We start from the raw sequence: 56,869 nt of genomic DNA, 5'->3' as shown, positions 1-56,869 counted from the left end.
TGGACGTCTGATTCGACCCGTCGGTTTCCGTCTGCGTCGCCGTTTGCGTCTGTGTTTCAGTTCGGGTTCGCGTCTCGGTCTGCGTCTCAGTCTGAGTCTGTGTCTGCGTCGCGGTCGCCGTTTGCGTCTGCGTCGCGGTTGCCGTCTGTGTCTGCGTCTGCGTCTGCGTCGCCGTTTGCGTTTGCGTCGCGGTTGCTGTCTGCGTCGCGGTCGCTGTTTGCGTCTGCGTCGCGGTTGCCGTCTGCGTTGCCGTCGCCGTCTGGTCCGGCTGGTTCGGCTGGTTCACGTCACCGTCGTCGGTGTCGTCGTTCGAACCACCGAAATTCGAATCGTTCGCTTCGGTCGTGGACCGTTCGGGCGTCTCGGTCGGGCCCGAGAGCAACGGCTCGTCGGTTGCCGTCGCCGTCGGCGTTTGCGTGGCCGTCTCGGGGGCCTGCGTCTCCGTCACCGAATCGGTCGGCTCCGTCGAATCGGTCGCCGTCGCCGGAGTCGCGGTCGACGGCGCTTGCGTGGCCGTCGGATCGGCGGGCTGTGTGGCTCCGTCGTCCGGCGTCCCGCCGATATCGGCGTTTATCGACCCGACACCGACCGTCAGCGCCAACCCACCGACGAACAGCAGGAACCCCAAGCCGAACAGGACCTTCTGGATCATGTCACTGCCCCCTCGTCACGCGGCACTCTCGGTACCTGCTGGCGACGGTGACGGCGTGACGAATCGACCTGCAGCGATCTCATAGATTCTGCTACGTCTTCGCCGGTAATTATTATCGAGCCGCTAAGTCGGCGAAGTCGGGCGAACGGAATCGGTACGGTGTGTTTTCGGCGGTTTTCCGATTCGGGTCCGCTCGCCGGGGGCCGCCGCGACCGGGCTTGTGCGATGCGTAACTAAGGGGGTCGGAGTCAAAGGGTACGTAACTGCTACATGTCTCGCCCGTCGATCGCACGGTGGACGAACGATGACGCCCCGGCGGGTCGTCGAGAGTGGTCGCTGACCGTCGCCGGCGACACGACGTTCACCGATGCGACACAGCCGACCGTCGGCGAGGACCTCCGGGCCGCCCTCGCCGACGCCGACCTCGCCGTGACGAACCTCGAAGCGCCGATCGCCGGTCGCGGGTCACCGATCTCGAAGTCCGGACCGGTCACCGAGACCGTCGCCGAGACGCCGGAATTCGCCCTCGAGATGGGGTTCGACGCCGTCACGCTCGCCAACAACCACCTGATGGATATGGGTCCCGAAGGGCTCGAACACACTGTCGAGCGATGCCGGGAAGCGGGACTCGAAACCTGCGGCGTCGGCGAGTCGCCGACCGACGCGCTCGACCCGCTTCGAACTGACGTCGGGGGGCAGTCGGTCGCGATCGTCAACGTCTGCGAGCGGGAGTTCGGGGCCGCCGACCGCGGCGGTCCGGGGACGGCGTGGGTCGGCCACGCCGACGCGACCGGAGCGGTCAGAGAGGCCGAGGAGAGGGCAGACGTCGTCGTCGTAGTCGCCCACGGCGGCGTCGAGTACCTCCCGCTCCCCCCGCTCGGTCACCAGCGCCGACTCCGCTCGTTCGCCGAAGCCGGTGCCGACCTCGTCGTCGGCCACCACCCGCACGTTCCGCAGGGCTGGGAGCGCCACGCGGAGACGCCGATCTGCTACAGTCTCGGCAACTTCCGGTTCGACATCCCCGGCCGGACGAAGACGGAGTGGGGCCTGCTCGTCGACGCGACGTTCGCCGGCGAGACGCTCGTCTCGGTGGACCTGCGGCCGGTCGAGCGTCGCGACGACGCCGTGGCGTTCATGGGCGAGCGATGGTCCGTCGAGGACCATCGACCGTACTTCGAGCGCGTCTCGGGGATCACGGCCGACAGGGACGCCCTGCAGGCGCACTGGCAGGAACTCGCCGTCCGCATCTTCGAGCAGCGCTACGGGCGTTGGCTGCGTATCGGCACCGGGAGCGACCTCCCCTCGCTCATCCGCCATCCGCTCCAGTACCTGCACGGAGAGCGCCTCTGGAGCGGCGACGACCGCGAGCGGGAGCTGTTGACGCTGTTGAACCTGGTCCGCAACGAGTCCCATCGCGACCTCATCGAGACCGCCGTGAGCGTCAAGACCGGTGACCGGCCGGACCGCCGGACCCCCGAGGTCCGCGAGACGGTCAGAGAGCTGTTAGCACAGACCGAAGACGAGCCGGTGTACGACCGCCCCTCGCCGGCGATTCAACTTTTCAACGCCGTCTCCGCTCGGCTGCGCGAGTCGATCACGCAGACCGGCAAACGGCTCCGCCCGCGTTCCGTCTCCGACCGCCTGTGAACGGATAACAGACCATAACGGGTCTCTAAGTGCTCGATTAGCGGCCTCATATATAGGGGGAGACGGGCAGACTACTAGGACGAAATGAGTGATGACTCCACTGAGCGGTCACAGACCGTGACACGGCGGCGCATGCTCGCGGCGCTCTCCTCTGTCGGCGCTGCCGGCGTCGCCGGCTGTGACGGGCTCAGCTCATCGCCGGAGACGCCCGAGAACGGTACCGCCCCCGCAACCGATTCGGCCGCCAGCGGCACCGAGGCGGGCACCGATGCCCAGTCCAAAGCGGTCTACACCGGCGAGACGATTCCGCCCACCTCCTACGACGAGCTCGCGAGCCAAGCGCCGACCACGGCCGCGCCCGCGGGCGAGGTGACGAACCCGGTCCTGACGGCCGACGACGTCACCGACTTCGGCCGCGCCGACTACGTCGCAGACCCCTACATGTTCCGCGAGGGTGGCAACTGGCACCTCTTCTTCGAAGTGGTCAACGAGAACCGCTCGCCCGACGCCGCCATCGGTCACGCCAGCAGTAAGGACGGCTTGGACTGGCAGTACACCGGGATCGTCCTCGAGAAGAACGCGCACACGTCCTACCCGTTCATCTGGAAGTGGCAGGGCGAGTACTACATGCTCCCGCCGACCGGGAAATCGGTCGAACTCTGGCACGCGAAGGACTTCCCGACCGGCTGGGAGCGGAAGGGGACCCTCATCGAGGAGGAGTACTTCACGCACGACCCGGTGATATTCCGCTACAACGACCGCTGGTGGCTGTTCACCTCCCGAGAGAACCAGGACGTCATGGCGTTCCACTCGAAGGAGCTCACCGCCTCGACGGACGCCTGGACGGCCCACTCCGCCAATCCGGTCGTCGAAGACCGACAGTGGGCCGCCCGACAGGGCGGTCGCCCGGTCGTCATCAACGACACGCCCCACCTGTTCTTCCAGGACGTCCAGTACGAGTACGGCGACAAGATCCGCGCGTTCAAGGTGAACGAGCTGACGACCGACGCCTACAGCGACACGGAGGCCGCCCACTCCCCGGTTCTCGTCGGCTTCGGGAGCGGGTGGAACGCCATCAAGATGCACCACTACGACCCGTGGGCGCTGGGCGGCGATAACGGCTGGCGCTGTGCGGTCGACGGCGCGTTCGACGACGACGGCGACGGCGTCGAGTGGAGCATCGGCATCTTCGACGCCCCCAACCACCGGGACCCGAACAAGCAGTCGATCCCCTACGACCCCGAGAAGACGAACGGGTACTTCCGATTCGACGGGAACTCGACGGTCGCCGTCGACGACTCGGGCAACAAGAACCACGGGATGATTCGCGGCGCGACGAAGACCGACGTCGGGAACTGCAAGGGCCGACGCTTCGAGGAGGGCCGCGACCGCGTCGTCTTCCCCACGCGGTTCGACGCGATAGACACCGACGCGTTCACGCTGTTCTTCCGCGGTCGACTGCAGTCGACGGACGAGACGCAGGCCCTGTTCGACTACAGCTCGCGACACATCCAGCGCCGACTCGCGGCTCGGTTCGATCCGAGCGCGAGCGGCTGGAAGTTCGACTTCACCGGCACCGGCGGTCAGACGCGACCGGCCGTCGAGGCGCCCGTCTCGGCCGGCGAGCCGTTCCAGCTCGCGATAGCCTACAAGCAGGGCGACGGCTATCGCATCTTCCAGGACGGGAAGGAACTCACGCAGGCCCGCGATGTGGGCAGCGTCTACCACGAGGTCTGTCTCCCCCTGCTGGGCTCGACGCTCCCCGGACAGTACTCCTGGAAGGGCGACATCTCGCACTTCGGCGTCTTCGGCGAGGCGCTCACCGAGAAGGACCTCTCCTCGTTCACGTCCTCCGTCTGTTCCTCGAAGTAAACCGCCCATCGCATTACCGGCATCAACTGCCGAAATCTGCGTCGCGCTTCGATTCGGTATTCGTCCGAAATCGCTCGAAAACCCCCTCGCACGACTGCTTCTCCGAGAGAGCGCCCATCCGAGGCCGCCCCCACGCGTTACCGAATTGGTCAGCGAAAAACGTGGTCTCGCTCTAGCGGAGATAGAATGAGTGTTCGGTACGCGGGAGTGCGGTCGCCGTGAGCACGCAGAGCGCCGGAATCGACGCGAAACAGTTCGTCACCAACCTCCGAGCGTTCCGCTACCGAGAGGTGATGATGGTGGCTGCGACGCTGGCCGTCGTCGTCGGATCGGTCGTCTTCTTCCCGGGCGCCGAGAACGTCACCCGGGGGCTCCAGTCGAACGTCTCGGGGACGCTGCTCGCCCTGTTCGTCGTCGTCGCCGTCGGTGCCGGCGCGGTCAAGGGGATGATCGGGTTCGGGTACTCGCTCATCACGACGCCCATCTTCGCGTCCGTCATCGACCCGACGCTCGCGGTCGTCGTCCTCGCGATCCCGCCGTGGATGATAAACATGTTCCAGGTCGGCGAGACCGACACCGGGCTCGAGTTCGTCCGCCGGGAGTGGGTGCTGCTGCTGCTCGCCGTCGTCGGGTCGGTCGTCGGCGTCACCTTCCTCGCGGAGTTCAGCACCGGCCCGATCGTCCCGTTCCTCATCGGGCTCGTCATCTTCGGGTACGTCCTCTTTCAGGTCTTTCAGAACTTCGTGACCATCGAGGGGGCTCACCACCCGGTCGCGCTCAGCGTCACCGGGTTCCTCGAGGGGTTCTTACTCGCCGTCGCCAACCTCGGGCCGCTCCTCCCCGCGTACTTCCACACCTTCGAGCGCGACGTCGACCGCTACATCGGCGGGCTGTCAATGGTGCTGGCGACCATCTTCACGGTCCGCATCCTGCAGATGGTCCTCTTCACCGACCTCATGACGACCTATCGCCTCTGGCTGGGCTCGGTCATCGCCGTCGTCACCGTCGTCGGCCTGCTGCTGGGGACGTACCTGCGACGGCTGGAGTTCGACGAGGAGAAGTTCAACTGGTTCGTCGTCGCGCTCCTGTTCGTCATCACGCTCAACATCTTCCGGAACACGATACCGGCCCTGTTCCTCTGAGGTTTCCGTCGTTCGAGGGTCGCTCTCGGCCGAAAAGCGCCGACGGAGTCCCTACCGCCCTGTCGTGTCGTTACCGCGCGTCCAGATACGCCTGCAGCGCGGCCAGTCCCGAGCGGTTCTCCTCGGCGTACGGTTCGATGTACCGCCCGAACCGACTGACCGGTTCCGGTAGCGAGTCGAGCAGGTCGACGATCTCCGAGAGGTGCATCGCGCCGGTCAGGACCGTCGCCAGCCCGAAGACCAGCAGGCCGATGGGCGGAACGACCGCCAGCGCCAGATACGTGTTCTGGATGAGCAGCGAGAGCCCGACGATGGGGACGGCACCGATGACCGTCGTCGCCAGTATGCGGGCACCGCGGAAGTCGCCGAACGGTTCGTAGCCCAGCACGCGCGCCCCCCAGGTGTGTGCCAGCGGGAGCGTGGCGTAGCCGGTCGTGGTCGCCACGGCGGCCCCGTACATCCCGTAGGTCGGGATGAGAAGCGCGTTCATCACGAAGTTCACGCCGGCGGCGACGCTGGTCACGAGTATCAGCGTCCGCATCTCGCCTTTGGCGTAGCTGATGGCGAAGACCGGACGACCGATGGCGTAGAACAGCGTCCCGGGAATCAGCAACAGGAGGGGTTCGACGGCCGCCTGTCCCTCCTCGCCGAGGTACAGCGGGACGAAGTCGTACGCCAGCGCCGCCAGCCCGACCGACAGCAGTATCGACAGCAGCGTCGTGTACCGGACGACCCGGTGAGAGATGGCGTTGATCTTCTCGATGCGGTCGTTGGCCCAGTGGTCGGAGACGGTCTGGACCATCACGCTCTGGACCGACTTCGGTAGAATCCAGAGCAGTTGGACGATGACGAGCGCTCCCTTGTAGACGCCGACCGTGCTGCTGTTGGCGAGGAAGTACCCGAGCATCAGGACGTCCACGTGAATGAGCGACTGCATCAGGAAGTGATAGATGATGGCGCTGTTGTTGAAGTCGACCAGCTCCCGCTTCGGGAAATCGGACGGTAGCGGCTCGATGACGCGCGATAGCGTCAGCTCCCGCGCCATCGCGATGCTGGCGATGATAATGACGCCGCTGCTCGCGAGTATCTCGCCGACGAGGACGCCTTTGACGCCGTAGCCGAGCCACGCGAACGAGACTGCGAACAGACCGAACAGCGCCTTGTGAGCCACTCGCATCGGCTCGGAGAGGTGTTCGAGCTTCAGCCCCATGAGCGACCGCCGGACGTACGCGCGGAACTGCGCGACGATCGTGAGTACCGCGAGCAGGTAGAAGTAGCTCGTGTACTCCGGGCCGAGCGTGCTGGCGACGAGGCCGGTCCGGGCCGCGAGGGCGAGCGCACCGGCGGCGAGCAGCGCTAGCACGGCCGCGAGTACGAAGAAGTACGAGAAGACGTGCTCCTGCCAGTGGGGGATGTCCCGTTTCTCCGAGAGGAACTTCCGCGAGCCGCCGTTGATGCCGGAGCTCACCAGTATCATCAGGAGGCCGAACACCGCCATCACGGTCGCCCACTTCCCGTAGGTCCCGGCGCCGAGGAAGCGGAACAACAGCGGCGTGATGAAGACGGAGACGACGATGATCGCCAGGCGCGACCCGGCCACCGAGAGGAACGCCGTGAAGGTGTTTCGTTTCATAGTTGGTGCTCCGAACGAGTCGCGTTCGGTTTCGGTGTCGAGACCGTCTCAGTAGTCATCGCTGACTCGCACCTCCGGGTCGGTCGTCGCGTCGGTCGGGAGCTTCACGCCCGGTTCGAGCGTCGTCTCGGCGCCGGTTTCGACGCCGTCCCCGAGGACAGCGCCGAACGTCCGTCGGCGGGTCGAGACGCGGTCGCCCTTCACCGTGACGGAGACGGATCCGGCGTCGTCGCTCCCGTTTCGCACCGTCGTCTCGGCGCCGAGCTGGCAGTTTCGTCCGAGAACGCTGTCGCGGACGACCGATTCGCGGCCGACGCTCGTCCCCGCCATGAGGACGCTGTTCTCGACTTCGGCCTCCGTCCCGATCCCGGTAGCGGTGCCGAGTAGCGTCGGCCCGCGAACGGTCGCGCCGCGGCCGACGAACGCGCCGGACTCGACGACCGCCGGCCCCTCGACGACCGCGTCCCGGGCGACGGACGCATCGGGTTCGACGACCACGTCGCCCTCGACGGTCGCGTCCTCGTGGACGTCGCCGCCGAGCGCTCGGCTCTGACGGTCGACGTGTCGCTCGTTGGCCGCCAGTAGCTCCCACGGTCGGCCCACGTCCAGCCAGTCGTCGATGACGACCGGGGTGACGTCGCTGTCGTCGATGACGCGGTTGAGGACGTCGGTGAGCTCGCGCTCGCCCCGCTCGCTCTCGGCCACGTCGAGCGCCTCGCGGGCGGCGGCGGGAAAGACGTACGCGCCGGCGTTGACGAGATTACTCGGCGGCTCTGCGGGTTTCTCCAGCAGGCCGCTGACCGTCCCGCCGTCGACCTCCACGACGCCGTAGTTCGACGGCTCGTCCACTCGCGTACAGGCGATGGAGGGCGCGCTCTCGAAGAGGCGAGCGAGCGCGTCCGACTCGTAGACGTTGTCGCCGTTGAGCACGGCGAACGGGCCGTCGAGGTGTTCCTGCGCGGCCGCGACGGCGTCGGCCGTGCCCTGTTGGTCTGCCTGTTCGGCGTAGTGGACCGGCGCGTCGCCGACGCTGTCGCCGAGGTGGCGCTTCACCTGTTCTCCTTCGTAGCCGACGACGACGATGACCTCCTCAGCGCCGGCCGAGACGGCGGTTCGCGCGACGTGTTCGACCAGCGGTGTCCCCCCGACGCCGAGCATCGGCTTCGGTCGCTGGTCTGTCAGCGGCCGCATCCGCGTCCCTTCTCCGGCGGCCAGTATGACGGCTTGCATAGCTCTTGTCTCCCCTTCTGTCCCTCGACGTGTTATTATACGCGAGCTAAGCGACCGACGCGGGAGACCGGGCCGAGCGAGCCCGAAACGGGCCGGAACCACCAGACGGCGCGATTCTCCCCTTAGCGCCTGCATAACTAACCAGTCAGGTACGTTACAGTATGTCGACAGACGATGAACTGCAGTGCTCCCCGCGCGGGCGGGTGACGATGGACCGGAATCAGCTCTTCTCGATCGCCGTCGCCGCGCTCTGTATGGCCACGCTGGGCGTCGCGGGGACGACCCTCGACACCACGGTGTCGGGCGCGCCGGCGGACGTCCTCGATATGGACTTCGACGCGCAGCCGGTCGGACAGGAGTCGGCCGAGGCCATCGACGAGAGCATCGAATCGAACAGAGAGCGGGTCGAACAGGGGAAGCGCTCGAACGCTCGGGAACGACAGCGCCAGTCGGCCGATAGCGGCGCTTCGAGCGGGGACGGCGGCTCTTCGGGCGGCGCGTCGACGCAGTCCGAGGACGCGTCTACCGACCCGACGCCCTCGTTCGTAGAACAGTTGCTCGAACTGTTGACGGCGCTGCTCCCGTACTCGCTGGCGGCGCTCGCCGTCGGTGCCGTCGCCGCGCTCGCCTATCGCTACCGCGCCCGAATCGCGGCGCTCGCGCTCGCGTTCGTCCCCGATGGCGGCCGCGGCGACGCCGGTGAGTCCGATCCGATAGTCGGGCCGTGGGACGACGGGCAGTTCGGCGACGACGTCCACCGAGCGTGGTACGCGATGGTCACGCATCTCGATATCGACCGGCCGTGGGCGAAGACGGCCGACGAGTGTCGCCGGCGGGCGGTCGAGGCGGGACTCGACCCCGAGGCGGTCGGGCGGCTCACGGAGACGTTCCGCGAGGTGCGCTACGCCGAATCGGGGCCGACCCCGGACCACGAGCGGCGGGCGCGGGAGTCCCTCGCCCGGCTCGACCTCGGAGGGGAGTCGGCGTGAACGCCGCCCGCGGCGTCTTCGCGGCGGCCGGATCGATCGCCCTCGCCGCCGCCGGCCTGCTCGTCCTCGAACCGGGACTGGCGTCGGCCGTTCCGACCGACGCCGCCGTCGCGGCGCTGGGCAACGATTACCTCCTCGTCGCCGCGTTCGGCGTCGCCGCGCTCGCGCTCGTCGCGGCGGTACTGGGCGGCCGGGCGGTCACGGACGTAGCGCAGGCGACGCCGCCCCGACCGGAGACGGTACAGCGCGCGCCCCGCTTCGGGAGCGACTTCGACGAGACGGTCGACAGTAAGGTCGGCCTGCGCGCCCGCCTGTTCTCCGACCGCCGCGAGACGGTCCGCGAACGCCTCCGCGAGAACGCAGTCCGCGCCGAACTCGCCGCCGAGGGCTGCCGCCGGGCGGAGGCCCGGAAGCGGGTCGAGGCGGGCGACTGGACCGACGACCCCGACGCAGCGGCCTTCCTCGGGGCCTCGCTCTCGCCGCCGGTTCGCTCGCGGCTCCGGGCGGCGGCCCGCGGCCAGACGTGGTTCCAGCGCGGCGCGCGCCGAACCGCCGAAGCGATCGCGACGAAGGCGAAATCGGGGGAGGCCGACCGATGAGCACGACCCGGACGACCACGCGGTGGCGCGGCGTCGTCGGCGTCGCGCTGTTCGCCGGTGCGGCCGGCGTCCTGCTCAAGCGACCGTCGCTCCTCCTGCTCGCGACGGCCGGGGTCGCCCTCGCGGCGTACCCGCGGCTGACGCGCCCGCCGACCGTCTCGCTGGACATCGAGCGGGCAACCGACGCGGACGAACCCGCCGATGGCGACCCGGTCGAGGTCACGGTGACGGTCCGCAACACCGGCGGATCGACGCTGACCGACTGCCGCCTCGTCGACGGCGTCCCGCCCATGCTGTCGGTGATCGACGGGACGCCCCGTCACGCGGCGGTCCTGCGGCCCGGGGCCTCGACGACGTTCTCCTACACCGTCCGCGCGACCCGCGGCGTCCACCGCTTCGAACCGGCGTCGGTCGTCGCCCGCGATATCGCGGGGGCGAACGAGGTCGAGACCGCCGTCGGCACCGACACCAGCCTCGCCTGCGAGTCGTCGGTGCCGGCGGTCCCGCTCCGGCGACAGACCGGCCGGCGGGTCGGCGACCTCGTCACCGACGAGGGCGGGAGCGGTATCGAGTTTCACCGCACCCGCGACTACCGCGCGGGCGACCCGCTCTCCCGCGTCGACTGGAAGCGCTTCGCCCGGACCGGCGAACTGGCGACCGCCGAGTACCGCGAGGAGCGGGCGACCTCCGTGGTCCTGTGTCTCGACGGCCGCGAGGCCGCCTTTCGGACCCGAGCGTCGGGCGAACCCCACGCCGTCTCGCACTGTCTGGGCGCGATCGAACAGACCTTCGGCGAGCTGCTGGAAACCGCTAACCAGGTCGGCCTCGCCGGGTTCGGCACCGACTTCTGTTGGCTCGCGCCGGGAGCGGGGACCGAACAGGCCGCCCGCGGGCGGGACCTGCTCGCGTCTCACCCGACGCTGTCGGTCCACCGCCCGGCCGAGCCGACGACGGCCGACGCGCTGTCCGAACAGGCGGCCGAACTCCGGAAGCGACTGCGCGGCGACACGCAGGTCGTGCTGTTCTCGCCGCTGCCGGACGACGCCATCGTCGAGACGTGTCTGCGGCTGGAGGCCGACGGCCACGCCGTGACGGTCATCTCACCAGACGTGACCAACGAGGAGAGCGTCGGCGGCCGCCTCGCCGGGTTCGAGCGGTCGAGGCGGCTGGATTCACTGCGCGAGAGCGGCGTCCGAACCGTCGAGTGGACGCCCGACCGGTCCTACGGGGCGGCGCTCGTCCGAGCGCAGGAGCGGTGGTCGGCGTGACGACGCACCGTCCTACCCGCCTGAGCGCGGCGCTGTCGGTGCTCGTCGGCGCGGCCGCGCTCGCGCTGGTCGGGACGACGCCGGCCCAGCGGCTCACCGTCGGGGCGACGCTCGTCGCGCTCGTCCCGCTGGCGCTCGGCCTCGAACTGCGTCGGCGCAGTCACGTCGCGGCCGGTCTCGCGCTCTCGTCGCTCGGGACGGTCGGCGTCGCCGGGGCGCTGGCGCTCGGGAGCACGCGGGTCGCGTCGTTCAGCGACGGCATCGAACTGTATCCCGGACTGGTCGGGCTGTTCGTCCTCGCCCTCGCGCTGGGCCCGGTCTGGGCGGGCCGCGAGCGCGCGCTCGTCTCGGTCGGAACGGGGCTACTGCTGGTTTCGGTGATCGCCAGCGCCGCCGTGTACGGGACCGACACTACCGGCTTGCTCGTCGCCGGCGTCGGGACGGTACTCGCGTGGGACCTCGCGGAACAGGCCGTGAACCTCGGCGAACAGGTCGGCCGCGAAGCGAAGACGCGGACGGTCGAACTGACTCACGCGGGCGCGACAGCGGCCGTCGGCGTCGGCGCCATTCTCGCCGTGCAGGTCGTCGTCGACGCCGACGTGACCGGACTCTCGCTGCCCGTGCTCGCTAGTCTGCTCGGTTCGGGGCTGTTGCTGACGCTGGCGCTGTATAATTGACCGTCGGCACCTGCGTCTCCTCGGTGATGTCCGCGACCACGTCCGCCTTCTCGACGCCGTCGACGCGGGCGTCGGCCGTCAGGACGAGCCGGTGGGCCAGCACCGACTCCGCGACGAACTTCACGTCCTCGGGCGTGACGTACTCCCGGCCGTTCCCGACCGCGACGGCGCGGGCGGCCTCGAACAGCCGCTGAGTCCCCCGCGGCGAGACGCCGCCGTCGACTCGTTCGTCGGACCGCGTCGCTCGGGTGAGCGTGGCGATGTAGCGGCGGACGTCGTCTTCGACGTGGACCGCCTCGGGGGCCGCCCTGAGTTGCCGCACGTCCGCGTCGTCACAGACGGGCTCGACGGCGGGCGTCTGACTCGTCCGGGAGGCCCGCCGGTCGATGAGTTCGAGCTCGCCCTCCATCCCGGGGAAGCCCAGGCTCGTCTTCACGACGAAGCGGTCCTTCTGGGCCTCCGGCAGCGGGAACGTGCCCTCCTGTTCGACCGGGTTCTGCGTGGCGATGACGAAGAACGGCTCCGGGAGCGGGTGGGTCTCCCCGTCGACGGTCACCTGCCCCTCCTCCATCGCTTCGAGCAGCGCGGCCTGGGTCTTCGGCGACGCGCGGTTGATCTCGTCGGCCAGCACGACGTTGGCGAAGACGGGTCCCGGCTGGAACTCGAAGTCCCCCTCGGTCTCCTCGTAGACGTGCGTGCCGGTCACGTCCGAGGGGAGGAGGTCGGGCGTGAACTGCACCCGGGAGTACGAGAGCCCCAGCGCCGTCGCGAAACACCGGGCGGTCAGGGTCTTGCCGGTCCCCGGCGCGTCCTCTAAGAGGACGTGACCGCCGGCCTGAAACCCCGCGAGAACCGTCCGCAACACCTCGTCGTCGACGACGACCGCTCGGCTCACTTCCTCCAGCAGCGCCGTACACTGCGCTCGAACCGCGGTTGCGTCCATGTTCCCGTCTCACGGCCGAACGGCCTTATTATCGCCAACCTAAGTGGTTCGATGGCGGTCGGTCGAGCGTCCGCGCCCTCGCTTAACGGTGTCGTAATTATGCACCTAGAGTAAGTAGCCACACACATGCGCGATGCGAATCGGACCGAGCGGTCGAACCGCGAATACGGGGGTGGCCACCACGTCGAGGGGGACGAGATCCGCGGGCAGTCGTCGTCGTTCTCCGCCCGTTCGACGCAGTTTCGTCACGCGGCGAGCGAACACCCGATCGAACTCGCCGTTCGCCTCGTCGCCGGTATCACCGGCATTCTCCTGATAACGATCGCCGTCGAGCGCGTTACGCAGCCGGCGCTGGCTTACGATCTTCTCGTACTACTACAGTCTCCCACGGGACAGTGGCTCACCGTCATGGCGTTCGCGCTCGTCCTCCTCTCGTGTGCCGTCCGAAGCGGGATGCCCTGAATCGACGGACTCACACGTCGGCCAGCCCGCCGCTCCCGCCCCTTTTCCGGCCGTAGCTGCGATTCGTGAATAAATTCTGACATCGGGCGTGGGCCTGTTTCGCACGGCTATCTCACGACGTACACCGGTCACGTGCCGCGGTTTCGCCGATCCCGCAAAATGGCGCGAAACGAGCTTATGTCCGGTCTAATAGCACTTTAGCAACTTCAATGTAAAGGGACGACAGGGGCAAGGGGCAAGCGAGATGAAACGCAACTCCAACCGCCGCGCGTTCCTCACGACAACCGCAGCGGGTGCCGCTGCGTTCGCGGGGTGCGGTGCCTTCGGAGATTCCGGTCAGTCAGACACCCAGACGCCCGAGGGCGACGGGACGGCGACGCAGGCCCCGGCGCAGACCGAGAACGGGACGGGGACGCCCGAGGAGACGGGCACCCCCACTCAAGAGTTCGACTACACGGACCGCGGGACGGTCCTCGACGACTTCGAGGATCTCGAATACTGGGGGACGATTCAGGGCGACGTCTCCGCCGAAACCGAGGACGTCTTCCGCGGCAGCCAATCCGTCCGCATTCAGAACCCCTCCGGCGGCGGCGCGGGGATGTACAAGGCCTACCCCGACGGCCTCGACCTCACGAAAAACAACCTCTCGATCGCCGTCAAGATGGAGAAACCCAGCCCGGGCAAGCTCGCGATGGAGGTCATCGCCCCCGCCCGGAGCGACCACCTCGTCTGCCGGCGCTACATCCCCGACGCCATGAACGGCTGGATGCGCGTCGACCTCGGCTACACCGGCCTCCGCGGCGACCCCATGCTGAAGAGCGTCCAGGAGCTCCGCATCGTCGTCCTTTCTGACGGCGAACCCATCAACTTCGTCGTCGACGACCTCCGCAAACACAAGAAGCCCACCGACAAGGGCCGCGTCATGCTCTCGTTCAGCGACACGTACGCGTCCCAGTACGACGTGGCGTTCCAGGAGCTCCAGAAGCGCGATATGTCCGCGATGGTCGCCGCCGTCCCCGACCGAATCAACAGCGACGGCGCGCTCACGACGGGCCAACTTCGAGAGATGCAGGACGCCGGCTGGGACGTCGTCTCCTCGCCGCACATCGGCACGCCGCTGCCGGAACTCTCGGAGGACGAACAGCGCCGGACCATCAAACAGACGAAGGAGTACCTCCGCCTGAAAGGGTTCCGCGAGGGAATGCGGTTCATGTCCATCCCGTACGGGAGCTACAACAGGACGACGCTTGACCTCGTCGACGAGTTCCACGAGTACGGCTTCGCCTACGGCGCGGGACCGAACGCCATCCCGCCGGTCGGCACCTCCGCCGTCTCGACGGTCAGCGGCGCGGACCTGAACGGCGCGGCCCGGATGATCAACCTCGCGGCGAAGTACAACCAGCTCACCGTCGTCAACTTCGGCAACATCGGCAAAGACCAGAGCGTCGACAAGGAGCACTTCAACCACCTGCTGGACATCATCGAGGACTGGCAGAGCCAGGACAAGATCGAGGTCACCACGCCCTCGGGCCTCCTCAAGCTACAGCAGTCCTGAGCGGCCGACCGAAGTCGCTGTTCCCCCGTTGCTATCGGGCGGCGTCGCCGCGGCCGTGTCCTTCTCGTTATCGCATAACTCGTCGAGACCGACCGTCGCTCGGGTACTGGTCCCGCCTCGGCCTGTCGGTGTTCGAATACCCCGACTCAGTTCTGTTCCAGCGACCCCGCGGGCCGGGCGGGTCGAACGACGACGAGCTCTCCGCCCTGAATGGTGACCTCGTAGTCGTCCAGTCGGAAGAACAGTTGGGCGTCTTCCCGTCGCGTTTGGTCGTTCGCCGGCCGGAACAGCCGGTCGAGCGCGTCCGGGTCGACGACGTCGTAGACCCGACTGGCCACCTGCGCCGGTTCGATGTCCTCGGCGTCGGCGATGGCTCTGACGACGGACTCAGAGAGGGGCCGGTCCGCGGAAAGGGAGCGCCTTTCCACGTTCTCGTGCATACCTACCCTATACACGTCCACCCATGAAACAGTTTGGCATATATTCTTATCCCCCGGCACACCCGGGCCGGTATATGGATAGGGAGACCGAATCCGCTCGGATTACGTGTCGTACACGCGAACCGTCCCGTCGCCGGTGATCTCGACGAGACAGTCGGCCAGTTCGAAGGTGAGTCGGCCCTGCCGTCCCGATCCGTCGGGCCGGGGTCGGAAAATACGGTCGAGCGCGTCCGGGTCGACGTGGTCGTTCACGCGGGGGACGACGCCGGCCGGCGAGACGCCGACCGCCTTCGAGACGGCGTCGACGACGGTCACCGTCAGTTCGCTGTGCGGGTCGTCGAAGTCGTGTTCGACGACCATGTCCGGCCTCGCGGCCGTGGAGACGACGCTGATCGGTCGATCGGTCGGTCTCGGTTCGTTCTCTTCGTGACCCTTCACGTCTTCTCACCTTGTTCCGCTGGGCTCGTTCGAGCGCGGCCCGTTCGACGCCCCAGTTTCGACTCCGACTTTGGAAGATACCGTATTAAAATCTATCTCCGTATCAGTCGATGACCCGGCGTCAGACGACCGCGTCCCGGCTTTCCCATTCGGTCTCGCGCTGACTACTGCCGTCTCTCGATCCCCGGCTCCCTCACGTTCACGTCACGCTCTCGCCGGAGGACTGCGAAGCGCTTCGCTCGGGGACCGTCCACGTGCGCTCCTCCGTCGTCGAGAGGCGAGGGAGGTCGGCGTTTTCGAGGACTCGGTCGCGCCAGATGGCGTAGGTGAGGACGTTCCAGGACTGCCGACCGCTGCCCTCGATGACGGACTCGCGTTCGTCGTCGGGGACGAACGCAGGCGGTTCGTACGTCTCGAAGGCCGACGAGAGCGGCCCCGACCGCAGGTACCGCTGGAACGGCAACACGCCCGCGCCCTTCGGCTGCCCGATGGGGTACTCCGGCAGCCGGTCGCGTAGCAACTGCTTGAGATGGTGTTTCGTCGAGACGTCGTAGAGGTGTCTGGGGCCGGAGACGAAGCGCCGCTCGGCGGGAATCGACAGCGACGTCTCGATCATGCTCCGGGTCTCGAAGGGGTTGGTCAGCGTGTTCCCGTGGGCCATCGCCAGCTGTCGCCAGCGCGCGCCGACCCGGTGGCCGAAGACGAGGTTCATGTGCCGGCACTCGGCCTGCCGGGCGAACCGACTGTGTGTGTCGTCGAGTGGCACCCGTTCGGTCACGTACTCCGTCTGGGCGGCGACGCGGTCGTCGACGAGCGAGGGATCGAACAGCCGCTTCGCGTAGCCGGGGTTCGAGTACGTCGCGTACTGGTGTGCGAACGAATCGGCGTCGTCGATGGGACGGTCGAGCTGGGCGTCGAGCTCGTCCATCCACTCGACGAACCCGCCGACCGGTCCGGGTCCGTACCGAGCGAGTCCGCGCGAGAGGGGGGTGTTCAGCAGCGGACTGGCCCAGTCGGCGTAGCGCGGTCCTCTCATGGGCGTATTGCCGAAGATGGAGTCCGCGCCGACGGCCATCACGTAGCGTCGCCCGGAGTACTGCCGGAGGGCTTCGTTCACCATCAGCACCTGTAGCGGACAGGAGGGCGACCCGGTCGCGTCGATGCTGTCCTCTAAGTGTTCGAGGACGTCCGCCTCGGGGATCATCTCCTGTTCGAACGGCGCGTCGAAGTGGTCGGCCCCCTCGCGCGCGTACTCGACCTCGTAGGCGTACTCCTCGGAGTCCACGCCGGCGTTCAGCATCGTCGAGCCCTCGAAGAACGTCTGGGTGAGCGTCGAGTCCACGCCACCGGAGTAGAGGTTGATAGCGTCGCCGTCGAACCCGTCGGTCGCCATCAGGTCGTCGTACGTCGATTCGATGGCCGCGGGGGCCCGCGACGGCGGCGTCTCCGTCCGCGTCGAGAGCGTCCCGACGCGTTCGCTGGTCGTCTCACCACTGTCGAGGTGCCAGGTGCGCCACTCACCCTGTTCGACGCCGTCGACCTCCTCGACGAACCCCGTCGCGCCGACGGGCGCGCGGAACAGCAGGTGGTCGATTACCGTCTCGTCGCTGACCGTCCGCTCCCCGACCGGGACTTCGGCCAGCGCGTTGCGGAAGTGGTCCGCGAGGACGAACTCGCCGTTGGTCTCCGTCCAGTAGAGGCGGTGACCGCCGGTGACCGACCGGTAGGCGTGGACGGTCCGCCCGGAGTCGTCCTCGACGTTGACCGCGATGGCGTCCTCGGTGACCGACGGCAGCTCTCGCTTGACCTCGGCGACTGACCCGGCGTCTCGAAGCACGCGCTCGATACTCGATACGTCGACGCCGGCGACGACCCACGTACCGGTGTCCGTCTCCAGCGTTCTGGCCGCCGGGTCGGCCACGAGCAGGCGAAACGATCCGGTCATTGCGCGGGAGTTGTGCGGGTATCCCCATTATTATGCCGTTGCTATGCGGCGAATTCTCGGTCGCGTCGCCCTCTCGACGCGAATTCGCGGCGTACGGGTCGGCTGTGACGGGTGAGTCCTGCATCCGGATTCGGTGGCCGACGAGAGGACTGTCCGAAAGCCGTCTTTCGCCCCCGATCTGTGACCGTCAGCTGCGCCGTAATGGCGATTCTATATCGCGGATAGCGATTTACCGAAGGCGAGTTTCGACTCGCGGCCGAGATACGAAGTGACAGCCAGAACGCTCCGCTCGCGTCGGTCTTCGGCGATAGCTGCCGTCAGTAGCGAGGAGAGATCACGAAAGCGAGGGACGCGCGTCGTAGGATTCGTGTTTCGCTCGTCTCGCCGTCTCAGGCCGGATTCTCTACCTGGTACTGTCCGCAGTGTTACTGCGGCAGAGAGTCGCCCGCGCCGCCGTTACCGTAGCGCGTCGTCAGTACGCTCGAAACGATGCTCTGGCGGAGTCGTATGCGGTGGCGACACACGTCGACGGTCTCTCTCGCCGGTCGCGGCTGTCGGCGGGACGAGTTCCGTCCGGTCGTTTGCAGGAGTCGTGGAGCCGTCTCGTCTCGGCGAAAGTCGCGATTCGCAGATCGAACGGCGAACGCGGTCGTCTCGCGCCGTTTGAATCGAACCGGCCTCCCGCCGTGAATAAATCGCTATCCGCGATATAGAATCAGCGCAGTCGCGTCCGAAGCGTCTCGGCAGTCCGTTCACCGATGCCATCGACGGCGGTCAGTTCGTCCGACGAGGCCTCGCGGACGCCGTCGACGCTGCCGAAGCGACGCAGCAGGCGTTTTCGCGTCGCCGGGCCGACGCCGGGAACCTCGTCGAGCGCCGTCGAAACCTCGTCGCGCAGCGTCTGGTGGTACTGGACGGCGAAGCGGTGGGCCTCGTCGCGGACTCGCTGAAGGAGGTGGAGGTGCGCGGCGTCGTCGTCCCAGTCGTACACCCCGTTGGGCGCGATCACTAGCTCCTCGTCTTTCGCCAGCGCGACGACGGGCACGTCCCAGCCCGTCTCGGCCAGCGCATCCTGTGCGGCCCCTAACTGTCCCTCGCCGCCGTCGATGAGCAACAGGTCGGGGTCGGGGCGGTCGTCGCGTCCCTCGACGGCGCGCAGCGCGCGCCAGCGGATCAGTTCGCGCATGTTCGCGTAGTCGTCGTTGCGCTCGGTGAGCTTCTTCCGGCGGTAGCCCGACTTCTCGGGCGACCCGTCGACGGCGAGGACGTTCGACCCGACGACGCTGCGGCCCTGCGCGTGGCTCACGTCGAACCCCTCGATGCGGTCCGGGCGGTCGACGCCGAGCGCGTCGGCCAGCGCCCCCACCTCGTCGCTGACGCCGCCGCGCTGGCGGGCGTTCTTCAGCGCGAGGTCCACGAGCGTCGCCTCGCGGCCCGCGCCGGGGACCCGCAGCGCGACGCCTTCGCGTTCCAGCCACGCCTCGATGTCGGGGTCGGCGGGGTCCTCGGCGCAGAGGATCTCGTCGGGGAACTCCCGCTCGGCGTAGTACTGCGCGATGAAGGCCCGATAGACGCCCTCCGGTCCTTCGCCTTCGGGGGAGTCGAGCGTGTGTCGTTCGCGTTCGACGAGCTTGCCGCCCTCGGCGTGTAACCGCGCGACGACGGCCCTATCTCCTTCGACAGCAGCACCGAGTACGTCGGTGCTGGCCGCTCCGTTGGCGTCGCTGACGGCCGTATCGCCCTCGCCGTGGAGCGCCTCGACGGCGTCGAGTTTGTCCCGCAGGTTCGCCGCGCGTTCGAACTCCTGCTGCTCGGCGGCGTCGGCCATCCCGCGGCGGAGGGGGTCGGCGAGCACGCCGATCTCCCCCTCGAAGAAGCGCTCGACGCTCGTCACGTCGTCGGCGTAGTCCGCCTCGCTGATCTCGCCGGTGCAGGGCGCGGTGCAGATGCCCATCTCGTAGTCCAGGCAGGGCCGGTCGCGGTTGCTGTACTTGTGGTCCGAACAGCCGCGCAGGCCGTAGGTCTCCCGGAGAGCCTTCACGACCACTTCGACCCGGCCCTTGTCGGTGAAGGGACCGTACACCGTCGCGCCGTCCTCGGGGTCGCGGGTCACCTCGATGCGCGGAACGGCGTGGTCGGTGAGTTGGACCAGGGGATAGGACTTGTCGTCCTTCAGGCGGACGTTGTACGGCGGCCGGTGGCGCTTGATGAGATTGGCTTCGAGCAACAGCGCCTGCGTCTCCGTGTCGGTGACGGCGAAGTCGATGCGGTCGGCCCGCCCGACCATCTTGCGGATCCGCCGACTTCGGGGGTCGGCGTACGACCGGACGCGGTCCCGCAGATCGACGGCCTTCCCGACGTACAGCACTCGGCCCTCGCCGTCCTCGAACTGGTAGATGCCCGGTTCCCGGGGCAGGTCGCCGGCCCGCGTCCGAACGCCGTCTGTGTCCATCGGGAGACGGTTGGTGCTCGGCGGAGTTGAACGTCACGCCGGCGAGTCGACTCACGCCAGCGGGTCGTCCGCGGGCGGCGTCGCCCGTCCCGCCTCGGGCGGGGCGTCGCCGGGGAGAAGCGCCGTGCGGAGTCGCTCGATCGCCACATCGTCACCGGAGGCGGGCAGTTCCACGTCGTCGCCGCCGGCCACTTCGACGACGAGCAGTCGCTCGCGGCTCCACGCGTAGACGCCGAGCGCGACGGCCGACAGAACCAGCGCTAGCCCGCCGAACAGCACCATGAGGTCGTCGAGTCGTGCCACGAGCGAGAGCAGGGTCTGGAGCGTGCTCATCATTCCTCCCAGACCGGGGGCCGTGGCCGCGCTCCCGCTGTCCAGCGAGACGCCCCTGGCTAAACTGTCGAGACTGACCAGTTGCCCCGCGACGACGAGCGCGACCCCGGCGACGAGCGCCTTCAGTCCCCCTTCGAGAAAGCGGCTCTCGCCGCTGGTCCGCCGGCCGACGCCGTCGACGTTGGGACGGTCGACCTGTCGGAAGTTGGGGCCAGCGCGGTCGGGCGTGAACACGAGCACGCGGTGGCTCGTCACGACGACGCCGCTCTCGCCGAGCGAGACCCGTTCCTCGACGGTCTCGCCGTCGTACAGCAGGCTCCCGACCCGCGCGCCCCAGTCCATACCCCTACTCATGCGAAGCAGGTGCTTTCAATGTTTGCCCCCAAACGGCTATCTCGCTCGGATGCCGAGATACCACTGATGAGAGCAGATCCGCGCTGTCCCCACTGCTCGGAGAAGGTCAGCGCCACGGCGACGTGGTGCATGCACTGCGGCGCGGACTTCTCGACGCCGATCGACGCCAGCGGCGGACAGTTCGCGGGCGAGGCGTCGATGGTCGAACTCGAATCCGCGCTCGAAGCCGGCGACGTGACCGGAGCGACCCGCCTCCTCCGGCACCGGACGGACGGCTCGCGCCTCGTCGGCGTCGCGCTCGGCATCGTCGCGCTGGTGACGCTCCCCCTCGTCGCTCCCGCGGGGGTGACGTGGGCCTACCTCGCGGCCGTCGTCGCTATCGGGGCGTACGCGGCCCGCCAGCCGAGCGTGGACGACGCCGTTCGAGACGGCGGGACCGCGCTCGCCGTCGCGCCGATTCTCTTGTGGATAGTCGCAGCCGTCCTTCGCGGATTCGCGGGCGTCAGCGCCGTCAACCTGCTCGGCCCGGCGCTGTACGCGGGCGCGGTGTTGTTCGCGGTGCGACGGCTCACGTAAGGACCGGTCGCCGCGTCGAAACGAAGCGAACCGTCGCCGGCCGGACGCGACGGTATCAAAACTACCATGCCCTCCGGCTACGAGGCGACGTACAACAGGTGTCTCCCGTGACCGAAAAACGCGAATACAGAGACGACTACCCCGAGAAGACGCTGTACATCCCCGGTCCGACGGAGGTCCGCGACGACGTCATCGACGAGATGGCCCAGCCGATGTTCGGCCACCGGATGGACCGGATGACCGACCTCTATACGACCATCGTCGAGGACACCAAGGAGTTCCTCGGCACCGACAACGAGGTCATCATCCTGACGGCCTCCGGGACCGAGTTCTGGGAGGCCTCGACGCTCAACCTCGTCGACGAGAACATCCTCGTCCCGACCTGCGGGAGCTTCAGCGAGCGCCACGCGAACGTCGCCGAGCGGCTCGGAAAGGACGTCGACCGACTCGAATACGAGTGGGGACAGGCCATCAAACCCGAGGACATCCGCGAGGAACTCGAAGGGAGCGAGAAGCACTACGACGTGGTCGCGACCGTCATGAACGAGTCCTCGACCGGCGTCCGCAACCCGATCGAGGAGATCGGCGACATCGTCGCGGAGTATCCGGACACCTACTTCGTCGTCGACGCCGTCTCCGCGCTCGGCGGCGACTACGTCGACATCGACGAGCACGACATCGACGTCATCTTCGCCTCGACCCAGAAGGCCTTCGCGATGCCGCCCGGCCTCGCGGTCTGCGTCGTCAGCGACGACGCCTACGACCGCGAGGTCGAGAAGGACTCCGCGTCGTGGTACGGCGGCTTCCAGCGCTCGCTGGACTACTACGACCGGAAGGGCCAGACCCACTCGACGCCGGCCATCCCGGTCATGCTCGCCTACCGCAAGCAGATGAAGCACATGCTCGAAGAGGGCCACGAGGGCCGCGACGAGCGGCACCGAGAGATGACCGAGTACGTCCACGAGTGGGCCAGCGAGCACTTCGACCTCTTCGCCGAGGAGGGGTATCGCTCCCAGACGGTCTCCTGTATCGAGAACACGCAGGGGATCGACGTCGCGGCGACCATCGAGGAAGTCTCCGAGGAGTACGACATGGTCTTCTCGAACGGCTACGGCTCCCAGCTCGGCGAGGAGACGTTCCGCATCGGACACATGGGCGAACACGACGTCGAGAGCATCCGGCGACTCACCGACGCCATCGAAGACGTCGCCGACCTCTGAGACCCGTCGCGCGAAGCGGTCGTCTCGGCTGAGTACTCTGTCACGTTGGTCGGTCGTCGAGAGGGCCGACCGTTCTAATCGACCCCGTAGACTACCTCGTTTTCAGATATTGAAATAGCTCGCCAACGTTTATGACCGGATAGGAATATATCCCTGTTAGTACCCACCTATGAGCCAATCTTTCAATACCGATAACCGACGGCGAGTTCCCGAGGGGACCGTTAGCGAGCAGTTCGACTGGGCAGAGACCGACCCGAGTATGGCGGTCGCCGAGACGATCGCCGCCGCGGCCGGTCGAACGCCGACCGAGGGGACGCCGCTCTACGAATCGATCGACGCGGGAGCGATCGACACGCTGTTCGGGGCCGGAGACGACTCGCCGGATCGCCAGTTTTCGTTCACGCACGAGGGCCTCTCCGTGACGGTCTCGGGCGACGGGACCGTCTCGGCGCGGCCCGCGACCGACTCGGTCTGGTGAGCGGCCGCCGAACCGGCGTCGTCACGTCAGGTGCGCACAGCGGGCAGTATTAGTGGGTGGCTCTCTCAGTACCGACGATGGCAGCCCTCGAAGACGAGACCGACAACCCCTACGTCTCGGACCCGCCGACCGAGTTCGACCCCGCCGGCGAACTCGACGCGGACGAGGCCCGGGAACAGGCCGAGCAGTTGCGCGAGGCCGTCCGCTATCACGACCACCGGTACTACGTCGAGAACGACCCCGTTATCGGCGACCGGGCCTACGACGCCCTGTTCGCGCGTCTCGAAGAACTCGAGGGGGCGTTCGACCTCGACACGTCCGGGAGTCCGACCCAACGCGTCGGCGGCGAACCGCTCTCCGAACTCGACGAGGTCGAACACGTCGCGACGATGGGGTCGATCGACCAGGGCGGCGACGCCGCCGCCGTCCGCGAGTTCGACGAGCGAGTCCGTAACCGACTCGACGAGGCCGACTACGACGGCGACCTGCGGTACTTCTGCGAACCGAAGTTCGACGGGCTCTCGGTCGAGGTCGTCTACGAGGACGGCGAGTACCGGCGGGCGGCCACCCGCGGCGACGGCGAGGTGGGCGAGGACGTCACCGAGAACGTCCGGACCATCGCCAGCGTCCCCCAGCGCCTGCGCGGGGACTACCCCGACTTCCTGGCGGTCCGCGGCGAGGTGTACATGCCCCGCGACGCCTTCACCGAGTACAACCGCGAGCGCGTCGAATCGGGCGAGGACCCCTTCGCCAACCCCCGCAACGCCGCCGCGGGGACGCTCCGCCAGCTCGACCCGAAGGTCACCGCACAGCGGCCGCTCGCCGTCTTCTTCTTCGGCGTCCTCGACGCGTCGGTCGAGTTCGAGAGCCACGCCGACCTGCACGAACGGTTCCCCGAGTGGGGCCTGCGGGTCTGTGACCGGACGCGTCTCGTCGACGACATAGAGACGGCTATCGACTACCGCGACGACCAGCTCGCCGCCCGCGACGACCTCGGCTACGAGATCGACGGCGTCGTCCTGAAAGTCGACGACATCGACGCCTGCGACCTGCTGGGGACGACCAGCCGCGCCCCGCGGTGGGCCTTCGCCTACAAGTTCCCCGCCCGCAAGGAGGAGACCACCGTCAGAGACGTCGTCGTCCAGGTCGGGCGCACCGGCCGGCTGACGCCCGTCGCGCTGATGGACCCCGTCGAGGTCGGCGGCGTGACGGTCACGCGCGCCTCGCTGCACAACCCCTCGCTCATCGAGGAACTGGGCGTGAACGTCGGCGACCGCGTACGCATCAAGCGCGCGGGCGACGTGATCCCCGACGTGGTCGAAGTCGTCGAGAAGAACGGCGACGGCCACTTCGCGTTCCCCGAGACCTGTCCGGTCTGTGACAGCCCGGTCGAGCGCGACGGCCCGATGGCGTTCTGTACCGGCGGTCTCTCCTGTCCCGCCCAGCGCGAACGCTCCGTCGAGCACTACGCCAGCCGCGGCGCGCTCGATATCGAGGGGCTGGGCGAGAAAGCCGTCGAGCAGTTGCTCGACGCCGGCCTCGTCGAGGACGCCGCCGACCTCTACGAACTCGCGGTCGAGGACCTCGAAGAGCTGGAGGGCTGGGGCGAGACCAGCGCGCGGAACCTCGTCGCGGAACTCGACGCCACCCGCGACCCGCCGCTCTCGGACTTCCTCGTCGCGCTCGGCATCCCCCACGTCGGCGACGTGACAGCCCGGAACCTCGCCGCGGAGTTCGGGACGTTCGAGGCGATACGCGAGACAGCGGAGTCGGGCGACCGCGAGGCGTTCGAGGCGGTCCCCGACGTGGGTCCCGAAGTCGCCGAGAGCGTCGTCGAGTTCTTCGAGAGCGAGGGCAACCGCGCCGTGCTCACCCGACTGCTCGACCACGTCGACCCGCAGGCCGCCGAGGCGACCGGCGGCGACGCGCTGGACGGACTGACCTTCGTGTTCACCGGGTCGCTCGACGGCTACACGCGCGGCGACGCACAGGAACTGATCGAGCGACACGGCGGCTCCGCGACCGGTAGCGTCTCGGGCAACACGGACTATCTCGTCGTCGGCGAGAACGCCGGGAAGCGAAAGCGCGAGGACGCCGAGGCGAACGACGTCGAGCTACTGGACGAGGAGTCCTTCGAGGCGTTGCTCGACGAGCGCGGCGTCGAGAGCGAGTAACGAGAGACGAGGCGTTCGGCCCCGTTACAGGTCCGCGAGGTTGAACGTGTAGTAGCTGACGGTCGCGGCGATGCCGATCCACGCGAGCATGAACACGACGACGAAGGGGTCGGAGTAGACGAACGGCATCGGGTTGCCGCCGGCCTGGCAGGAGACGAACGTCCCGAAGAGCCCATCCTGGGCCTGCGGCGAGCCGTTGAGGACGTTCGAACAGATGGTGCGACTCGCCTGCTCGCCCTGGCTGAACATCCCGTAGCGAGCGCTGCGCGCGGCGTTCTCGCCCTCGCCGAGAATCGAGTTGACGAGCGTCTGGTAGGCCTGGTTCGGGTTCAGGAGCTTCAACAGGAGCACGACGTGCCAGCGGATCGCCCCGGTGACGCCCAGTTCGTTCGTCAGTATCTTCCCGACGCCGTTGGCCCCCGCGTTCCAGAGGAACGTGAAGTAGAAGTAGACGATGAAGTTCGCGGCACCGGACCAGAGGCTCTTCGAGAAGGCCCCGGAGATTGAGACGGTGATGGCGACGAACACGAGCGCGAACACCAGCGTGAAGAAACTGAACACCGCGAACAGCCCCGGCTTGAACGTCAGCCGCGAGAGCGCCAGGAAGGCGGCGGTGAGGCCCAGCGAGATAGCGAGGGGGACGCCGAGCACCGCACAGCGGCCCAGCACCTTCCCGACGATGACGTCCTTCCGGGAGTGAGGCAGCGACAGCAGGAGCTTCAGCGACCCCGACGTGCGCTCCTTCGAGATGGCGGCGAAGCCGACGAAGATGGCGACGATGGGCAACAGGAACGTCACCATCCGCGTGTAGATCTGCGAGAGCAGGAGCTGCATCCCGAGTTCCTGTGCGCCCTGACTCACGCCGACGTCGAAGTACAGCGCGAGCGCGACGGGCGAGATGAACGCGACGGTGAAGATGAGCCCGAGCAGCCACAGCCCCTTCGACCGGATGGCGTCCTTGAACTCCTTCTTCGAGACGGTGTACCACTCGAAGGTGTTTCTGAGGGAGCGGTCGACGCCACCGAGCGGACCTGAATCGGCGGTGCTCACGCCTGGACCTCCCGTTCTCGCTCGCGCTGGTCGGTGTAGGCGGTGAAGAGGTCTTCGAGCGAGGCCTCCTCGGTCTCGAAGTCCTCGACGGTGACGCCCGCCTCCTCGAACGCGTTGAGGACGGTCATCTTCGCGTCCCCCTGGCAGTTGACGACGGCGCGGTCGCCCTCCCGCGTGACGCCCGAGACTTCCGGGAGCGAGCGGACCTGCTCGATGGCTTCCGCCAGTCCGTCGGCGTCGGCGACGGTGACGACGAGTTTCATGTCGCCCTGTGCCGCAGAGCGGAGGCCCTCGACGCTGTCCTTGGCGATGAGTCGACCGTCTTGGAGGATGCCGACGGTGTCACACACCGACTCGACCTGGCCGAGGATGTGCGAGGAGAAGAAGACCGTCGCGCCGCGCTCGCTCTCTTCGCGGACCAGGTCGCGCATCTTGCGGGCACCGTTCGGATCGAGTCCGGTCGTCGGTTCGTCGAGGATGAGCAGGTCGGGCTGGTCGACCAGCGCCATCGCCAGCACGAGGCGCTGTTTCATCCCCTTGGAGTAGCCGCCGGCTCGCCGGTCCATCGCGTCGGCGACGCCGACCCGTTCGAGCAGCGCCTCCGGGTCGTCGTCGGCGTCTTTCGACTCGATGACGAACTCCATGTGCTCGCGGCCGGTCAGGCGCTCGTAGACGTCGTAGCCCTCCGGGAGAACGCCGATGCGCTCGCGGATGGCCTTCGAATCGTCCTGTGCGTCCATGCCGAGCACCGTCGCGGACCCCGCCGTCGGCCGGACGAAGTCCAGGAGGACGTTGATGGTCGTCGACTTCCCCGCACCGTTCGGGCCGAGGAATCCGAACACTTCCCCCTCCTCGACCGTCAGGTCCACACCTTGCAGGGCGACGACGTCCCCGAACTCCTTGCGGACGTCGTTCAGTTCGATAGCGGTCATACGCCCGGTTTGCGCCGCCCTCCGGTATAGTCTTTCGTGTTGGCTACACTGAACGAAAACGGCGGCTGCGCCGCCTCAGACCTCCGAATCCGGGTCGTGATTGTCGGCCATCCGCCGGGCTTCGGTCGCGTAGCGCTCCCGGTCCTCGTCGGCGACCGGCTCCAGTCGGTCGGGTTCGACGTCGATCGCCGCGGTGACGCGCTTCTTCATCAGGAGGTTCGTCGAGAGCTGCTTCGTGACGTGACGGTCTCCCTCCGGCGTGGCGTAGACCAGCGTCACCATCCGTTCGTCGCCGAAACTGGAGCGTTCGACCAGCCAGCACCGCACCGTCTCCTCGGAGTCTGTCATTGGACGGGGTTGTGGGGCCGGCGGCTTGTATCCTCCGAGGCGGCGGTGCCGCGGTCGGCGCGTCGTCCGACCTTACCGGCGGTACGATACCCGTCGCCCACCGGCTAAGTCGTCCATTACTTTGCCACTCTGTCCGTTTCGCCCCTCTACGGGACGCCCTGCCAATGATGTACTGTGACTGCACGCCAGAACACGAAGTGGTGTGGGAAGCCGACGAGGCGACGCTGTCCGAGACGCTCGTCGAGGCGATCGCGACCGTCGAGGGGGTTCGCCCCATCGAACTCGAACCGCTCGCCGACACGATAGACGCCGTGGCGCTCGATGCGCTCTTCGAGAGCGCCGACGCGACGCGCGGCCCCGAACAGGTGTTCTTCTTCGCCGTCTCGGGATGGAACGTCTTCGTCAGCGGCGACGGCCGAATCCAGATCTGCGATCCCGAAGAGTCGTCGACCCCTTCTCCCGTGTTCGAGTCCGCTACCGTCGACTGACCGGTCCCGTTGCAGTGTCGCCTCCACCGTCGCTGTCTCCCGGCTCCGCCTCGTCCGCTGCCCTGACTTACGAGTTACCAACCCACTCGGGGAGAGTTTTGCCGTAACTCGTGGTTATAGATGTTCAGAGATATATGCATACTGCACATGACTCATCGCTACGGATTCGGGACGCGCTGTGTCCACGCCGGGCAGGAGGAACCCGACCCGGCGACCGGAGCGCGCGCGCCGCCCATCTATCAGACCTCCTCGTACGTCTTCGAGGACGCGGAGACGGCCGCCGACCGCTACGCGCTGGAGGACGACGGCAACGTCTACTCGCGGTTCGACAACCCGACCGTTCGGACTCTCGAAAACCGGCTGGCGTCGCTCGAAAACGCCGTCGACGCCGTCGCCACCGGGTCGGGGATGGCGGCGCTCGACGCCGCGACGACGGTGCTGGCCCGGGCCGGCGACAACGTCGTCTCGGCGTCCTCTATCTACGGCGGCACCCACTCGTATCTCGCCAACACCGCCAGCCGACGGGGGATCGAATCGCGCTTCGTCGACACGTTGGACCCCGACGCCTACGCCGAGGCGATCGACGACGACACCGCCTACGTCCACTGCGAAACCATCGGCAACCCCTCGCTGGTGGTCCCGCCGCTCGAAGAGATCGCCGAGGTCGCACACGACCACGGCGTCCCCCTGTTCGTGGACAACACCTTCGGGACGCCCGCCCTCTGCCGGCCGTTAGACCACGGGGCGGACGTCGTCTGGGAGTCGACGACGAAGTGGATCCACGGCTCCGGGACCACCATCGGCGGGGTGCTGGCCGACGGCGGCTCGTTCCCGTGGGCCGACTACCCCGAGAAGTACCCCGAGATGGGCGCTGAGAACCCCGCCTTCGGGACGAACTTCGCCGAGCGCTTCGGCGACCGCGCGTTCACGATGGCCGCCCGCCAGCGGGGCCTCCGCTCGCTCGGCGACGGCCAGAAGCCCTTCGACGCGTGGGCGACGCTGCAGGGCAGCGAGACCCTCTCGCTTCGGATGGAGCGGCACTGCTCGAACGCGCTGACCGTCGCCGAACACCTCCGGGACCACGACGACGTCTCGTGGGTCACCTATCCGGGTCTCGAATCCCACGAGACCCACGACCTCGCCGACCGCTACCTCGACGGCGGCTACGGCGGCGTCGTCACGTTCGGGCTCGACGGCGGCTACGACGCCAGCCGACAGTTCTGTGAGGAGACGGACTTAGCGCAGTTCCTCGCCAACATCGGCGACGCGAAGACGCTGGTCATCCACCCCGCGAGCACGACCCACGCCCAGCTCTCGGCAGAGGAACAGCGCGCGAGCGGCGTCAGCCCGGACCTGATCCGGATGAGCGTCGGCATCGAGGACCCGGCGGACGTGCTCGGGGACATCGACGAGGCCATCGAGCGAGCCACATGAGCGTCGAATCGGAGACCGTCTCGATCGGCGAGTTCGAGTTCCAGTGCGGCGAGACCGTCGCCGACCTCGAACTGGCCTACGAGACCTACGGCGACTTCTCGGGCGACAACGCCGTCCTCGTCTGTCACGCTCTGACCGGGAGCGCCCACGTCTCCTCGCGCGGCCGCTTCGAGGAGGGCGACCAGGCCTACGCGTGGTGGGACGACATCGTCGGCCCGGGGAAGGCCATCGACACGAAGGAGTACTTCGTCGTCTGCGTGAACGTCCCCGGCTCCTGTTACGGGTCGTCGGGTCCCTCCAGTACGAACCCCGAGACCGGCGAGCCGTACGGGCCGGAGTTCCCGCCCGTCACGGTCGCCGACTGGACGGAGGCCCAGCGCCGCCTGCTGGACGAACTCGGGATCCCCGCGCTGCACGCCGTCGTCGGCGGCAGCGTCGGCGGCATGAACGTCTTGGAGTGGGGCAAGCGCCACCCCGACCACGTCGAGAAACTCGTCCCGGTGGCCGCCGCCCCGCGACTGGACCCGCAGTGTCTCGCGCTGAACGGCATCGCCCGCCGGGCCATCACTACTGACGACGACTGGAACGGCGGCCACTACTACGGCGGCTCCGACAGCGACGAGAACGGGGCCACGTCCGACGGCGGGACCCACCCCGACGAGGGACTGGCGCTGGCCCGGCAGATCGGCCACGTCATGTACTTCTCGAAGGCGAGCATGGAGCGCCGATTCGGTCGCCGCGCCGCGACGCGGGAGGCCGAGCGCGCCTTTCCGACCGACCCCGCGGGCCGCTTCTTCCCGTATCGGGACGTGGAGTCCTACCTCGATTACAACGCCTCGAAGTTCGTTGAGCGCTTCGACGCCAACAGCTACCTCTACCTGACGCGGGCGATGGACAACTACGACCTCTCCTCGGGGTTCGAGTCGGACGCCGACGCGCTGGCGGCCTTCGACGGCGAGGCGCTGGTGATGTCCTTCACCGGCGACTGGCACTTCACGACCCAGCAGTCCGAGGCGCTGGCCGAGGCCCTGCGCGAGACGGACACCGACGTGGCCCACCACGTCGTCGACTCGGATTACGGCCACGACGCCTTCCTCGTCGAACCCGACAACGTCGGCCCGCCGCTGTCTGACTTCCTGGAGGAGGGACTCGACGGCAACGCCGTCTCCGATACGAAGGCCGTCGAGAGCGAGTCGAGCGACTTCGCGCCCGTCCACAACAGTCTCTTCTCGCGCTAGGCGCTAGCTTTTATCACACCTCCCGCCGTCGGTTCACCTGTATGACAGACATGTTCGTCAACGCCGGCGACGAGGAACTCTCCTTCGGGAAGACGGTGTACGACGAGGACGGGAACGAGCTCGGTAGCATCCGCGGGTTCGACCAGCACGGCTTCTACGTTACCGTCGAGGGCGGCATCGAGTCGATGTCCGACGAGCACCGGTCCACGGGCGCCGCCGGGCAGGCCGAACTGATGTGGCGCTGCTGGGAGTGCGGCGAGATGGGCGATATCGAGGACGACATCCCCGACGAGTGCCCCTCCTGTGGCGCGTCCAAGGAAGAGATTTACTACTGGACCGAGGACTGATCCGCGCGTCGAGGCGGTTTATCGGCGAGTAGCGGATTCGCGCGAGTGGAGACTGAGCGCGCTACTCCGCCCGTTCGATGCGGTCGGCCGTCGCCGCGTCGAGCGCGTTTTTCACCGCGTCCACGTCACCGTCCGGAAGCGCGAAGCGAAGCGTCTCCCCGCGCCACTCGGCGATGGCGACGCCGTCGGCGTCGCGGACCACGAGATACGAGAGGTCCTCGAAGAGCGCGGCGAGCGCGTCGAACGTCTCGGGCGCGAACGGCACGGTGCCGGCGGTGTGGTCGGCGTCGACGGTGACGTCGGCGTGGCCCGACAGCGCCTCCAGTTCGACGCGCCTGGGGCCGACGAGGTCCGCTCGACGGCCGAGGTCGAGGTAGCAGAAGGCGGCCTCGGGACGGCGCGGCGTCGTATCGAGCACCGCCGCGAGCGCGTCCAGTCCCGCCCCCTCGTCGCTCACGGGCGGTCGCACTCGAAACCGGGGCTCGTCGTCGGGCCACGTCGGCGTCCCGGTGTCGAGTCCGGCCCGTTCCCACGCGTCGACGATGGCGTCCGTGAGGCGGTCGGCACCGATGTCCTCGATGGCGTCGGTGACGCGCTCGGCGTCCGATTTCCGCTCGTCCATAGCGGGCGTTCGCGACGCGGCGTGTTGTGGTTGGTGGTCTGAGCCGGCGGGCCCTATTGCACTCACTCGTTCTCCGTCGCCGAGTCGCTCACGGGGTCTATTGATGGGAACGCCTACAAGTCCGGCCGATAGAAGACGATCAAGGCATGAGCGTCATTCTGGAGTTCACACTCGACGCCGACGAGTTCACTCTCGGACAGGCCCTCTCGGGGCCGCCCACGATGGAGATAGAGCTCGAACGCGTCGTTCCCACTGGCAAAGCCGTCCTGCCGTTACTCTGGGTGACCGGCCCCGCCGAAGACATCGACGCGTTCGAGACGGCGGTCCGCGACCATCCGAACGTCGAAGCGTTCCGCGAACTCGACGAGGTCGGCGACAGTCGCCTGTACCGATTCCGGTGGCTGAACGACCCCGAGAACCTCGTCGAAGAACTCGCGGCCCTCGACGCGACCATCCTCGAGGCCACCGGGGCCGACAAGTGGGCGTTTCGGGTTCGCTTCGCCGACCACGAGAAACTCACCCGCTTCCACAACTTCTGCACCGACCGGGATATCACGATTCACATCGAACGCACCTATACGCTGAACGAGGACACCGAACGCGGGCATCGCTTCGACCTCTCGCCCGAACAACGCGAAGCCCTCGTGTTGGCCCTGCGCGAAGGATACTTCGCCACGCCGAGGGGGGTCGAACTCACCGAGCTCGCCGACGAACTCGGGATCTCCCGGCAGGCGATCTCCGATCGGATCCGTCCCGCCAACGAGAAAGTCCTCCGGAAAGCTCTGCTCTCCGCCGGATCGCAATACGAGTGATCGCAGGCCCCGCGTAATAAAACGCCAGACCGGTCAAGGCACACTACTTTTGAGAACCCGCACAGTCCACGAACCAGAGGGGGAAGTCACTCATGACAGTAGAAGCTCACAGGGAGGAGGCGCGTTCTCGCCTCGAAGACGCGATACCGGCTGAGAACCGAGGAACCGGAGGTCTCTGTATTCGCGAGGTGTTACAACTCCTCGGCGGTACGACTCCGCTCGCGGCGGCGAATCAATGGGGGGATCGCTCGTGACTCGATCGGAAGATGCAGACCGGACACTCGCGGAGAGCGAGCCGGTCACTATGGACGACGGGGAGACGCACGTTCCCTGTACCGCCCCGTCCTGTAGCGAAGACGCGACCAACACCTGTTACGATTCGAACATCGGCCAATACGTCGCTTTCTGTGACGATTGCTTCGAGGAGTGGGTCGAGAAGAGCCACATCGAAACCGTGGACGGGTGACCAACGAGGCTCGCCTCTCGGACGGTCACCGCTGACGCGGTGACGAGGTCCCCGGATCGCAGTTCCGAGGCAGCCACCGTCCGTATCGCGCCTCCGCCCGGCCGGTCGGTCTACGAAGTGACAATTTCTGGATGGATCGGAACCGCTGGAACCCTTTTGTACCGCCCCCGCTTTCCCCAGCACATGCACGTCGTCGTCTTCGGAGCCGGGAGCCTCGGGAGCCTCCTCGGGGGGCTGCTCGCCCGCGCGCACGAGGTGACGCTCGTCGGGCGGGACCCGCACGTCAAGGCGGTTCGACGCGACGGTCTCGACGTGGTCGGCGTCGAGGAGTTCCGCGCGGAACCGGCGGCCGACACCGCCGTCCCCGCGACCGCGGACCTCGCGCTGGTAGCGGTCAAGAGCGGCGACACCGGAGACGCCGCCCGCGCGCTCGCCGACTGCGAGCTGGCGGCGTGTCTCTCCGTACAGAACGGAATGGGCAACGAGGCGACGCTCGCGGCCGAACTCGACTGCCCGGTGCTCGCGGGCACCTGCTCCTACGGCGCGCGACTGGACGCGCCGGGCACCGTCGCGTTCACGGGCCGCGGCGAGGTGGTGCTGGGCGCTCGGGACGGCGGCCCGTCGACGGCGGCCGACGAAGTGGGCGAGGCGTTCGACGCGGCCGGGATCGAGGCGACAGTCGCGACGGACATGCCGACCCGTCTCTGGGAGAAGTTGGCGGTCAACGCCGCTATCAACGCCGCGACGGCGCTCGCTCGCGTGGAGAACGGCGCTCTCGCCGACGGTCCCGGACGGGAACTCGCCGCCGACGCCGCCCGCGAGACGGCCCGCGTCGCCCGCGAGCGGGGCGTCGCCCTCACCGACGAACGCGCCGTCTCGCTGACCGAGCGCGTGGTCCGAGACACCGCCGCGAACCGCTCGTCGATGCTGCAGGACGTGGAGACCGGTCGCCCGACCGAGATCGACGCCATCAACGGCTACGTCGTCGAGCGAGCGGCCGAGCCGGTGCCGGTCAATGAGACGTTGACGCGGCTCGTCCGCCTCTGGGAGCGGGGACGAGACGCTCGATAGCTACTCCGACGATCGGGTCGCGGACCTTGTCAGAGAATCGCTAACAAGGGCTGCTTACCGCGATATGACACTCACTAGTTGAGCGACTGTCGCGCTTACCGCGGTTCTCGACCCCATTGTCGCCGGTCGGTGACGACTCGGATACGGCGTCTCGCCGGCCGCCGCTCGTTTCCCACCGAGGGGACGAACCGTTCGTTCAGTCGCCGTCGGCGGGCCGTTCGACCTGTTTCTTCGGCATCCCCAGCATCTCGCGGGCCTCCTCGGGCGTCGCGATCTCCCGGTCGAGCCGGTCGAGTATCTCGACGGTGCGGGCCACGAGCTGCTGATTACTCGCGGCTTTCTCGCCCCGGCGGTAGTAGAGGTTGTCTTCCATGCCGATACGGACGTGGCCCCCCAGCAGGACGGCCATCGTCGTCAGCGGCAGCTGGTGCGGCCCGACCGCGAGGACGTTCCACTCGGCGTTCTCGGGCAGGTTGTCGACCATGTTGATGAGGTTCCGCGGCCGGGCGGGCGTGAACGAACCGCCGAAGATGAGGTTGACGTAGGGCGGTTCCTCGACCAGCCCCTCGTCGATGAGCCGTTTGACTTCGGCCAGCTGACCGGAGTTGAACACCTCCATCTCCGGTTTGATGCCCTTGGCCCGCATCTCGACGGCGAGGCGCTCGATGTTGTTCCGGGTGTGGTTCGTGATGATGTGCTTGTCGCGTTTGAACGGTCCCATGTCCAGCGACGCCATCTCGGGCGGCGGGTCGGTCCGGATCCCCGCCACTCGCTTCTCGTAGGGGCTCTGTCCGCCGGTCGTGTTCTGGATGATGATGTCGTCGCAGTGTTCGCGGATGGCGTCGTTGACTTCCTGGAGCCGCGACGCGTCGTTCTCCCCGTGTTCGTTCCGCCCGTGGACGTGCGCGATCGACGCGCCGAGTTCCTCGCAGGCCGCCACCTGTCGGGCGATTTCCTCGGGCTGCTCGGGAAGGTTGGGGTTGACGTTCTTCCCGTGAATCGCGCCGGTCGTGGCCACGGTGAGGATGACCTTCTTCCGCCGGTGGTAGTCGTCGTATGACACTGGTGTCACTCACACCGTTCGCTACTTGGTTACGACACAGCTATCGGCGATTTCGCGCCGGTAACCCCGAATTATCCCCAGAACCGCCTCAATAACCAAACGACTGCCGGTCGCCACTCCTCTCGATGGTCTGTCCGCACCTCGATTACCGCGACTCGGACGGCGAGCAGGCGTTCGACCACGAGCGACCGTACTGCGAGATTCAGGCGGCGTTCGTCTCACCGATGGAGGCCGACCTCTGTCGCGATCGCCACGATTTCCACCACGAGACCCACTGTGCAGTCTATCAACGGCACCACGCCGCCGACCAGCTCGTCCCCGGTCTGAACTTAGAGGATGGCGACTAGCCGGGCGACCGTCGAGCGGTCGACGGCCGACGACGGCTACACTATCCGCTGGTTCGAGCCCGGCGACCGCGAGGGGTTCATGGCGCTGCACGACCGGATCTGGCCGGGGTTCTCGACGGCGTGGTTCGACTGGAAGTTCGCCGACAACCCCTACCTCACCGAGTCGCCAGTCGTCGTCGCCGAACGCGACGGCGAGATCGTCGGCGCGCGGCCCAACCTCGCGTTCCAGATGCGCGCGGGCGATACGTACCACACCGCCATCCAGTCCTGCGATACGATGGTCCACGAGGACCACCGCCGACAGGGGCTGTTCAGCCGGATGAGCGAGCGGCTCTTCGAGGGGTACGCCGACGGGCCGCCGGCGTTCACGTTCAACGTCCCGAACTCGAAGACGACCGCGGGACTGGCGAAGCTGGGCTGTGAGATCGCCGGCGAGCACACGACCTACTACCGGGTACAGGACCCGGCGGTGTACGCGGGCGTCGACGACCGCCTTCTCTCGACCGCGGGAAAACTGGCCGCCCGCGGGTATCTCGGCGCGCGCGGTCGACGCGTCGACCGCCCGCCGGAGGTGAGCGTCACCCGCCACACCGACATTCCCGCGCAGACACTCGCGCGCCTCTACCGCCGCCGGCCGCCCGCCGAGATCCACGCCTACCGCGACGAGCAGTTCTTCGAGTACCGCTTCGGCAACCCGCAGTGGGAGTACACCGCCTACACCGCACGATTGGGCGGCGACCCGGTCGCCGGGCTCGTCACCGGAACGCAGGAGACGGACACCGGTCCCGTCACCAACGTCGCCGACGTGGTGCCGCTGGTCGGCGACGTCGAACGCGACCGCGCGCTCCCGGCGCTGCTGGCCCGCGCGCTCGCCGACCACAGGGACTCCGCGGTGGTCGCGGTGCGCGGCGACTCGATCCCGCGCGACCTGTTGGCCGACTTCGGCTTCCACAGTGACCACCGCTTACCGCTACGGTTGCTCGCCACCCCGACGACGATGATCGTCTCGCCGATCCCCCCGGACGGCGACTGGCGCGTCGCGGGGCGGGACCTCCGCGAGTTGGACAACTGGCGGCCGACGTTCGTCGAACACAACACCGCCTAGGAGCGGTTGCTTTCGCTGTTTTCGATGGAGTCGGGGCTACCGTGAACAGCCAGAAAGCCCCCGACGGCTCAGGGGCTGTGGCTCGCTGTCGTCCGAAAGGCGCGCAGCGCCTTTCGTGATGACGAAAGACGGCGAAGCCGTCTTTCGAACCACGCGCGCTTCGCGTGCTTGCGTCGCCTCGTTCCCTGAGCCGTCGGCCCCTTTCATTCCCGGAAGACGCTTCGCGTCTTCCGACCCTCGCGGAATCGGAGATTCCGCTCAGTCCCTCCCCGTGGAAGGACGAGGCTGGCGATTCGTCCAGTCGTTAGTTCCGCTTGAGGACGTACAGCGCCGCGCCGCCGCCGAGCAGCAGCGCGAAGAGGTAGCTGGCGACGCGATAGAGGATGGCGACGGCCGTCGCGTCGGTTCGGCTGACGGCGGTCAGCGCAACGATGAGGACGACCAGCGCCGTCGAGACCGCTCCCGAGCCGCCGGGAGAGGGAGCGATGCCGGCGAGCGTCGAGGCCGGGACGATGAAGAGGACGAGTAGGACCGTCAGTTCCACGCCGATGGACTGGGCGGCCAGGTAGAGCGGGAGCGCGAAGAATATCCAGCCGACGTACGAGAAGGAGAGCGCCTCGACGAGCGCTCGGCGGTCGGTGGCGATGCGCTGGAAGGCGGTCTCCGTCTCGCGGAGGCGCTCGCGTAGGCCCGACAGCGTCACCCGCGGCGTCCGTTTCGTTATCGGCGCCGCGAGACCGAGTCCGGTCTCGGCGAGTCGCTGCCGGTATCGCCAGCCGACGGCGGCGAAGACGGGGACGCCCACCGAGAGGACGACCAAGCCGCCAGCGAGCGGTTCGATGGCGTCGGGGAGCGAACTCCGATAGAGCAGCGCGGCGAAGCCGACGCCGGCGAAGGTGACGAACGGGAAGAGGTTCAGTAGGTCCGCCGTGACGACGCTCGCGAGGCTGTCCTGGTAGCTGGCCTCGGTGTCACGCGAGAGGACGTAGGCGATGAACGGCTCGCCGCCGGCCTGTCCGAGCGGCGTGACGTAGTTGGCGAACGTCGCGGCGAAGTAGGTGACGACGAGGCTGGAGAAGCGCTCATCGATGCCGACGACCGCGAGCACGATCTGCCAGGCCTTCCCCCACGCGACGAGACACAGCATCGTCGAGAGGCAGGCCAGCGCGAGCCACGTCGGCTCGGCGGTCCGCAGCTCGGCGAGGACGCCGGCGGTCCCGACGAAGTCCACGAGGAGGTAGACGACGAGTCCGGCGACGGCGAAGCCCAGTACTATCTGTGCGACGGTCTTCCGATCGGCGAAGTCGGTCGCGGGAGTAGCGTCGCTCACTGGCTAGTCGATGTAGCCCAGGTCCTGCAGGCGGTCTTTCGTCTCCGAGTCCATCCCGTTCAACACGTCGCCGTCGGCCCCGTCGGCCTCCGCGGGCCAGTCGGCGTCAACCTCGTCGAGGAACGCCCACAGCGCGTCTTCGAGGTGGGACGGCTCCGCGTCCGTTCCGGCGAGGTTCGCCGTCTCACCGGGGTCCTCGACGAGGTCGTAGGCCTCGTCGGGGATGCGCGTGCAGTGGATGTACTTCGAGTCGGGGGTCCGGGCCGCGCCCATCCGCGAGTAGAACCGCGACTGCTCGTCGAGTTCGATGCCCGCGGCCTCGGCTTTCCCCTCCAGTTGGCGCAACTCGACGACCGGCTGGTGGTACTCGACGAAGCCCACGTCGCCGCGGGGGACGCCGCCGAGGTCGGCGTCGAACTCGCGGTACTCCGGCGACAGCAGCGAGCGGTGAGACTGCAGCGACTCGCCGCGACCGTCCGCGCCGGCGGCGTCCAGAATCGTGTGGTAGATGTCCACGAGTTCGACCGTCGTCTCGTCGTCGCGGTCGGGCTCGACGTCGGGGTGTTTCACCATGAGCGGAACGTTCACCAGCGGGTCGTAGATGCCGAACTCGTGGCCGTAGAGGCCGTGTTCGCCGAACAGTTCGCCGTGGTCCGCACAGACGACGACGGTGGTGTCCTCCCACTGGCCGGTCTCCTTGAGATGGGAGAAGAGGCGGTCCAGTTGGTCGTCGATGTGGGCCAGTTCCGCGTCGTAGAGGCCCTTGATGTCTCTCCACTCCTCGTCGTCGATGTCGCGCGCGCCGCAGTTGTACTCCTTGGAGTTCTGACAGACATCCGTGGAGTCGACGCCGGGCGCGAATCGGTCGGCGTACTCCTCTGGCGGGTGGTAGGGGAGGTGGGCGTCCATCAGGTTGATGAACGCGAAGAAGTCGTCGCTCTCGTCGACGAAGTCGATGGTCCTATCGACGACCTGCGGCGTCTTGGTGTCGCCGCCGCCGCCCTCCGCCAGGTGTTCGTGAATCTTGTTGCCCGCTTGGACGAGTCGGTCGGCCACCCCGCGCAGGGTGTCGTTGTCGTTCATCGTCTTCCAGAGCGTCGCGAGCGGACCCGAGAGCAGCTCGCTCGGCATGATCTGGAAGAAGTTATCGTGGTCGTCGAATCCGGCCGTGAGGTTCGTGTAGCTCGTGATCCAGGCGTTCGAGGAGTAACAGGCGGTGTCGTAGCCCGCCGCCGACAGCGACTCGGCGAGCGTCGTCGCCCCTTCGAGGTAGGGATTCTCCTGTGTGGCACCGTGTTCGCTGGGGTAGAGGCCCGTAAACAGGGACGCATGGACGGGCAACGTCCACGGGGCCGGCGCGACGGCCTGTTCGAAGACGGCGGCCTCCTCGGCGAACTCCCGCAGGTTGGGCGTCGTCGCCACGTCGTCGTCGTAGACGGACAGGCGGTCCTTCCGAACCGTGTCCAGAACGACGAAAAGGACGTTCGACCCGTCCGTGTCGGTCATACGCGCTAGGACTCGGTCGGGAGATTAAAACGGTGCGCTTTCGTTTGCTACGCGCCGGTCCCGGCTCGGGCGGCGGGGGAAGACGTATGTCACCCCGCTACGCGGAGGGGATATGACCATCGGTGTCTGCTACTTTCCGGAGCACTGGCCCGACGAGCGCTGGGAGACGGACGTGCGACAGATGGCCGAGGCGGGACTTTCGTACGTCCGCATGGGGGAGTTCGCGTGGGGCCGCATCGAACCCGAACACGGCGAGTTCGACTTCGCGTGGCTGGACGAAGCGATCGGGCTCGTCGGCGACCACGGGATGGAGGCGGTGCTTTGTACGCCGACGGCGACGCCGCCGAAGTGGCTGGTCGACGAACACCCGGACATTCGGCAGGCCGACCCCGATGGGACGCCGCGGGAGTGGGGGAGCCGCCGATTCACCTGCTTCAACTCGCCGACCTACCGCGAGGAGACCGAACGCATCGTCCGGAAGGTGACCGAGCGCTACGCCGACAATCCCCACGTCGCGGGCTGGCAGGCCGACAACGAGTACGGCTGTCACGACACCGTCCGCTGTTACTGCGAGGACTGCGCGGCCGCATTCCGTGAGTGGCTGGAAGCGAAGTACGAGGAGGTCGAGGCGCTGAACGAGGCGTGGGGCAACACGTTCTGGAGCCAGCAGTATCCGTCCTTCGAGGCCGTCGACCCGCCCGGTCTGACACCCGCCGAGCACCATCCCTCGCGCCTGCTCGACTACCACCGCTTCGCCAGCGACAGCGTCGCCGAGTACAACCGCCTGCACGCCGACCTGATCCGCGAGGCGAACGACGACTGGTTCGTCACGCACAACTTCATGGGCGACTTCGGCGCGCTCGACGCCCACTCGCTGGCCGACGACCTCGACTTCCTCGGGTGGGACTCGTACCCGACGGGGTTCGTCCAGGACCGGCGGCCGGGGCAGGCGACGACGGACGAACTGCGCGCGGGCGACCCGGACGAGGTGGCGATGAACCACGACCTCTACCGCGGCGCGAAGCGCGCGCCCTTCTGGGTGCTCGAACAGCAACCCGGCGACGTGAACTGGCCGCCCCACGCCCCCCAACCGGCTGAGGGCGCGATGCGACTGTGGGCGCACCAGGCCGTCGCCCACGGGGCCGACGAAGTGCTCTACTTCCGCTGGCGGCGCTGTCGAGAGGGTCAGGAGCAGTACCACGCGGGCCTCCGAAAGCAGGACGGCAGCCCCGACCGAGGGTACGACGACGCCGCGGCGGCCGCCGACGAACTGTTCGATCTGGAACCGGTCGACGCGCCCGTCGCCCTCTTGCACGACTACGAGAGCCTCTGGGCGACCGAGAATCAACCCCACTCGCCTCACTGGCACTACTGGTCGCACCTCCGGGCGTACTACGACGCGCTCCGCGCGCGGGGCGTGCAGGTCGACGTCGTCTCGCCGACGAGCGATCTCGACGATTACGCGGCCGCCGTCGCGCCGACGCTCTATCTGGTGGGCGACGACCTCGCGGCGCACCTCGAAGCCTACGTCGCGGACGGCGGTCACCTCCTGTTCGGCGCGCGTACCGGCGAGAAGGACCCGCACAACCAGCTTCACGAGTCGCTCGCGCCGGGACCGCTGGCCGACCTCGCGGGCGTGCGCGTGGACCAGCACGAGAGCCTCCCCGACGGGATGCCGACCCGACTTCGCTACGACGGCGAGACCCACGATTACCGGACGTGGGCCAGTTGGCTCGACGCGGAGGGGGCGACCGCCGTCGGGGAGTACACCGCGGGCGTCGCCGAGGGGCGGACGGCCGTCACCCGCACTGACCGCGGCCGGGGGAGCGTCACCTACTGTGGCTGCTGGCCCACGGACCGACTCGCCGACGGGCTGGTGACGGACCTGCTGGGCGCGGCGAACGTCGCGCACACGTCTCGGTTCCCCGAGGGCGTTCGCGTCGCCGAGCGCAACGGGTACGCGTGGGTGACGAACTTCACGAGCGAGGAACTATCGCTCTCCGCCCCGACCGACGCCGCGTTCGTCGTCGGCGGCGAAACCGTCGGCGCGTTCGACGTGGCCGTCGTCGAGACGCCGGCAGCTACGGTATCTTTGGACTAAAACCATCCAAATACCGAGATATAGAGATAAAAGAAGAATATTAGAGCCATTCTACGAAAATAGATACTTAAAAAAGAGGAAGAGGAATGTGAGTATGGAGATTATGTGGGTGGATATGGGTACATTAGATATAGTAATGCTTCGAGAATCGTATGCCTGCCGAAACAGATCTCGGAAGGTCGACCGACAGCCGAGGGTCGGACGGCTCGCTTTCGCCGCGACTCGCGCGGCAGCGGCGGCCTGTTAGCCGACACCCCCCTCTACGTGGCCGTTCACGATGTGTGAACTCTCGGTGTCCACGAGCTGGTCGAACGAGATAACGAATGTACCTATGTTATCAGAGGATGGGCGTTTCGCCGTTCGACGACCGAGATCCGCCGCGACCGGCCGCGTCTGGCCTCGACGAGCGCGGCGTTTCGCCGATCGGCGAGAGACGCGGATCAGTGGTAGCTGTCCCTGTTGTTCACACATCGTGAAATACCTGACCGAACCACTCTCGTCGCGGTGAGGCCGAGACGAGCGCTGTGGCGAGCGCGAACCGACGATTCGAGCGGTCACGCGCGGCGGTTCGGCGCGACTAAGTGTTGATTGCCCACAACTCGCATGGACCGTCCGGCCGGCCTCGGGTTCGATCAGCCGGAGAGCGGCGGTATATCGTTCACACACCGTGAAAGCCATCGACATGGTCTCGCAGCTGTCGACACAACGATTAAATGGGCCGTTCACAAATCCCCGCACGATGCCAAACGACACACGACCCGCGCGCCGCGAGACGAAACGCGCCGCTGCGGGCCTCGACAGCGACGAAGCACCGACGACGACTCTCTCCGTTCGCTCGCGGCGTCACCGATGAGTTCGAACGCCACCGACGACGGAACCGGGAACCGCATCGTCGACTACGAGCTGTTCGAGGTGCCGCCGCGATGGCTCTTCCTCCGGGTCGAGACGGCCGACGGCACCGTCGGCTGGGGCGAACCGGTCGTCGAGGGCCGCTCTCACACGGTCAGAGCGGCCGTCGAGGAACTCATGGAGAACTACCTGCTCGGGGTGGACCCGGCGGACATCGAGGACCACTGGCAGACGATGTACCGCGGCGGGTTCTACCGCGGCGGCCCGATTCTCATGTCCGCCATCGCGGGTATCGACCAGGCGCTGTGGGACATCAAGGGCAAGCAGTTGGGCGTCTCGGTCCATCAGCTGCTCGGCGGGGCCGCCCGCGACCGGATCCGCGTCTATCAGTGGATCGGCGGTGACGAGCCCTCTGACGTCGCCGAACAGGCCCGCGAGCAGGTCGAGGCGGGCTTCTCGGCCCTGAAGATGAACGCGACGCCGGCGATCGAGCGCGTGGACGACCCGGCGTCGGTCGAGGCCGCCGCGACCCGCCTGCGCGAGGTGCGCGAGGCGGTCGGCGACGAGGTCGACATCGGCGTCGACTTCCACGGCCGCGTCACGAAGCCGATGGCCAAGCGCCTCGCCAAGGCGCTCGAACCGTACGAACCGATGTTCATCGAGGAGCCCGTCCTCCCGGAGCACAACGAGGCGCTGCCGGACATCGCCGCCCACACGACGATCCCCATCGCCACCGGCGAGCGGATGTTCTCCCGGTGGGACTACAAGGAAGTGTTCGAGGACGGTGCCGTCGACGTCATCCAGCCGGACCTCTCGCACGCCGGCGGCATCACCGAGGTCAAGAAGATCGCGTCGATGGCCGAGGCCTACGACGTGGCGATGGCTCCGCACTGTCCGCTCGGCCCCCTCGCGCTGGCCTCCTGCGTGCAGGTCGACGCCTGCTCGCCGAACGCCCTCATCCAGGAGCAGAGCCTGAACATCCACTACAACGAGACGACGGACGTGCTGGACTACCTCGAAGACCCGTCGGTCTTCGAGTACGAGGACGGGTTCGTCAGCGTCCCCACGGACCCCGGACTGGGCGTCGAGATAAACGAGGACTACGTCCGCGAGCAGGCCGAGAAGGACGTCGACTGGCACAATCCGGTGTGGCGACACGACGACGGCAGCGTCGCCGAGTGGTAGTCGGCTACCCCGACGCTACTCTCGTCGATGCGTTCTCGCCGACCGATTCCGAGCGCGATTCGTTCACGCATCGGAAACGCTCACGGGGAGTTCGGCGGGTAGCGTTACTGCAACTGTCGACGCGGCTCGTGGCAAGATTTAACACCTCCTACAATAGTGGATGTGGCATGGGCGAGCTAGAGATACGAGACCTCACGAAGGTGTTCCACGACGACGGCGGCGACATCGTCGCGGTCGATTCGTTCGACGCGGAGATCGAGGACGGCGAGTTCGTCGTCCTCGTCGGGCCGTCGGGCTGTGGCAAATCGACGACGCTGCGGATGATCGCCGGGTTGGAGAACCCCACGGAGGGGGAAGTCGTCCTCGACGGCGAGGACGTCACCGAGAAGAAACCCAAGTCGCGCAACATGGCGATGGTGTTCCAGAGCTACGCGCTGTACCCCCACATGACGGCCCGCGAGAACATGGCCTTCGGGCTGAAGATGACGACGGACCTCTCGAAGGACGAGATATCCGACCGGGTCCAGAACGCGGCCGACATGATGGGTATCGGCGGACTCCTCGATAAGAAGCCCGACGAGCTATCCGGCGGCCAGCAACAGCGCGTCGCGCTGGGTCGGGCCATCGTCCGCGAACCCGAGGTGTTCCTGATGGACGAACCGCTGTCGAACCTGGACGCGAAGCTCCGCACGCAGATGCGGACCGAACTCCAGGAACTCCAGCAGGAGTTCGGCGTGACGACTATCTACGTCACCCACGACCAGACCGAGGCGATGACGATGTCCGACCGCATCGCCGTGCTCGACGACGGCCGACTCCAGCAACTCGGAACCCCGTTAGAGTGTTACCACGAACCGGCCAACCGCTTCGTCGCGGGGTTCATCGGGTCACCCTCGATGAACTTCTTCGACGTCGAACTCGACACCTCGGGGGCGACGCCGACGCTCGTCCACGACGCCTTCGAGTACGAGCTCGACGACGACGTCTACGCCGACGTCGAGGGCCACGGCCCGCGGCTCACGCTCGGTATCCGCCCGGAGGACGTGAAAGCGGTGCCGGAGGGGACGCACAACGCCATCTCGCCGACGGTGAAGGTCACCGAACCGCTCGGCGACGTGAGCTACGTCTACCTCGACATCGGCGGCGAGCAGTACACTGCGACGCTGGAGGGCGACATCGTCATCGAGTCCGGTCGCACGCTCACCGTGCAGTTTCCCCAGGACCGCATCCACCTCTTCGACGGCGAGACCGGCGAGGCGCTGCGGAACCGTGCGCCCCCGGACAGCGACGACGTGGCGGCGCTGGCCGGCCTCGACGACGTCAACGGCGTCGAGATCGGCGTCGAGTGACCGGCGGCGGTCCGTCGGAGACCGCGGAGCTTCTCAGTCGAAGCGGAGAGAAGAAGCGGTAGTCGGACTGGAAATCAGCGAAGCGTCGGCAGGTACGCCTCGTTCTTCGCGAGCAGTTCCTCGGTCATCTCGTGGATCTCGGGCAGCGTCAGTTCGGCCGCCGTCAGCGGGTCCTGCTTGACGGCCCGGTGGATCTTCTCGCGGTCGTTCTCCAGCGCGCCCTCGACGACGAGCTGCTGGACGGCGACGTGTTGCTGGGGGAAGGTCCGGATCGACTTCGGGAGTTCGCCGACCGAACACGGCCGGAGACCGGTGCCGTCGACGAGGACGGGGACTTCGACGCAGGCGTCGGTCGGCAGGGACTCGATGGCGTTCGTCTCGTTGCTGACGTTGAGGTTCAGCCGACGGGTGGTGTCCGTCTCCAGGGAGTGGATGAGCCGAGAGGCGTACTCCTCGGAGCGCTCGACGCCCACTTCGTCCAGATCGACGTCCAGTTCCGGGTCGTCGCGCTCCTCGGAGCGGGCCTGCCACCCTTCGAGGTACGTCCCGGTGGGCATCCGCTCGGCGAAGTCCGTCCCGGTCATCTCCTCGATGGTGTCCTCGTCGGTCCGGAAGTAGGGGACGTACTCGGACATGTGATGCGAGGACTCCGTCGGGAAGTAGCCGAAGTGCTTCATCATCTCGAAGCGGACGGTGTCGCGCTCGTAGGTCTCCTCGTCGTCGTAGGCCTCTCGGAGGTCGGGATAGACGCTCTCCCCGCCGTGTTTGGCTTCGAGGAACCACGCGACGTGGTTGACGCCGGCGACCCAGTACTCCAGTTCGTCTCCGGGGACGCCGGCGTAGTCGGCGATGGCCTCGGCGGTGTGGGGGACGCTGTGGCAGAGGCCGACCGTCTCGATATCGGTGGCCTCGAACATCGTCTGACAGAGGATCGACATCGGGTTCGTGTAGTTCAACAGGAGGGCGTCGGGACACAGCTCCTCCATGTCGCTCGCGATATCGAGCATCGTCGGGATGGTCCGGAGGCCCCGGAAGATGCCGCCCGGCCCGATCGTGTCGCCGATGGCCTGCTTCACGCCGTACTTCTCGGGGACGCGGATCTCGTTTTCGAACGGTTCGGTGCCGCCGACGTTGATCATGTTCATGACGTAGTCGGCACCGTCGAGCGCGTCGACGCGGTCGGTCGTCGACTCGATGGTGGCGTCTAGGTCCTCGTTTTCGACCATCGCCTCGGCGATGCGTGTCGTCTGTTCGAGTCGATGCTCGTCTACGTCCATCAACGCGATGGTACTGTCGTTCAGTTCGTCGAACGAGAGGATGTCCCCCACGAGTTTCGTGGCGAACACCATACTACCCGCTCCGACGAAGGCGATCTTCGGCATACAGGATGTGCGTTTCGGACAGCGAGTGATAAATCTACTGGATAATGACAACAACTACCACGGGTTGTCAACGGTCTTTGGGGGAAAATTATAAATGGGGGTAGTCCAATGTCCACGCTAGGGTTCGCCTCATGTCAGACAGTAGTTCCCCTGGACTCAGCAGACGCTCGCTCGTGAAAGCCATCGGCGTCGGAGCCACCGCCGGACTCGCCGGCTGTGGTGGCGGCGGCGACGGTGCGGCCGACGAGATGGGTGCCGACGGCGGAAGCGGGAGCGGTACCGGCACCGAGGGTAGCGGCGGCGGCGGAAGCGGCAACTACGTCCTCTTCTGGAACTACGCCTTCCCGAACGATGGGTCGCCGCCCGTCTGGAAAGAGACGTTCCAGGAGAACTTCAAGCAGCGCTCGGACACACCCCTCGAGATGGGCCGGTTCTCCTACGAGGACCTCCGACAGAAGTTCCTCACCGGCGCTCGGACCGGCAAGCCGGACGCCATCGAGGGGGTCCTGAGCCACCTCACCGAATACGTCAAGGCGGGCCACCTCACTGCATTGGGCGACTGGGCCGAGGGGCTGGAGTTCTACGACGGCTACGTCGACAGCACCATCGAGGCCCTGACCTACCGCGGGAAACTGTACGGCCTCCCGTACAACGGGAACGCTCGCGCGTTCATCACTCGGAAGGACGTCCTCGACGAACTCGGTCAGGACGTCCCCCAGTCGGCCTCGGCGTTCCACGAGGTCGGCCGGATGATAAACAGCGAGTACGACGACATGTGGGCCTACCACAACTGCACCAAGGACGGCAGCGTCCGGGCGTTCCAGGAGTGGATGTCCCACGTCTATCAGCACACCGACCAGCTGTACGTCCCCGACGGCGAGTCCTGGAAGCTCAACGTCGAGGCCGACGCGCTCGGACAGATATTCGACAACTGGTACTACCAGATCTACGCCGCCGAGGACCCGGTCGGCAACCCCGACCAGCTCGGAACCGGGTGGCAGGTCAACGACCCCGGCTACATCAACGGGAACTTCGCGTTCATCGAGTGCGGGACGTGGCTCCGCTCGTGGACCACCGGCGACAACATCAACGACAGCGAACTGGCCGAGAAGATCCTGAACGAGCGGACGCGGGTGGCCCACCTGCCTCGGGGCGAAGGTGCCTCGAAGGGGACCTTCCTCGAAGTCAAGCCGGTGATGGTCAACAGTCACTCCGACCAGCAGGAGGCAGCGAAGGAAGTCGTGGCGTCGTTCGCCTCGCCGTCCACGCTGAAAGCGATGGGCGAGGACGCGAAGGGGAACGGCATGACGCCGGTCCACGAAGACGTGGAATCGACCATCACCAACGAGAGCTGGCGGCCGTTCACTGACGTCTTCGAGACGGGTCGCGCGCTGGCGAAGATCGGCTGGGGGCCGGTCCGGCAGCCGTTCTACAAGCACATGCAGGAAGTCGCCTACGGCAGAACCGACCCGTACAAGGCCGGCAAACAGTTCCACGACGAGCTGAAGAACCTCGAAAGCGAGCTCTGAGCGTCCGATGGCAACGAGCACCGACACCGGCCCGACGGCTGGCGGCTACGTCGAGGAGTTCCGGTCGTTCCTCGAGGAGACGTGGCTGGGCTACGCGCTGGTCCTCCCCGCGGTCGTCCTGATGGGCGTCATCATCATCTTCCCGACGCTCCGGGGGATCCAGTTGGCCTTCTTCGAGGCGTCGCTGTTGAACCCCGAGCAACAGACGTTCGTCGGATTACAGAACTTCGCGCAGATGTTCGCCGACGCGACGTTCCAGTCGGCGCTGTGGCACACGGTGTTGCTGACCTCGATAGCCGTCTCGCTGCAGTACCTGCTCGGGCTGGGTCTCGCGCTGGCGCTCAAAGAGAAGGTTCCCGGCGCGGGGCTGTTCCGAAGCCTGTCGATGATCACGTGGGTGTTACCCATCATCGTGATGGTCATCATCTTCCGATTCCTGACTCAGACCGGGTTCGGCCCGGTCAACGTCATCCTCGACAGCCTCGGAATGGAGACGGCCGCGTGGTTCGGCCGGCCGGGCGTGGCGTTCCCGCTCGTCGTGCTGATGCACGTCTGGCGGAACACGCCGTTCTACGCCATCGCGCTGCTGGCGGCGATGAAGTCGATCCCGGAGACCCAGTACGAGGCCGCGCGGCTCGACGGGGCCGGTCCGCTCCAGCGGTTCCGCTACATCACGCTCCCGCAGATCTCGTACGTGTCGATGATCATGATCGTGTTGCACGTCATCTTCACGTTCAACAACTTCGACATCGTCTTCCTCTCGACGGGGGGCGGCCCGCTGGGCAACACCGAGGTGCTCGCGACGTACATCTACAAACAGGCCTTCCAGCAGTACGCGATGGGCTACGCCGCGAGCATCGGCGTCGTGATGCTGCTCATCATGATGGCCTTCACCGTCGTGTACGCCACCCTGGAGGCGCGTGACTGATCATGGCAACTGACACGCAATCGCAAGCACGTTCGACGGATCGCTCCCTTTCGGACCGACTGGACGCGTGGCTCGCGGAGGACATGTCGCCCAAGCGCGCGCTGGGCGTGTACGCCGTCCTCGGCGTCTACATGTCGTTCCTGCTGCTCCCGGTGGCGTACATGGTCATGGCGACGTTCACGTCGCCGGACTTCCTCTACTCGCCGCGGCTGGTGCCGGCGCTGAGCGAACTGACGCTCCAGAACTACGTCGCCATCCTCTCGACCGGGCTGTTCCAGCAGTACTTCATCAACTCCACCATCGTCGCCACCGCGACGACGGCGATCACGCTGGTCGTCGGGACGCTGGCGGCGTACTCGATGTCCCGGTTCGAGTACCCCGGTCGGAGCGGCCTGCTGTTCACCTTCCTGGGGACGCAGATGCTGCCGCGGGTGCTCATCCTCATCCCCTTCTTCCTGGTGATGTTCTCGCTGAACCTCATCGACTCGCTGCTGGGCATCGTCATCGCCCACTCCGTGCTGGGAATCCCGCTGGGAACGTGGCTGCTCAAAGGCTACTTCGACGACATTCCGGAATCCCTCGACGAGGCCGCGAAGATGGACGGCTGCTCGCATCTGGACATCCTCGGGCGCATCATCGTCCCGATGTCGCTGCCGGGCATCACCGTCGCGGGGTTCTACACCTTCATCCTCTCGTGGAACGACTTCCTGTTCGTCTCCATCCTCTCACAGACGGCGGCGACCCGGACCCTGCCGTTCGGCTTGCAGCTGTTCCAGTCGCAGAACACCGTCGCGTGGGAGCTGCTGTTGACGGCCGCGACGGTCACGATGATCCCCGTCGTCGTGCTGTTCGCGGTGTTCCAGCACTGGATCGTCGAGGGGCTCGCGAGCGGCGGCATGAAGGGTACCTGACGGGGACCGCACGAACCCTCTTGTTTCGCTTCGCATTCGGATAGTCTCGAACTGCGTACCATTTCGAGCTATCTACCCCTCTCTTAGATAGAATTATTTTCTCGATGCGATTTCGGGAGCTAAATATCGGCGAGGTGGAACTAAAACGCCAAAACGACCTTCGATATTCTCATCCAATGTAGGTCGAGCGTAATGTGTGGCCGAATCCGCCATATTTGAATCTAAACTCACCAGGCTGTTCTCCGTCACCTCGATAGGTCGAGTAACAGCGCCGCCGCTCGCCGGCCGAGAAAAATGGGAGAAATCCGGCGTCAGAACGGCGCTTCGGGGCCTTCGTCGTCGCCGCCGACGTCGCCACCGCGGGAGTCGCCGCCGGGGAACGAGGGGTTCATGCCGCTACCGCCGGCCATGCCCTCCTGCTGTTCCATCCCGGTGCGCGCGACGACCTCCTCGATCTCGGGGATTTCCTTGGTCATGCGCGTCTTGATTGCCTGGATGGTCATCGGGGAGATGCCACAGCCCGAGCAGGCACCGCCCAGCCGGATGGTGACGCTGCCTTCCTCGCGGTCGATCTCCTCGATAGCCGCGCTGCCGCCGTGCATCTGAATCTGCGGGAAGTTCCGGCGCAGGAAGTTCGTGATGCGCTCGCGCAGGTCGTCCGCCTCCTCTGTCTCCGTGCTCATGGTGACTCTAGGTCGGGGCCGGGGAGACATAGACCTTTGGACTAGGGGCCCGGGGGACCGCTCGGAGGGCCAGAACTTGCTGGGTCAACTTTGATACCGTTGCCTGACGCTAGTGTGTATATGGATGACACGGGAGCGCCGATGCGGCACTTTCAGGTCCCCGACCGCGAGGACCTCCCCGACGACGTGCGAGAGCGAATCGACGAGGAGACCGACCGCGCGGGCTTCACGCCCAACGTCTTCCGAGCGATGGCCTATCGCCCCTCGCACTTCCGGGCGTTCTTCGAGTACCACGACGCGCTCGTCGAGGACACGGAACTCGAACGCGCGGAGATAGAGATGATCATCGTCGCGGTCAGCGGCGACAACCACTGCCTGTACTGCGTCGTCGCTCATGGCGCGCTCCTCCGGATCCACGCCGAGGCCCCGCGGCTGGCCGAACAGGTCGCCACGAACCACCGCACGGCCGACATCAACGAGGCCCACGAGGCGATGCTCGACTTCGCGGTGAAACTGACCGAACACCCGGCCGCGGTAGACGAGAGCGACCTCGAACGACTGGAAGAGTACGGCTTCAGCCGGCGCGCCGTCTGGGACATCGGCAGCGTCGCCGCCTTCTTCAACCTCTCGAACCGATTGGCGCAACTCGCGGATATACGGCCGAACGAGGAGTTCTACGACCTCGGGCGCGACGCCGACGAGTAGGCGCTGACCGCCGTTACTCCACCGCGATTCCGCCCTTCATCCCCAGCGAGAGATGGGGTTCGCAGTGGTACAGCACGACGCCCGGTTCCTCCAGCGTCCGGGTGTACTTCACGCCGGAACCGCCCGTCGGCTCGCCCGAACTGAACTCGTAGTCGGACTCGCCGAGTTGCTCCTCGGGCAGCGCTTCGACGTTGTGCGGGTTCCCCTCACCGGTCCAGTTCCAGCGGATCTCCGTGCCCGTCGAGACGACGACTGCGGACGGGGCGTACGCGAAGTTCCCGTCGTTGCCCTCCGCACCCACGTCGACGGTGAGGCTGGCGTTGTCGCGGTGGTCGGTCAGCGACCCGTCGTACGTGTCGTCCGCGCCGCCGATTTCCGTCTCGGTCAACCACTCGTCGACGTTGGGGTAGTCTTCGGCGGAAATCGAGCCGTCGCCGCTTCCGCCTCCACCGTCGCCACCATCACTTCCACCGCCGCCGCATCCGGCCACGCCGACGGCACCGACGACGGCCGCTGTCTGCAGTACCTGACGACGAGAGACAGCGAATACTGTCATATGTTCACATTGGATATGCTGGTCGATAGTTACACCCTTCTTATTGGCTCTCGATCTCGCTACCGGACTCCGTAGCTGCCGGCCGATAAGGCCGGCTTATCGGTTTCTTGCCTGTGTGTAACTAATCCCGCGATGGACTGACGGTCCCCCATGGGCTGGATTTCGCCGTCTCGCTTACTCCTCTCTCTCGCGTTCGCGCTGATGATCGTTGGCGCGACGCCGGTGGCAACCGCGACACACCACGGCGTGGTTATGGCGGACCAGTCGCCCACCTTCCAGGTCGACTCGGAAACGCCGACTGACGGGACGGCCACGGAGGAACCGACGGCGACCGACGACGGAGCCACCGAGACGGAAACCGAAACCGACAGTCCGGAAACGGAGACGGATAGTCCCGAGACCGAGACGGCGACCGAAGATCCGACGGCAGAATCGGAGACGACTGCCGACGAGATCACCGAGACAGAGAGTGAGACCGAAAGCGGCGACGGAGACGAAGCGGACGAAACCGAGACGGACGACGGCGGGATCGGGTCGCTCATCGACGAGTTGCTGTCGCCCACCGACGAGGAGGGGACGCGGGAAGCGACCGAGACGGAGACGACCGAAGCCGAGACGGCAACTGCAGAATCCACGGCGGAGCCGGTGACGGAGGAGGCGACCGAGGAAGAGACGGTTCCCGAGGAGCCGACCGAGGAAGAGACGGTTCCCGAGGAGCCGACCGAGGAAGATACCGAGACCGAGACTGCCACGGAAGAGCCGACCGAGGAAGACACCGAGACCGAGACTGCCACGGAAGAGCCGACCGAGGAAACTACTGAAGCAGAGACGCAAACCGAGGAGCCGACCGAGACGGAGACCGAAACAGCGGAAGCGGCCACCGAAGCGGCGACGACCGACGAGGCGGACGATCCACAGACCGAGACCGACGAGGCGGACGAAGCGGACGAAACCGAGACGGAGCCGCCCTCTTCGACTCCCGGGCTTCCGCCGCTCCTGTCGCCGATATTCGACCAGCCCGCGACGCCCGAACCGACGGCGACACCGGAGCCAACGGCGACGCCGACACCCGAACCGACTGCGACGCCCACGGCGACAGCTACGCCGGAGCCGACCGCCACGCCGACACCCGAACCGACTGCGACGCCCACGGCGACGCCAACGCCGACAGCTACGCCGGAGCCGACCGCCACGCCGACACCGACGGCTACGCCGACGCCCACGGTCACTCCGGAGCAAACACCGACGCCGACGCCCGAACCCACCGCGACGCCGACGTCGACAGCCACGCCAGAGCCAACTGCAACGCCGACCCCCGAGCCGACGGCTACCCCCTCGCCGACGCCCACGGCCACCCCGACCCCAGACGACTCGGGTGACGACGCCGATGCGGACGCCGGATCGGTATCGAGCGACGACGACGGAGCGAGCGACGAGAGCGGCGGAGACAGCGGCCCGAGGTACGGCAACCCGCCCGACGAGCGCGACTCGTCGACCCTGCTCGTCACGCAGTCACAGACGGGTGACGGCCTCAGATTCACCGTCCGGAACGCCGCGGTCGGAACGACGGTGACGCCCGACTTCCGGGCGGACGGGCAGTCCGCGGTCGCCGTCTCCGGTATGCGCGTCACCTTCGCGGTGGAACGAGAACGCGTTCAGTCGACGGTGGGAGCGGCGCGGGCGGATTCGGGCGCGCTTCCGTCGGTCGCCCGTGGTGACGTGCTGGGGTACGTCCCGGTCGAGACGGGTGCCGACGACGAGGCGGTCCGGAGCGTCGACGTCGCGGTTCGGGTCGACGAGTCGGCCCTCCCCACCGATCGCTCGCGCGACAGCGTCGCGCTGTACCGATACGCCAACGGGTCGTGGCAGCCGCTGGAGACGACCTACGACGCCGACGCGGGACAGTATCGCGCGACCGCCGACGGTCTCTCCTCGCTGGCGGTCGTCTCGCTCGCGCCGGGCGAGGTGAGCGTCGTCGAGACGACCAGCCCGCCGGACTGGGCCCGATCGGGCTACGAAACGAGTATCGTGGCGACCGTCGAGAACCCCGGCGACCGCCCGGCGAACCGGACGCTGACCGTCACCGTCGACGGCGAGGCGGTCGCCGCTCGTAACGTCTCGCTCGCGCCCGGCGAGCGCAAGGACGTGACGCTGGAGTTCCCGGCGACGGAGGGGACCGTCGCCGTCGAGGGCGTCGAGGCGGGCCGGATGCGCGTCGGCGAGAGCGACGACTGGGACCGGAATCCCGGCACCGGACTGACGGAAGGTGACGGCCCCGGCTTCGACCTCGGGCTGGCGGCGCTGGCGTTCGTCGCGCTCGTCCTCGTCGGCGTCGTCGCGCGGGTGCGTCGGGCGGTTCGCTGAACCGGTGAATCCCCGCCAGCGGGTCGCTCACTTCTCCGTCTCGTAGGGCTCGCCCACGGCGGCGGGCATCCGCGTGTAGCCGACGGCGGCGAGCACCACCAGCACGGCGACGTAGGGGAACAGCTCGGTGATGCTGCCCGGGAGCGCGATGCCGATGGTCTGGAGCTGGATCTGGAGCATCTCCATCGCGCCGAACAGCAGCGCCGCGCCGAACGCGCCGACCGGGTTGTAGTTGCCGAAGAGGTACGCGACGATGGCGATCCAGCCCCGCCCGTCGACCATCGTCACGCCGGTTCCCGTGAAGCCGCTGCCGATGCCGATGGAGAGGACGGCACCGCCCAGCCCCGCCATCGCGCCGGAGAAGATAACCGTGGCGTAGCGGACGCGGTTGACGGAGACGCCGGCGGTGTCGAGCGCCTGCGGGTTCTCGCCGGCGGCTTGCACCCAGTAGCCGTAGCGGGTGCGATAGAGGACGACCCACGCCGCGGCGGTGAGAAACAGCGTGAGCCACAGCAGCGGCGAGGAGTCGAAGACCAGTCGCCCGAGCACCGGAATTTCGGCGAGGACCGGGACGGTGATCGCGTCGACGTTCGGCAGCGACGGACTGGAGACGCCGCCCCAGATGACCGTCGCGGTGAACGGCCCGAACCCGAGCGCGACGAACCAGACCGCCAGCCCCGCGACGATCTGGTCGGCCCGATAGCGGATAGTCAACAGCGCGTAGACGACGGTGAGCAGCGCGCAGACGAGTACCGCGACGAGGATGCCGAGCCAGAGGTGCGCCTGCGTGACCGCACCTTCACCGGAGGCGATCGAGGCGGTGGCGGCGGCCGCCAGCGCGCCGAATATCATGAACCCCTCCAGCCCGATGTTGAACACGCCGCTCTTCTCGGCGTAGAGACCCCCGATGGCCGCCAGCGCGATGGGGATGGCCGCCTGCAAGGCACGCTGTGCGGCCCCGACGGTGAGCAGTTCCGCCCCGGGGAGATCGAGCAGGGTCGCCACGCCGCCGACGACGAACAGGACCAGCAGGCCGACGCCGACGGTGACGCGGACGGGGTTCGCGTACTCCGTGACGCTCACTCCTCGTCACCTCCGAGGCCGGTCCGCCGGCCGGCCATCCGAAACAGCTCCGGCGTGGCGACGAACAGGACGACGAGGCCGACGACGCCGTCGACCAACTGACGGGGGACGTCGAGCGTGAAACCGATGTACTGCCCGCCGGCGTCGAGGCCGCCGAACAGCAGGGCGGCCGGGATGACGCCGAGCGGGTTGTTCGCGGCCAGTAAGCTCACCGCGATAGCGTCGAAGCCGAAGCGGGGGAACGTGCTCGGGTCGCTGTAGTACCCGAGGATCATGATGGCGAACATCGCGCCCGCGAGGCCCGCGACCATCCCCGAGAACGTCATCGTGAGGACGACGGTGCGCTTCGGGTCCACGCCGGCGTAGGCCGCGGCCGCCGCCTGGTGGCCGCTGGTGACGAGGTCGTAGCCGTAGCGGGTGCGACCGAGCACGAACGCGACGACGACGGCGGTCAGGAGAGCGACGCCCAGCCCGATGACCGAGAAAGAGCTACTGCCGAAGGCGAAGCCGGGGAGGTCGACGTACGACGGGAGTTGCTCGGTGTTCGGGGCCGACGCTCCCTCGGGCCGGAGGTGGCTGTCGACGAGGTAGAAGACGACGCCCGAGGCGATGAAGTTCAACATGATGGTCGTGATGACCTCGTTCGCGTCGGCGTAGGCCTTCATGACGCCCGGAATGGCGGCGTAGGCCCCGCCGACGAGCATCGCGGCGGCGGTGCCCAGTAGCATCAGGAGGACGCCGCCGACGACCCCGGTCGGCAGGAACGGCGCGAGGAAGAGGACGGTGACGACCGTGGCGAACCCGCCGACGACGAACTGTCCTTGGACGCCGATGTTGAACACGCCGGCCCGGAACGCGATGGCGACGGCCACGCCGGTGAGGAGGAGCATCGTCGTCTGCCGGAGCGTGAAGGCGACGTTGGAGATGGTCCCGAACGCGCCGTAGACGAGCGCCGTGACGAACTCGACGGCGTCGTAGCCCGACGCGGCGACGATCACGGCTCCCAAGAGGAGTGCCAGCAGCGTCGAGGCCACCGCGATGGCGAACCGCTCTAAGACGGAGGCGCGGACCATCCGGTCTGCGGCTCGGTCGAGCGTCGCCCTGACGTTTCCGCTATCGAGGCCGCTCACAGTTCGACCTCCCGGTCGCCGTCGCCCGACCGGTCGTCCGTCGGTGAGTCGCCGGTCATCAGTAGTCCGAGGTCGTGTTCGGTCACGTCGTCTGGGTCCACGACGTCGACGAACTGCCCCTCGTACATGACGGCGATGCGGTCCGAGAGCTTCTGGACCTCGTCGAGCTTCGAGGAGACGAGCAGGACCCCCATTCCGCGGTCGCGCATCTCAAGCAGCCGGTCGTGGATGAACTCGATGGAGCCGATGTCGACCCCGCGGGTCGGGTGCGAGGCCACGACGAAGGCGGGGTCGCGCTCTAGCTCCCGTCCGACGATGAACTTCTGCTGGTTCCCGCCGGAGAGCGACGCGGCCTCGGCCTCCCGGTCACTCGGCTGTACGTCGTAGGCGTCGATGATGTCGTCGGCGTGGTCGCGCACGGCGCTCCAATCGAGGAAGCCGCCGCGCTCGAAGGGGTCGAGCGTCTGATTGCCCAGTAGCGCGTTGCGTGCGAGGGTGTAGTCCTGTACGAGCCCCTCCTCCTGTCTGTCCTCGGGGACGTAGGCGATGCCGGACTCGATGCGGCGGCGGCGGCTCGTCTCGGTCACGTCGGTGCCCTCGAACGAAATAGATCCGCCATCGACCGATCTGAGGCCGACGAGCGCCTCGACGAGCTCGGACTGGCCGTTCCCCTCGACGCCGGCGATCCCCAGTACTTCCCCCTCGCGTATCTCGGCGTCGACGCCGCCGACCTGTTCGAGGTCGCGGTCGTCGCGCACGCGGAGGTCGTCCACGTCGACCAGCACGTCGCCGGGCGTCGTCTCGCGTTGTTCCACCTCGAACAACACGTCGCGGCCGACCATCATCCGCGCGAGTTCCTCGCGGGAGGTGGTCGCT

Annotated in this window: 52 protein-coding genes (2 of these 52 cut by a window edge); 30 read left to right on the top strand and 22 right to left on the bottom strand. The window is 67.3% G+C overall.

The features are described from left to right. Positions 1-652: the 5' portion of a hypothetical protein gene (locus tag GO488_RS13080; protein ID WP_162318270.1), read on the bottom strand. It extends 35 nt beyond the left edge of the window; only the first 652 of its 687 coding nucleotides appear in the window; the start codon lies at positions 650-652; its stop codon lies beyond the left edge, outside the window. A gap of 270 nt (positions 653-922) precedes the next feature. Between GO488_RS13080 and GO488_RS13075 the strand changes: the two genes are divergently transcribed. From GO488_RS13075 to GO488_RS13065, 3 genes are all read left to right on the top strand, one after another. Then, positions 923-2,299: a CapA family protein gene (locus GO488_RS13075; protein WP_162318269.1), complete on the top strand. Its 1,377-nt coding sequence runs from the start codon at positions 923-925 to the stop codon at positions 2,297-2,299. A 117-nt stretch (positions 2,300-2,416) separates the two neighbouring features. Continuing rightward, positions 2,417-4,171 carry a glucosamine inositolphosphorylceramide transferase family protein gene (locus tag GO488_RS13070; RefSeq protein ID WP_162318268.1) on the top strand — a complete coding sequence of 585 codons (1,755 nt, stop codon included), beginning with the start codon at positions 2,417-2,419 and terminating at the stop codon, positions 4,169-4,171. Between the two features lie 218 nt (positions 4,172-4,389). After that, positions 4,390-5,313 (top strand): TSUP family transporter, encoded by a 924-nt coding sequence (locus tag GO488_RS13065; RefSeq protein ID WP_162318267.1) that lies wholly within the window; start codon positions 4,390-4,392, stop codon positions 5,311-5,313. Between the two features lie 70 nt (positions 5,314-5,383). On the opposite strand, the gene GO488_RS13060 is transcribed toward GO488_RS13065, so the two are convergent. After that, on the bottom strand, positions 5,384-6,946 hold the full coding sequence (locus GO488_RS13060; protein WP_162318266.1) for an oligosaccharide flippase family protein: 1,563 nt from the start codon (positions 6,944-6,946) through the stop codon (positions 5,384-5,386). Between the two features lie 48 nt (positions 6,947-6,994). After that, on the bottom strand, positions 6,995-8,176 hold the full coding sequence (gene glmU / locus GO488_RS13055) for a bifunctional sugar-1-phosphate nucleotidylyltransferase/acetyltransferase (protein WP_162318265.1): 1,182 nt from the start codon (positions 8,174-8,176) through the stop codon (positions 6,995-6,997). A 161-nt stretch (positions 8,177-8,337) separates the two neighbouring features. Between glmU and GO488_RS13050 the strand changes: the two genes are divergently transcribed. From GO488_RS13050 to GO488_RS13035, 4 genes are read left to right on the top strand one after another with little or no spacing between them, the layout of a single operon-like run. Then, positions 8,338-9,165, top strand: a complete 828-nt coding sequence (locus GO488_RS13050; protein WP_162318264.1) for a DUF4129 domain-containing protein — start codon at positions 8,338-8,340, stop codon at positions 9,163-9,165. Next, a complete protein-coding gene (locus GO488_RS13045; protein WP_162318263.1) occupies positions 9,162-9,764 on the top strand; it encodes a DUF7269 family protein in 603 nt (200 codons plus the stop codon). The genes GO488_RS13050 and GO488_RS13045 overlap by 4 nt, the downstream gene beginning before the upstream one ends. Then, complete coding sequence (locus GO488_RS13040; RefSeq protein ID WP_162318262.1) at positions 9,761-11,032, top strand: DUF58 domain-containing protein; 1,272 nt, start codon at positions 9,761-9,763, stop codon at positions 11,030-11,032. The genes GO488_RS13045 and GO488_RS13040 overlap by 4 nt, the downstream gene beginning before the upstream one ends. Then, positions 11,029-11,709 (top strand): DUF7519 family protein, encoded by a 681-nt coding sequence (locus tag GO488_RS13035; protein WP_162318261.1) that lies wholly within the window; start codon positions 11,029-11,031, stop codon positions 11,707-11,709. The genes GO488_RS13040 and GO488_RS13035 overlap by 4 nt, the downstream gene beginning before the upstream one ends. Here the strand turns inward: GO488_RS13035 and GO488_RS13030 are convergent. Beyond that, positions 11,660-12,652, bottom strand: coding sequence for an AAA family ATPase (locus GO488_RS13030; RefSeq protein WP_162318260.1), 993 nt, complete (start codon positions 12,650-12,652; stop codon positions 11,660-11,662). The genes GO488_RS13035 and GO488_RS13030 overlap by 50 nt on opposite strands. 126 nt (positions 12,653-12,778) lie before the next feature. Here GO488_RS13030 and GO488_RS13025 point away from each other — a divergent pair, with 126 nt between their 5' ends. Then, positions 12,779-13,114 (top strand): hypothetical protein, encoded by a 336-nt coding sequence (locus GO488_RS13025; protein ID WP_162318259.1) that lies wholly within the window; start codon positions 12,779-12,781, stop codon positions 13,112-13,114. A gap of 244 nt (positions 13,115-13,358) precedes the next feature. Continuing rightward, a complete protein-coding gene (locus GO488_RS13020; RefSeq protein ID WP_162318258.1) occupies positions 13,359-14,669 on the top strand; it encodes a polysaccharide deacetylase family protein in 1,311 nt (436 codons plus the stop codon). A gap of 146 nt (positions 14,670-14,815) precedes the next feature. Here GO488_RS13020 and GO488_RS13015 read toward each other — a convergent pair whose 3' ends face one another. The 5 genes from GO488_RS13015 to GO488_RS12995 all read right to left on the bottom strand — a co-directional run bounded on the left by GO488_RS13015 (position 14,816) and on the right by GO488_RS12995 (position 20,619). Next, entirely contained in the window at positions 14,816-15,109 is a 294-nt protein-coding gene (locus tag GO488_RS13015; protein WP_162318257.1) for a HalOD1 output domain-containing protein, read from the bottom strand. Positions 15,110-15,211: 102 nt separating this feature from the next. Next, a complete protein-coding gene (locus tag GO488_RS13010; RefSeq protein ID WP_162318256.1) occupies positions 15,212-15,469 on the bottom strand; it encodes a HalOD1 output domain-containing protein in 258 nt (85 codons plus the stop codon). 277 nt (positions 15,470-15,746) lie between these two features. Continuing rightward, the gene (locus tag GO488_RS13005) at positions 15,747-17,492 is read right to left on the bottom strand and encodes an asparagine synthase-related protein (protein WP_162318255.1); all 1,746 of its coding nucleotides are present in this window, start codon (positions 17,490-17,492) and stop codon (positions 15,747-15,749) included. Positions 17,493-18,207: 715 nt separating this feature from the next. Then, positions 18,208-19,944 (bottom strand): excinuclease ABC subunit C, encoded by a 1,737-nt coding sequence (locus GO488_RS13000; RefSeq protein ID WP_162318254.1) that lies wholly within the window; start codon positions 19,942-19,944, stop codon positions 18,208-18,210. 51 nt (positions 19,945-19,995) lie between these two features. Continuing rightward, positions 19,996-20,619 carry a hypothetical protein gene (locus tag GO488_RS12995; RefSeq protein ID WP_162318253.1) on the bottom strand — a complete coding sequence of 208 codons (624 nt, stop codon included), beginning with the start codon at positions 20,617-20,619 and terminating at the stop codon, positions 19,996-19,998. 78 nt (positions 20,620-20,697) lie between these two features. Between GO488_RS12995 and GO488_RS12990 the strand changes: the two genes are divergently transcribed. The 4 genes from GO488_RS12990 (at position 20,698) to ligA (ending at position 25,079) form a co-directional block, all read left to right on the top strand. Beyond that, entirely contained in the window at positions 20,698-21,207 is a 510-nt protein-coding gene (locus tag GO488_RS12990) for a zinc ribbon domain-containing protein (RefSeq protein WP_162318252.1), read from the top strand. A 107-nt stretch (positions 21,208-21,314) separates the two neighbouring features. Next, positions 21,315-22,427: a pyridoxal-phosphate-dependent aminotransferase family protein gene (locus GO488_RS12985; RefSeq protein ID WP_162318251.1), complete on the top strand. Its 1,113-nt coding sequence runs from the start codon at positions 21,315-21,317 to the stop codon at positions 22,425-22,427. Between the two features lie 169 nt (positions 22,428-22,596). Next, positions 22,597-22,905: a HalOD1 output domain-containing protein gene (locus tag GO488_RS12980; RefSeq protein ID WP_162318250.1), complete on the top strand. Its 309-nt coding sequence runs from the start codon at positions 22,597-22,599 to the stop codon at positions 22,903-22,905. A 77-nt stretch (positions 22,906-22,982) separates the two neighbouring features. After that, complete coding sequence (ligA, locus tag GO488_RS12975) at positions 22,983-25,079, top strand: NAD-dependent DNA ligase LigA (RefSeq protein ID WP_162318249.1); 2,097 nt, start codon at positions 22,983-22,985, stop codon at positions 25,077-25,079. A 24-nt stretch (positions 25,080-25,103) separates the two neighbouring features. Here the strand turns inward: ligA and GO488_RS12970 are convergent, their stop codons facing one another. From GO488_RS12970 to GO488_RS12960, 3 genes are all read right to left on the bottom strand, one after another. Continuing rightward, a complete protein-coding gene (locus GO488_RS12970) occupies positions 25,104-26,129 on the bottom strand; it encodes an ABC transporter permease subunit (protein WP_162318248.1) in 1,026 nt (341 codons plus the stop codon). Beyond that, positions 26,126-27,061, bottom strand: coding sequence for an ABC transporter ATP-binding protein (locus tag GO488_RS12965; RefSeq protein WP_162318247.1), 936 nt, complete (start codon positions 27,059-27,061; stop codon positions 26,126-26,128). Before GO488_RS12965 ends, GO488_RS12970 begins: the two co-directional genes overlap by 4 nt. 75 nt (positions 27,062-27,136) lie before the next feature. Further along, a complete protein-coding gene (locus GO488_RS12960; RefSeq protein ID WP_162318246.1) occupies positions 27,137-27,409 on the bottom strand; it encodes a DUF7967 family protein in 273 nt (90 codons plus the stop codon). 164 nt (positions 27,410-27,573) lie between these two features. On the opposite strand from GO488_RS12960, the gene GO488_RS12955 reads away from it, so the two are divergent. The 4 genes from GO488_RS12955 to GO488_RS12940 all read left to right on the top strand — a co-directional run bounded on the left by GO488_RS12955 (position 27,574) and on the right by GO488_RS12940 (position 30,916). Further along, complete coding sequence (locus GO488_RS12955) at positions 27,574-27,897, top strand: HalOD1 output domain-containing protein (protein ID WP_162318245.1); 324 nt, start codon at positions 27,574-27,576, stop codon at positions 27,895-27,897. A gap of 147 nt (positions 27,898-28,044) precedes the next feature. Then, positions 28,045-29,331: an O-acetylhomoserine aminocarboxypropyltransferase/cysteine synthase family protein gene (locus tag GO488_RS12950; protein ID WP_162318244.1), complete on the top strand. Its 1,287-nt coding sequence runs from the start codon at positions 28,045-28,047 to the stop codon at positions 29,329-29,331. Further along, the gene (gene metX, locus GO488_RS12945) at positions 29,328-30,569 is read left to right on the top strand and encodes a homoserine O-acetyltransferase MetX (protein WP_162318243.1); all 1,242 of its coding nucleotides are present in this window, start codon (positions 29,328-29,330) and stop codon (positions 30,567-30,569) included. The genes GO488_RS12950 and metX overlap by 4 nt, the downstream gene beginning before the upstream one ends. 41 nt (positions 30,570-30,610) lie before the next feature. Beyond that, entirely contained in the window at positions 30,611-30,916 is a 306-nt protein-coding gene (locus GO488_RS12940) for a DUF7130 family rubredoxin-like protein (RefSeq protein WP_162318242.1), read from the top strand. A 61-nt stretch (positions 30,917-30,977) separates the two neighbouring features. On the opposite strand, the gene GO488_RS12935 is transcribed toward GO488_RS12940, so the two are convergent. Further along, a complete protein-coding gene (locus tag GO488_RS12935) occupies positions 30,978-31,538 on the bottom strand; it encodes a hypothetical protein (protein ID WP_162318241.1) in 561 nt (186 codons plus the stop codon). A gap of 146 nt (positions 31,539-31,684) precedes the next feature. On the opposite strand from GO488_RS12935, the gene GO488_RS12930 reads away from it, so the two are divergent. From GO488_RS12930 to GO488_RS12920, 3 genes are all read left to right on the top strand, one after another. Further along, a complete protein-coding gene (locus GO488_RS12930; protein ID WP_162318240.1) occupies positions 31,685-32,350 on the top strand; it encodes a helix-turn-helix domain-containing protein in 666 nt (221 codons plus the stop codon). 304 nt (positions 32,351-32,654) lie between these two features. Beyond that, a complete protein-coding gene (locus tag GO488_RS12925; RefSeq protein ID WP_162318239.1) occupies positions 32,655-32,816 on the top strand; it encodes a hypothetical protein in 162 nt (53 codons plus the stop codon). 183 nt (positions 32,817-32,999) lie between these two features. Then, positions 33,000-33,887, top strand: coding sequence for a ketopantoate reductase family protein (locus tag GO488_RS12920; protein WP_162318238.1), 888 nt, complete (start codon positions 33,000-33,002; stop codon positions 33,885-33,887). Positions 33,888-34,083: 196 nt separating this feature from the next. On the opposite strand, the gene GO488_RS12915 is transcribed toward GO488_RS12920, so the two are convergent. Then, positions 34,084-34,950 (bottom strand): beta-keto acid cleavage family enzyme, encoded by an 867-nt coding sequence (locus GO488_RS12915; protein WP_162318237.1) that lies wholly within the window; start codon positions 34,948-34,950, stop codon positions 34,084-34,086. Positions 34,951-35,075: 125 nt separating this feature from the next. On the opposite strand from GO488_RS12915, the gene GO488_RS12910 reads away from it, so the two are divergent. Then, the gene (locus tag GO488_RS12910; protein WP_162318236.1) at positions 35,076-35,297 is read left to right on the top strand and encodes a hypothetical protein; all 222 of its coding nucleotides are present in this window, start codon (positions 35,076-35,078) and stop codon (positions 35,295-35,297) included. Next, positions 35,287-36,402 carry a GNAT family N-acetyltransferase gene (locus GO488_RS12905; RefSeq protein ID WP_162318235.1) on the top strand — a complete coding sequence of 372 codons (1,116 nt, stop codon included), beginning with the start codon at positions 35,287-35,289 and terminating at the stop codon, positions 36,400-36,402. Before GO488_RS12910 ends, GO488_RS12905 begins: the two co-directional genes overlap by 11 nt. A gap of 304 nt (positions 36,403-36,706) precedes the next feature. Here the strand turns inward: GO488_RS12905 and GO488_RS12900 are convergent, their stop codons facing one another. Both GO488_RS12900 and GO488_RS12895 read right to left on the bottom strand, forming a co-directional pair. Beyond that, positions 36,707-37,732, bottom strand: coding sequence for a lysylphosphatidylglycerol synthase transmembrane domain-containing protein (locus GO488_RS12900; RefSeq protein WP_162318234.1), 1,026 nt, complete (start codon positions 37,730-37,732; stop codon positions 36,707-36,709). 3 nt (positions 37,733-37,735) lie between these two features. Continuing rightward, positions 37,736-39,238, bottom strand: a complete 1,503-nt coding sequence (locus GO488_RS12895) for a sulfatase (RefSeq protein WP_162318233.1) — start codon at positions 39,236-39,238, stop codon at positions 37,736-37,738. 112 nt (positions 39,239-39,350) lie between these two features. On the opposite strand from GO488_RS12895, the gene GO488_RS12890 reads away from it, so the two are divergent. The 3 genes from GO488_RS12890 (at position 39,351) to GO488_RS12880 (ending at position 44,722) form a co-directional block, all read left to right on the top strand. Further along, a complete protein-coding gene (locus GO488_RS12890) occupies positions 39,351-41,339 on the top strand; it encodes a beta-galactosidase (RefSeq protein WP_162318232.1) in 1,989 nt (662 codons plus the stop codon). 849 nt (positions 41,340-42,188) lie between these two features. Further along, positions 42,189-43,373, top strand: coding sequence for a galactonate dehydratase (gene dgoD / locus GO488_RS12885; protein WP_162318231.1), 1,185 nt, complete (start codon positions 42,189-42,191; stop codon positions 43,371-43,373). Positions 43,374-43,540: 167 nt separating this feature from the next. Beyond that, positions 43,541-44,722: an ABC transporter ATP-binding protein gene (locus GO488_RS12880; protein WP_162318230.1), complete on the top strand. Its 1,182-nt coding sequence runs from the start codon at positions 43,541-43,543 to the stop codon at positions 44,720-44,722. 74 nt (positions 44,723-44,796) lie between these two features. Here the strand turns inward: GO488_RS12880 and melA are convergent, their stop codons facing one another. Further along, on the bottom strand, positions 44,797-46,104 hold the full coding sequence (gene melA / locus GO488_RS12875) for an alpha-galactosidase (protein ID WP_162318229.1): 1,308 nt from the start codon (positions 46,102-46,104) through the stop codon (positions 44,797-44,799). Between the two features lie 131 nt (positions 46,105-46,235). Here melA and GO488_RS12870 point away from each other — a divergent pair, with 131 nt between their 5' ends. The 3 genes from GO488_RS12870 to GO488_RS12860 are packed head-to-tail and all read left to right on the top strand — an operon-like array spanning position 46,236 to position 49,472. Continuing rightward, the gene (locus GO488_RS12870; protein ID WP_162318228.1) at positions 46,236-47,633 is read left to right on the top strand and encodes an ABC transporter substrate-binding protein; all 1,398 of its coding nucleotides are present in this window, start codon (positions 46,236-46,238) and stop codon (positions 47,631-47,633) included. A gap of 7 nt (positions 47,634-47,640) precedes the next feature. Beyond that, entirely contained in the window at positions 47,641-48,561 is a 921-nt protein-coding gene (locus tag GO488_RS12865; RefSeq protein ID WP_162318227.1) for a carbohydrate ABC transporter permease, read from the top strand. Between the two features lie 2 nt (positions 48,562-48,563). Then, entirely contained in the window at positions 48,564-49,472 is a 909-nt protein-coding gene (locus GO488_RS12860; RefSeq protein WP_206674410.1) for a carbohydrate ABC transporter permease, read from the top strand. Between the two features lie 311 nt (positions 49,473-49,783). On the opposite strand, the gene GO488_RS12855 is transcribed toward GO488_RS12860, so the two are convergent. After that, on the bottom strand, positions 49,784-50,155 hold the full coding sequence (locus tag GO488_RS12855) for a NifU family protein (protein ID WP_162318226.1): 372 nt from the start codon (positions 50,153-50,155) through the stop codon (positions 49,784-49,786). Positions 50,156-50,275: 120 nt separating this feature from the next. Between GO488_RS12855 and GO488_RS12850 the strand changes: the two genes are divergently transcribed. Continuing rightward, positions 50,276-50,860 carry a peroxidase-related enzyme gene (locus GO488_RS12850; protein WP_162318225.1) on the top strand — a complete coding sequence of 195 codons (585 nt, stop codon included), beginning with the start codon at positions 50,276-50,278 and terminating at the stop codon, positions 50,858-50,860. Between the two features lie 13 nt (positions 50,861-50,873). Here GO488_RS12850 and GO488_RS12845 read toward each other — a convergent pair whose 3' ends face one another. Beyond that, on the bottom strand, positions 50,874-51,416 hold the full coding sequence (locus GO488_RS12845) for a halocyanin domain-containing protein (protein ID WP_162318224.1): 543 nt from the start codon (positions 51,414-51,416) through the stop codon (positions 50,874-50,876). Positions 51,417-51,668: 252 nt separating this feature from the next. Between GO488_RS12845 and GO488_RS19840 the strand changes: the two genes are divergently transcribed. After that, positions 51,669-53,780, top strand: coding sequence for a hypothetical protein (locus tag GO488_RS19840; protein ID WP_194242921.1), 2,112 nt, complete (start codon positions 51,669-51,671; stop codon positions 53,778-53,780). A gap of 27 nt (positions 53,781-53,807) precedes the next feature. Here GO488_RS19840 and GO488_RS12835 read toward each other — a convergent pair whose 3' ends face one another. The 3 genes in view from GO488_RS12835 to GO488_RS12825 are tightly spaced (at most 53 nt apart) and all read right to left on the bottom strand, a layout consistent with a single transcriptional unit that may run on beyond the window. Next, positions 53,808-54,863, bottom strand: a complete 1,056-nt coding sequence (locus tag GO488_RS12835; protein WP_162318223.1) for an ABC transporter permease — start codon at positions 54,861-54,863, stop codon at positions 53,808-53,810. Beyond that, on the bottom strand, positions 54,860-55,936 hold the full coding sequence (locus GO488_RS12830) for an ABC transporter permease (protein ID WP_162318646.1): 1,077 nt from the start codon (positions 55,934-55,936) through the stop codon (positions 54,860-54,862). The genes GO488_RS12835 and GO488_RS12830 overlap by 4 nt, the downstream gene beginning before the upstream one ends. 53 nt (positions 55,937-55,989) lie before the next feature. Further along, positions 55,990-56,869: the 3' portion of an ABC transporter ATP-binding protein gene (locus GO488_RS12825; protein ID WP_162318222.1), read on the bottom strand. It continues 695 nt past the right edge of the window; 880 of the gene's 1,575 nt are visible here — the last part of the coding sequence; its start codon lies beyond the right edge, outside the window; the stop codon is at positions 55,990-55,992.

The organism is Haloarcula limicola (assembly GCF_010119205.1).
GTDB classification, from domain to species: domain Archaea; phylum Halobacteriota; class Halobacteria; order Halobacteriales; family Haloarculaceae; genus Haloarcula; species Haloarcula limicola.
Note: the sequence above shows the minus strand (reverse complement) of the source record. Positions and strands in the feature narration are given on the sequence as shown.

What these genes read in the sequence shown, in the direction of transcription:
- ligA (WP_162318249.1), top strand. Translation starts at nt 22,983, where the DNA reads ATGGCAGCCCTCGAAGACGAGACCGACAACCCCTACGTCTCGGACCCG.
- GO488_RS12860 (WP_206674410.1), top strand. Translation starts at nt 48,564, where the DNA reads ATGGCAACTGACACGCAATCGCAAGCACGTTCGACGGATCGCTCCCTT.
- GO488_RS12925 (WP_162318239.1), top strand. Translation starts at nt 32,655, where the DNA reads ATGGACGACGGGGAGACGCACGTTCCCTGTACCGCCCCGTCCTGTAGC.
- GO488_RS12940 (WP_162318242.1), top strand. Translation starts at nt 30,611, where the DNA reads ATGACAGACATGTTCGTCAACGCCGGCGACGAGGAACTCTCCTTCGGG.
- GO488_RS12930 (WP_162318240.1), top strand. Translation starts at nt 31,685, where the DNA reads ATGAGCGTCATTCTGGAGTTCACACTCGACGCCGACGAGTTCACTCTC.
- GO488_RS12880 (WP_162318230.1), top strand. Translation starts at nt 43,541, where the DNA reads ATGGGCGAGCTAGAGATACGAGACCTCACGAAGGTGTTCCACGACGAC.
- GO488_RS12870 (WP_162318228.1), top strand. Translation starts at nt 46,236, where the DNA reads ATGTCAGACAGTAGTTCCCCTGGACTCAGCAGACGCTCGCTCGTGAAA.
- GO488_RS12980 (WP_162318250.1), top strand. Translation starts at nt 22,597, where the DNA reads ATGAGCCAATCTTTCAATACCGATAACCGACGGCGAGTTCCCGAGGGG.
- GO488_RS19840 (WP_194242921.1), top strand. Translation starts at nt 51,669, where the DNA reads ATGGCGGACCAGTCGCCCACCTTCCAGGTCGACTCGGAAACGCCGACT.
- GO488_RS13030 (WP_162318260.1), bottom strand. Translation starts at nt 12,652, where the DNA reads ATGGACGCAACCGCGGTTCGAGCGCAGTGTACGGCGCTGCTGGAGGAA.
- GO488_RS13040 (WP_162318262.1), top strand. Translation starts at nt 9,761, where the DNA reads ATGAGCACGACCCGGACGACCACGCGGTGGCGCGGCGTCGTCGGCGTC.
- GO488_RS13020 (WP_162318258.1), top strand. Translation starts at nt 13,359, where the DNA reads ATGAAACGCAACTCCAACCGCCGCGCGTTCCTCACGACAACCGCAGCG.
- GO488_RS12895 (WP_162318233.1), bottom strand. Translation starts at nt 39,238, where the DNA reads ATGACCGACACGGACGGGTCGAACGTCCTTTTCGTCGTTCTGGACACG.
- GO488_RS12890 (WP_162318232.1), top strand. Translation starts at nt 39,351, where the DNA reads ATGACCATCGGTGTCTGCTACTTTCCGGAGCACTGGCCCGACGAGCGC.
- GO488_RS12920 (WP_162318238.1), top strand. Translation starts at nt 33,000, where the DNA reads ATGCACGTCGTCGTCTTCGGAGCCGGGAGCCTCGGGAGCCTCCTCGGG.
- GO488_RS13060 (WP_162318266.1), bottom strand. Translation starts at nt 6,946, where the DNA reads ATGAAACGAAACACCTTCACGGCGTTCCTCTCGGTGGCCGGGTCGCGC.
- metX (WP_162318243.1), top strand. Translation starts at nt 29,328, where the DNA reads ATGAGCGTCGAATCGGAGACCGTCTCGATCGGCGAGTTCGAGTTCCAG.
- GO488_RS12995 (WP_162318253.1), bottom strand. Translation starts at nt 20,619, where the DNA reads ATGGACTGGGGCGCGCGGGTCGGGAGCCTGCTGTACGACGGCGAGACC.
- GO488_RS12955 (WP_162318245.1), top strand. Translation starts at nt 27,574, where the DNA reads ATGATGTACTGTGACTGCACGCCAGAACACGAAGTGGTGTGGGAAGCC.
- GO488_RS12990 (WP_162318252.1), top strand. Translation starts at nt 20,698, where the DNA reads ATGAGAGCAGATCCGCGCTGTCCCCACTGCTCGGAGAAGGTCAGCGCC.
- GO488_RS13025 (WP_162318259.1), top strand. Translation starts at nt 12,779, where the DNA reads ATGCGCGATGCGAATCGGACCGAGCGGTCGAACCGCGAATACGGGGGT.
- GO488_RS12960 (WP_162318246.1), bottom strand. Translation starts at nt 27,409, where the DNA reads ATGACAGACTCCGAGGAGACGGTGCGGTGCTGGCTGGTCGAACGCTCC.
- GO488_RS12965 (WP_162318247.1), bottom strand. Translation starts at nt 27,061, where the DNA reads ATGACCGCTATCGAACTGAACGACGTCCGCAAGGAGTTCGGGGACGTC.
- GO488_RS13010 (WP_162318256.1), bottom strand. Translation starts at nt 15,469, where the DNA reads ATGGTCGTCGAACACGACTTCGACGACCCGCACAGCGAACTGACGGTG.
- GO488_RS12905 (WP_162318235.1), top strand. Translation starts at nt 35,287, where the DNA reads ATGGCGACTAGCCGGGCGACCGTCGAGCGGTCGACGGCCGACGACGGC.
- melA (WP_162318229.1), bottom strand. Translation starts at nt 46,104, where the DNA reads ATGCCGAAGATCGCCTTCGTCGGAGCGGGTAGTATGGTGTTCGCCACG.
- GO488_RS12830 (WP_162318646.1), bottom strand. Translation starts at nt 55,936, where the DNA reads ATGGTCCGCGCCTCCGTCTTAGAGCGGTTCGCCATCGCGGTGGCCTCG.
- GO488_RS12845 (WP_162318224.1), bottom strand. Translation starts at nt 51,416, where the DNA reads ATGACAGTATTCGCTGTCTCTCGTCGTCAGGTACTGCAGACAGCGGCC.
- GO488_RS12910 (WP_162318236.1), top strand. Translation starts at nt 35,076, where the DNA reads ATGGTCTGTCCGCACCTCGATTACCGCGACTCGGACGGCGAGCAGGCG.
- GO488_RS12950 (WP_162318244.1), top strand. Translation starts at nt 28,045, where the DNA reads ATGACTCATCGCTACGGATTCGGGACGCGCTGTGTCCACGCCGGGCAG.
- GO488_RS13050 (WP_162318264.1), top strand. Translation starts at nt 8,338, where the DNA reads ATGTCGACAGACGATGAACTGCAGTGCTCCCCGCGCGGGCGGGTGACG.
- dgoD (WP_162318231.1), top strand. Translation starts at nt 42,189, where the DNA reads ATGAGTTCGAACGCCACCGACGACGGAACCGGGAACCGCATCGTCGAC.
- GO488_RS12850 (WP_162318225.1), top strand. Translation starts at nt 50,276, where the DNA reads ATGGATGACACGGGAGCGCCGATGCGGCACTTTCAGGTCCCCGACCGC.
- GO488_RS13075 (WP_162318269.1), top strand. Translation starts at nt 923, where the DNA reads ATGTCTCGCCCGTCGATCGCACGGTGGACGAACGATGACGCCCCGGCG.
- GO488_RS13000 (WP_162318254.1), bottom strand. Translation starts at nt 19,944, where the DNA reads ATGGACACAGACGGCGTTCGGACGCGGGCCGGCGACCTGCCCCGGGAA.
- GO488_RS12865 (WP_162318227.1), top strand. Translation starts at nt 47,641, where the DNA reads ATGGCAACGAGCACCGACACCGGCCCGACGGCTGGCGGCTACGTCGAG.
- GO488_RS13005 (WP_162318255.1), bottom strand. Translation starts at nt 17,492, where the DNA reads ATGACCGGATCGTTTCGCCTGCTCGTGGCCGACCCGGCGGCCAGAACG.
- GO488_RS13015 (WP_162318257.1), bottom strand. Translation starts at nt 15,109, where the DNA reads ATGCACGAGAACGTGGAAAGGCGCTCCCTTTCCGCGGACCGGCCCCTC.
- GO488_RS12855 (WP_162318226.1), bottom strand. Translation starts at nt 50,155, where the DNA reads ATGAGCACGGAGACAGAGGAGGCGGACGACCTGCGCGAGCGCATCACG.
- glmU (WP_162318265.1), bottom strand. Translation starts at nt 8,176, where the DNA reads ATGCAAGCCGTCATACTGGCCGCCGGAGAAGGGACGCGGATGCGGCCG.
- GO488_RS12935 (WP_162318241.1), bottom strand. Translation starts at nt 31,538, where the DNA reads ATGGACGAGCGGAAATCGGACGCCGAGCGCGTCACCGACGCCATCGAG.